The following is a 55,247-nucleotide window of genomic DNA, read 5'->3' as shown; positions in this document are numbered from 1 at the left end:
GGTGAACAGGCCAGGACCGTAGCCGACGGTCACCGTCAAGCGGGCCGGATCCACGGCCAGTTCCCGTTCGGTATCCGCCAACGCCGGGTTACCGGCGGTCAGCCGTGACGCATCCTCGGACCACATCTTCATGATCCCGACGACCACAGCTCGATCGGCTCCAGGCAATAGGTCGAACCCGATGAACGTGCCGTGCGCTTGCGGAGTGGTGGCGATCCCAGCTTGGTGGACGCCGTAGAACGGTTCCACCAGCTTGCCTGCTTGCTGCTCGTGTTCGCTGCGCTCCACCACTGTGGTTGCGCCCCAAGTTATTCCCGCGACGCCGAGCGCGGCGGCGCCTCCTCCGAGAAGGCGCCGCCGGCTGAGTGCTCGGCTGGGCGGGTTCGTGTTCTCAGCCACCGTGATTCGGGTCGTAGTTCTCCTGATTACCGGAGAAGTCGCGAATCTGGGCTGTGAACGTCGTGCTGGAACCGTCGTCGTAGATCAAGGTGAGGTCGGTTTCTGCGCCCGGGAGCAGCGGCGCGGACAGGTCCATGAACATGAGGTGGTCACCGCCCGGGGTGAGGGAGGCGGACCCGTTGGCAGGGACCAGGAAACCGCCGTCCTTGGGACGCATCGTCATCGTTCCGCCGTCGCCGGTCACGACTTCGTGCAGTTCGAGTCGAGACGACGCGGGGCTGGTGGCCGAGACCACGCGTACGTCCTTGTCACTGGAGTTGACGAGTTCGGCGAACGCCGCGCTCATTCCTTCCGGCGCGGCCTTGACCCATTGATCCTGAACTGTGATGGATTGTGCAGCTTCGGTTTCCTTGTCGGAGTTGGAAGAACAGCCGGTCAGGGCGAGAGCTGCGGACAGTGCAACAGCTGCGAATATCTTTGTGCGAACAGTCATGTGTGTCTCCGTAATTCGTGAAGTGTCAGGTGGTGGCACGGCGTTTGAACGCCGCAAGGCACAGGTCGATCAGCAGGAATGCGAGAAGGCTGATGCCGAGTAGCGGAACGAACCAGCCGACCAACGCCGTGATCGCGACGAGAGCAACGAGGCCGACCGGGGAGAGGTTGCGGATTCCGCCGCGGGCAGGAACCCGGCCGACTGCCCAGTCGGGGCCACGAGTGGGGCGTCGGCGCCACCACATGATGTAGCCCCGAATGACCACGCTGACCAGTGCGAGTGCCAGTGCGGCGAGTGCGATCTGGTTGGCAAGACCGAACAGCAGGCCCATGTGGAGTTGGATTCCCCAGGCCGAAAGTTTGGCTGCGAGTGGCCAATCCGAGAACCACAACTCGTCGGTGACCTTTTGCGTCGCTCCGTCGATTGCGATGGTGTTGTTGCTGTACACCCAGGGCTGACGTGTCTGGGCGACGGTGAACGCCGTCTCGGCGTTCGCGGGTATCGATACTTCGACAGGACCGGTGATCCCGTTGTACCTGGCGATACCGAGGACGGTGTCGACGCGTCCGACGTTGGTGTCCGTCAGCGTGCCGGTGGCGGCGGGGGCCATGTCGTGACCCTCGTGCCCGCCTGTCGCCGGAGGGGGAGCGTCGCCGAGAGTTTTCACAACTGAGGGCGTCGTCCAACTCAACGCGGTTCTCAGATTGCTGACGTTCTCTCCGGCGTAGGTCGACCACGTGAGGCCGGTCGCCGAGAGGAAGACCAATGCAACTGCTATCCAGATGCCGACGACACCGTGCCAGTTCAGGGTCCGGCTTCGTCCGGTGGATGCTCGGTCGATCGTGAGCAGTCGAGCGTTCCGGGCGGTGCGGTATCGACGGAACCAGAGGTAGACACCGCCGAGTGCGACCACCCACATCCACGACGCGGCCAATTCGCTGTAGAGGCGGCCGGGTTCGCCCAGATGAAGGTGGCGATGCAGTTGGGAGATCCAGGTTCGCAGTGGCAGCGAACCACTGCTTCCGTAGACCGCCAACTCGCCGACCGGCTGTGCGAGCACCGGATCGACGAAGACGGCGAGCCTCTCCGATTCGCCCAGTGACGGATCGGTGAACAGGACTCGGGTGGTTTCGCCGGCAGCAGGGGACGGACGTACTGCCGAGACCGTCAAGTCGGGGCGGTACTGCTGAGCGGAACGGATCTGGTCGTTCAGTGACGCGATCTGTCCGGTGGTGTCGGTCTGGAGGTAGTCGCTGTAAACGAACTTCTCGATGGTGGGTGCCATCGCGTAGAGGCCACCGCTCAAAGCGGCGATGAGGATGAACGGTCCGATCAGGACGCCGGCGTAGAAGTGCAGACGCAGGATCAGTGGTCTGGCGCCGCCAACCTGCTTCTTCGGGGGAGAACTGTCGTTGGACGCGCGCGTCTGTGCGCGCTCCAATTCGGGTGCGGACATGCGTGTACTCGATCCCGCTGTGCGCCTTTGTTAACCGCGGGCGGTTAATAAAGGCGCACAGCAAAGTGGCGCACGTAATCACGTGCGTGAAAGGAAAGGGGAGGTGAGTTACACGAATGCCGGTGGGCCGCGAGTGCCCAGGCCTGAGGTGAGAAGTTGACGTAGAACAACTTTGGCGCGGTATCGAGTACGTGCAGCGAACGGTGACGGTTCAGCTGCCCACGGGCGCAATAGAACGGCGACGATTGCCGCTACCGTCGATGCGGCCACGACGTATCCGCGTTCTGCGCCGCGGATCAGCACTGCGCACACTCCCACGGCAGCGATGTGTGCCGCGAGCATCGGAAGGGACAGGAGCAGGCCGTGTTGATGATCCGAAGCGATGGTCAACGTCGCGTGACCGATGGCCTGGCCCGCAGCGAGCATGAGGGCGAGCAAGAGCGCGGGGGAGCGACGGGTGTCGATGGACGTGACCACCGCGCCGACGCTCGCGCAGGCGAAGATCAGCAACACGACAGCGCTTTCGGACGGGGCCATGCCGCCACCACCGAGCGCGTGGGCTGCGACGGAAACCGCGCCGGAGGTGCCGCCCACGAAAGCACCGCGCAGCTGCGCGACATCTTTCGGACCCGGCGTCATACGCGAAAGGATACAGGCGCCTACTACCGGGCTTAGTAGGTGATCGGTCGGGATCGTTTCGGTGGCCGACCGACGAACGCGTTAGGTGGGGGATTTGTCCGATTCGCCAAACTTTGCCGAGGACCGGGTGAAACAAACGTGACGGTCATTTTCCGGTGCCAGACTTGGCTCTGGTCGCCGGCAACGGGTCGACGGCAGGGCAAACACATAGGAGAGTTTCATGAGGCGTCGATTCTTTGCGATATTCGCCCTGATGGGTGCGTTCGGTCTCTTCCTGTCTTCGGTGGCCTCGGCGGACCCGGTCACACGCTCCGTGTCGGGCACCCTTGTCAACTCGTGTAGCGATACTGGCGATCCGGTCGGGATATGGATGGTCGTATGGGATGGCTCGACGCAGATATCCTCGGCCACTGTCGGGGTGGGTGGCGGATACACGATCACGAACGTTCCTCCGGGCAATTACACGGTCAGTCCATACTCGCCGGCTGGATGCGGATCCGTACCCGACAGGACGGCGGTAGATCTGACGACGTCCGACGCGACCGGGATCGACTTCGAGTTGGTGAAGGTGTTCAGCATCGTCGGAACTGTCACTGGGTGTCCGGGTGCTGACGGGGTCGGCGCGTCTGACGTGACGTTGAATCTCCTCGATGCCGGCACGCAAATCGCGACGACAACGACGGATGATTCCGGTGACTACTTCTTTCAGTACAAGCCGGCCAAGGACGGCTATTCCGTAGAAGTGGTTCCCGGCAGCGGATGCGGTGCCGATCCAGCAGTAATTCCGGTGAATCTGAGCACGAATGACGTCACCGGTGTCGACTTCGCGCTCACTGCCGACGGCTGCGATACGGGCAGTTCGTTCGGAAGTGTGGATCTGTCGACGATTTTCGGAAGTCTCGGCAGTTCGGAATTCTGCAGCAGCTGAACACTTGTCCATGAAGGGAGGGCGATCGCCGAGGCGATCGCCCTCCCTTTTCTCGTTTGTTACCAAGGGATTTGCCCTGACATTGCGGAAGGCTGTTTCTAGCGGCAGATGAAGATATCTGTGCCGCATATCGTTACGACGTTCGTATTTGCTGAGATCGGCACAAGCTTGGGGACCAAAGTCATCGAAGTGCGGGTGTAACGGTCTGTTGTGCCACGACGGTATTGAGCAGAGAACGGCAAGCCCGCCAGAGTGATAGCGTCCGAGAGGCTATGTCCGAAATGATTCCGAACTCGACCTAGGAAAACGGTGCGCAGCGATAACAACGGTTCGAATAACGGAGTCCTGGGGAACAACTCCGGAACGACTCAGGGCGACGGCCATTTCGACGCGTCCGACGACGGCTATGCAACGTCGATTCGAACCGTCACCTTCACACCACAATTCGACGAGCCTGCAGCAAAACCGTTGCCCAGTCAGCGGATGCGCCAGCAACGTCGTGAAGAGCCGACCGATTTCCGGACCTCGACGCCCAGGCCTATGACCTCCGTCGACGACCTGGACATCATCAAGCGGGCGAAGCGTCCACCCGAACGCGGTTTGGGCAGTGTGTTGTTCAAACTCACCGGGGGCCGGATCAACACTGGGCAGTCGGCTGCCGAACTCGAACACCAGGCTCTCGTGCGCCGCGCCAACCGAACGGTGCGCGGCGTGTACAAGATTGCTTTCATCTCACTCAAGGGTGGAGTGGGGAAAACCACGGCGGCCAAAACTGTCGGTTCGACGTTCGCATCGATCCGTGGGGATCGAATCGTAGCCATCGACGCCAATCCCGACCTGGGGACTCTGGCTGATCGCGAACGACGTGAACATCACCTGACCGTTCGTGATCTGTTGGCCGACGGTGACATTCGTACGTACAGCGATGTTCGTTACTACACCTCGCAAGGCGACAGCCGACTCGAAATCCTTGCGAGTGAGGCAGATCCGGAAACTTCGGAGTCGTTCAACGAGCAGGACTACCTCGATACTCTCCGAATTCTCGAGGTGCACTACAACATCGTCATCACCGACTGTGGCACCGGAATCATGCACTCGGCCATGTACGGAATTCTCGACGAAGCAGATGCTTTGGTTGTCGTCAGCCCGACAGCTCAGGATGGTGCCCGTAGTGCTGCAGCAACGCTCAGTTGGCTGACCAAGCACGGATACGCAGATCTGGTGAGCAGGTCGGTCGTGGCGATCAATTCGACGCGGCCGGGTTCGTCTTCGCTCGACCTCGATCAACTCGAGGACGTTTTCGCTCAGCGTGGAGTGCGAGCGGTCAAGACGTTGCCCTACGACGATCACCTGGGCGAAGGCGGTCCGATCGACTTGAAGTTGTTGAACAAGCGCACGGCACGGGCATATCTGGAACTCGTCGCAGCAATTGCCGATGGTTTCCCGGACTCGGTGGGCAAGCACGCTTCTCGATAGAACGTGCTCGCCACCGAATCTGATCAGCAGGCTCCGGCGTTCAAGGGTGCCGAAGTATCGCGCCGTATCCGTCGGCGAGAACGAGGCGTTCGTCGATCTGTACCAACTCGGTGCCGGTCCCGATTGCGATGTAGGGGAGTACGCGATCGGCGGGCCCGATCAACTCTCCACTGGTGACTTCCTTGTCGTCAGGATCGGTGAGCAGCAGCGTCTCGACCTTGCCCTGTTCGAGGGCGTCGAGGACGCGTGCGGTCCCGTCGATGGAGAGGCCGGAGTCCCGGCCCTGCTCCGCGACGTAGCGTTCGGTTTCCACATCCATTCTGCGCAGTCGCTGCGTGTCGATCAGTTCACGAATCGACTTGGACACCTCGGCGGGTGTCGAACCGACTGAACGCGAACCCTTTTCGACGTCCACCACCCGTAGCGTCGACGGCAAAAGCTGTGCAAAAGCTTTGCGGGATTGTACTTCTCCGATGACAACTACCAGCGCGACCTTGTGTTCACGGGCGAGCGCCGCCGCGCGCTCCACAGCCTGAGTCAGGTTCTTCCGGATATTCTCCTCCACGAGGCTTTGGCTGTCGGTGTATCGCTCCTGACCGCCCACGTGTGCCTTGTGGACCGGGAAGCCGTCTCCGTCTACCGTTTCGCCGTACACGTCACGCCCGCGAGCATCGCGCACGCACAGGTCCGCGCCAGTGTGGTCGACCTTGGCGATGAGGAACGGTTCGGTGTCGTATCCATGTGCGATCAGTGGAATCAGGTAGGGCAGTTCGCCCAAGGTCGCGATAGTGGAGCCGGCAGGTTCGAGCAGAATATCGTCGATCAGCACTGCCTCGGAACTGGCGACGATCGCGCGTCCGGCGCGACCTGAGATGCCGTGATGGTTGTCCTTCACCTCGTCCAGTCGTGCGATCAGCGATTCCGATGCTCCCTGTTTCGTGAGTTGATTGCGCATCGAGCGCCATTCGAGTTCGAAGCGCTCGCGCGCATCTTCCCGGTTACGGACGTCTTCGAAGTACACGGAGGCAAACGGGCCGTCACTCGAACCGACCTTCTTCAGCCGCCCAGCATGCATGTCGGCTCCCTTCTGTAGTGGTCCTATGCCGCGTACCCGACAACCGGTGATTCGACACGACCGCTTTCAGTTCGCACGTTTGTTCGACTGCTGGTACTGTCTGTGAACGTGAGGGTGGTGCAGAGGGAAGCCTGCATCACCTTCACGCCAAGAGCCCGGGACCTGCCGCCGACTGCCTTCGGCGGCAGGTCCCGATTCTGCTTACTCGGCGTCGTCAGTGCCCTTCGACCTGTCGGAACTCTTGCGCCAGTGGGTGAATCGTTCCTTGATGTCCGACGCTACATCGCCGACGCCATTCCCCACGGCGCCCACCGCACCGCCCAATCCGCTACCGATGTCGCGCACCATGCGGATCAAAGGGTCCTCCGACTCGTCGAAGTTCTGCTTGTAGGTCTTGGCCGCATTCTTGAACTCGTCGCTGATCTTCGCTCCGTCGTCATCGCCGCGACGGGGGTAGTTTCCGCGCAGAATCGCGGCGTAGTCTCCGCTGTCCACCCACTTCTTGAGCTCGGCGGCGCGGAGCACCGAGAACGGGTGAGAGAGCAGTTCGATGTTGAGGAGCTTGAGTACACCGTCGCGGAGGTCGCCGCTGGCGTCGTACTCGGCGGCCTGGGCAAGAAACGCGTCGATGTCGATTTCACTGACTCGGGAGCCGCCCGCCAATTTCATCTGGACGCGAATCGCGGTGTGTACGTCCTGCCCGCACAACAGTCCGGCACGATCACCGGACAGTTCTGACTTGCGCTGCCATTCCATGAGGGCGGCGATGATCGCGCGCAATGCCCATCCGCCGACGGGCAGCCATCCGATGGTTCCGGCCAGTCGCATCAAATGCATCAGGATGGTCCGATACACAGCATGACCGGACAGCGCGTGGCCAAGTTCGTGGCCGATGATGAACCGCTGTTCCTCGTAGTTCATCACGTCCAATAGGCCGGTAGTGACCACCATGAACGGCTTGTCCATGCCGATGGTGAAGGCGTTGACCATCGGGGTCTGGAGTACGAACAGCTCGGGTGTCTCGTCGGCCTGCAGGATGTCGACGCAGTCACGGCGCAGGTCGTTCAGGTCGCTGAACTGGCGTTCGTCGACTCGCACCGACGTGGCCAGGTACATGAGGCGGTGCTGACGTTCTTGGAGCAGTCCGGACAGCGTCCGCAGGACAGTGTCGAACCCCCGAAGCGTCCGGAGCGTCACCAATGCAGCCCGATCGGCTGGGTGTTCCCACGCACGCGAGCTGATGTCCGGGAACTCGATTCGGGTGCGATCTGGTGCAGTGGTCATGGTGGCCCCTCACTTCGATGTGTGTCGACTCACCTCCAGGGTAACGACTAGTCGGTTTAGCGTGGATTTCCCGCAGCTCACTCGGTGGGCTGGGGGAGCGTGCAATCGGTGACTTTGGGGTTGACGCCGAAGTAGTTCAGCGGACCCGCGATGACCGTGAGCGCGATGGTCCCGACGCCGGCGCAGTTGGTCGGCGAACTGCTGTAGTAGCCGCGTTGGCCGGCCGCGACGGCCCCGACTATCAGCCAGATCAGAACGATCAGAGTCACAATTCTCATCATGGCGGGCTCGATTCTTCAAATATTATGGTGCCCAGCGAAATACCCGGTCAGAGTGGGTATGAAACGCTCTGCCGACGGGTATCCACGGTGTATGCGGCTCGAGGCGGGCGTATCCGCCCGAGTGAACGCACTGAAGGAGCTTGTGATGATCATCCTCGGCGTGATCCTGCTGATAATCGGTTTCGTGGTGAACATTCCGATCCTGTGGACGATTGGTGTCGTCTTGCTGGTGATCGGAATCATCCTGTACGCGCTGGGCGCGGCCGGGCACGCCATCGGTGGTCGGCGGCATTACTACTGATCCGTTGTCGGCTCGTCGTGCGTATCCGTGCCAGTCGGCGCGGTCGGTACGGTGCGCTGAACGGCACGCGCAATCAGTTCCCGAAGGCAGACCTGGCGCAGCGTTCGCTGTTGCCAGTCGCTGCCGTTGCCTGTGACTGACTTGAGCTGCAGCGCCGACTCCACGCTCGCGTACTCGCCTCCCTCGTCGAGGGAGTCACGGACATGGATCAGGAGCCGGTGCAACAGTTCCGTGGCTGAAATTCTTTGTGAGGTAATCGGATCGATCGACGCTCCCAGGACGCCTTCCTTCGCGGACACCCAGGTTGCGAGGCGGAGGCTCTCGAGGGAAATGTTCGGAGCCTCGATGCCCCGGTCTATCGCGCGTAACGCAGTTGCCACCAGAGCCCGTCCAAGGGTTGCAAGTAGCGCTGCATCCTCTGCTGTCGGTTGAACGTCGCAGACTCGGATCTCGACGGTCGGTAGGTGGCAGGAAGGTCGGATATCCCAGTAGGCCATCCGCTTGTCGAGCATCACGCCGCAATCCACCATCTTCGCAACCGCGGTGTCGAAGTCCCCGGTGGTCTCGAAGTACGGCGGCGGCCCGGCGACTGGCCACCTGGACCATTGGATCGCCCGCCAACTCGCGAAGTCGGTGTCGACTCCTTGGTGGACACGGGAATTGGCGCTCAGTGCCAACAAGGCGGGCAACCAGATGCGCACGTGATTGCAGACCTGCACGGCCTGTACTTGATCAGCGACGCCCACATGGATGTGGCAACCGCAGATGCTTTGTTCGGCAGCGAGGGCGCCGAAGCGTTCGCCCATCCGGCGGTAGCGAGGCGAGTCGCTGATCTCGAAACGCGAAGGCCCCGAAAGCGGTGCGCCGACGGCCAACAGCCTGCAGCCGTTCAACTCGGCAGCTTTTGCCGCGAGCCGACGCATGTCGATCAAGTGGGTTCGGAGTTCGTCGATGCCATGGCACACGGGAGAGTTGGTCTCGACTTGGCAGCGGGACAACTCGAGCTGAAGATCCAACCCCAGTGTCGACGCGGTTTCCGCAACCGCAACATTGTCGGTGGACGGCAACCAGGAGGTCGGGTCGACGAGGATGAATTCTTCTTCGACGCCGACAGTCGGGGTCGTCGATTCGTGGCGGCCAGCGGTGGATTCGGTCGAGCAGGTGGCGCCCATGCTCGCGTCTACCCGGTCGGTCGAAGGCGGAAACCGACCCGAGGAAGCCCCGTTCTCGTCGGGAGAACGGGGCCTGTGGTCGGCCTTGCCAACATCTCGGAAGCGTCAACGAGTCCTTGCACACCGTATGAATCTGGGGACTGGCGTGCCTGGGAAAACGTACTGTGTCGGACTCGGTAAAACGAGACCCCAAGGCATGTCTCACCCCCTATTTCACCCTCGTGTGGACTTGTCCGCACGCCCTTCGCCGAGTCGCGGATCATGACCTGGCGGCCTGCGGTGGTGCAGTCTCGGCTTTATCCGTGGGGCCGCCGTTATCGAGCAGATTCCGAGAATGCGAACCCATCTAAACTAACGTCCAGCATTCGGATGTGGCGTTCTGGCGGAGTGTGTGGGTTCGGTGAGTCAACAGATATTTGATCAGTTAATCGCGTGCACAGCATCCGGAGAAGTTGTGGAACTTTCGAACTGGTATTGCGTTTCACCAGCGCAAATCTTCAGTGGTCATGGGTAAAAGTCAGAAGATGGGAGAAAGTGCCTGGGATTGTGTTGGTACCGGTTCGTTATCGCAGACGAATGTCCACTATGTGCGTGGATGACGACTCTTGAAGGCGGGCAAAACTGCGTGTCAGCTGTGTCGGAGCTTCCTCTGTCTTTGTGTTCTTGGATTGAGAGTTTCACCAGGAATATCTTTCGTGATCGACGCGCCGGGAAATTTTTCTCAAGATTTACCCACTTGCTAATTGGGGAATTCAGCGGGTTGCAGAAGACTGAAATATTGCGGGTGGGAGCTGTTATTTCCGGTGATTTGCCCATATCTTGCTGAGTGGCGTATTTGCGACCGAAGTGTCGCGCGGTCGAGAAATAATGCTTTTCATGCTTTACATTGGAAATTGCAAGATGCACGTTTCATCCTCAGTGTTAAACGAAAGGACGAACGCAATGGGTAGCTTGGAAGATTTCGACATCGCGGCACTTCTTCAGAAGGTCATCGCATTCTTCGACGGATTCTCGTCGGACGAGACCGAGACCCCCACGGGCTAAGACTTAGCGAAGCCGCTGTGCATCCGGATGACACTGGATGTGCAGCGGCTTCTCTGTATCCGGCGCCTTCATCGGCGAAGGCAATGAATCGGCGTGCGTGGTTTCGGCCCGCCACTGGGCACTAACTGGTTGCATCCGTCTGGATCAAGAGCATCGCGTCGTCGACCGGATCGAAGTACAGAGCCGGGTCGGCAACCAGTGCAGCGTCGTCACCATGAGTTTGCATGGTGACAACCCAGGCACGATCGTCTTGTTCCACGTAATAGGCACCCGCGAGGACCCCGATGGAACTGCCGCCCTTGAATCCGCCGTAAGTGAACCATTTCGCGGACTCGTCACTGAGCGCCGGATCCTCGGCGAGAATGTCTCGAACCGGTGCGCCGCTCTCGGTCTTCGCCTTCTCTTGCAACGTGACCAACGCGGCACGCAGGTCGGCGGGCGAGGCGAACCAATCGATGTCGAAAGGCCATGCGGGGGTGGTGAATGCAGACGCCGGGATGTCCACCAGGCCGTCAGGTAGTGCCGCGAGTATCGCTCGACGCTCGTCCGGAGTTCCGTCGCGCCAAGCGATACGTTGTGCGCCTTGGTCACCCCAGCCGAGTTGGAACAGTGCGCGGGTCGGCTTGAGCGGGATGTTGAGCGAAGGATTTGCCATGCCCATCGGGGCGAATTCGGCTTCTACCTGCTCGCGCCCGACAGCGGCGATCAGCATGTCGGTGGCGGTGTTGTCGCTGATCGAGATCATCTTGCCGGCGGTATCTCGGACCGTGACTTCAGTTCCCGATGGCAGGTCCTGCATGGTCCCGCCGGGCATCGATTTGAGGTCGTCGGTGATGGTGAGCTTCTGATCCCAGGAGAGTGTCCCGTTCTGGACGGCCCTCGCGACCGCGCCGAGAACGTACAGCTTGATCGTTGACCCTGTGGGCTGTGGTGAGGTGTCGCCGACATTGAAGACTTCGGCGTTCTTTCCTTCGGTGACCTCGGTGACGGTCAGATTGGTCGGCGCGGGAAGCGCTTTGACAGCTGCCTCGAGTTCTTGCCAAGATGCGGCCGGCACATGAACGTCCTTGGTCGGTGTGATCGCCATTCCGAGGATCAGCCCGTTGCCGTTGCCGTCGACGTCGACGACGACGTTGACGTCGAACGCACCGCCGGTGGTGCTGGTGATGGAAACTGTGCCGTCGGAGTCGCCTCCCCTGTAGTTCACTGTTGTCCAAGGCTGTCCGGCTCGGATGGAGTCGAAGTCCGGAGGTGTCAGGATTACGGGTGCAGTGGGCCCGAAGTGTTCGGCGATTTCTTCCTGGGTCAACGGCGTGCTCGTGTTGAACGCACTGAGAAGCCAGGTGATCTGCTTGCCGACGGAGCTGTCAGGGATCGTGACCGTAGCGGGTGCCGCGGTGGGGGAGGTCTTTGTGCTGTTTTCAGAGGTTTGTGCGGAATCAGTCCCGGAAGTACATGCGGCGAGGGCGAATACCGCTGCGGAGGCAAGTGCTACCAGCGCGAGCGGGCGGCCTTTCCTGCGTGTGTGTTCGAGATTCATGGACTTATTTCATCAGCATCTTCTTCGGCGCGCGTCCGTCTAAGGTGTAGACATACTCAGCCTGAGGTACTGAATCGCTTCATCCTGGAGTACCGTCAACCACTTGTAGTGGTGACACGCGCCTTGCCGCTGGACAAATGGGAGAAAGGCTGCACTCGAAGAACTTTCGTGATGACTGCGAGAGCTAGTTCTTGGTCGCGGCCAAAAAGGACGGTTGCGTTGACAGCGCTGCGATTTCTTCGGGGAGTTCGGGGATCCGACGATCGTACAGTTCTGCCAACTCGACCGAGCTGAAGCGTCGGACAGTCCAATTGTGTTCAGCCAACCACTGGCCCGGATCGGATCGCTTGTCGCTGTAGAACAGTTGCGAAATGTCCAGGTCTCCGAACGGGTCCTTGGCGAAGTACTTGGATCTGATGGCCGCAAGCTTGCTCGGGTCGGTTCCGGCCGGAAAGTCGTTCACCGCCAAGCGACTACCGGTGGCCGAGAGTTCGTCGATCCGCTCGAACAGGGCGTCGTGGGCCGGGCCGGGGAGATAGGCGAGCAGGCCTTCCGCCGACCAGGCTGTGGGTTCGTTCGGGTCGAAACCAGCCTCCTCGAGTGCGGCCGGCCAGTCGTTTCGCAGATCAGTAGGCACAGTGCGTCTATCGGTCTTCGGCTGGGCGTCGTGCGCAGCGAGCACTTCGGCTTTGAACTCCAGCACCTTTGGCTGATCCACTTCGAATACCGTCGATCCTGAGCTCCAATCCAGCCGGTACGCACGCGAATCCAACCCTGCTGCAACGATTACCGCCTGCCTTACTCCGGATTCGGTTGACGACGAGAAGAATTCGTCGAAGAACCTGGTTCGCAACCCCATGAAACCGCCGAAGGGGGTGTCCTCGAGGAGCGTGGGATCTTTCAGAAGAGCTGTGAAATGCGGCTCGGCTGCAGCTTCTACGAACCACGATGCGAACTTGTCTTCGATGATCGCGTCCGGACGGGTGCTCTCCAGTGCTCGGAACGTTGCCACTGCCAGCGCGGTAAGTCCGACGCTACTGACGATGTCCCACGTATCTCCATCGCTCCGCATTGTCTGGGTGTCCTTCCGCTCTTGACGACTGAGCCGAACTCTCTCGACCCTACGCCCGTGTGACCCCTCGTCGCCTGGAACGGAACGGTCGGACTTGGAGCAGCAAATACACGCTGACCGGATCGAAAAGTTCTGCAGTGCAAGGCGTTCGGTTTGAATCAGCATCCTGCCAGGAATTTGCCAGGTCAGTGCCAGTGAGCGGCAAGGATGCAGGACTTCACTGGGGTGTGCCTCAGGGCTGAGAGAGAGCCTCGAGAATCCTTCGGGCAGGGGATTGATCGTGGCATGACCATCCGCCGGAACCACTTCGTGGGACCGTTCGGTTCCAGTTGATCTCTCGGACCGCACAACGAATGTCCCGTCGAGAAAGAGAGATGTGAGCCCATGTTGCAGGAAGGCTCGCTGGATGTATTGGCCGCCGCGGCGCGGAGCGGTAGCCGTGAGTCCATGGCCAGTTTGTATGCGGCGTTTCGTCCGATGGTTGTGCTGCGGTGCCGCGCCGAGCTTGATCAGGCCGTTTCCGATTCCGCCGCGGATGCCGCGTGCGTCGCCGTTCTCACGGCAGTGTGCGACGGATCGGAGACGTATCAGCCTTTTCTACGCGTGCTGTACGCGAGTACAAGCATCGCGATTGCTCGGGCGGCATCCGACGGGTTCAGCGGTGGATCGCTCCCGCCTCCGACAACGCTCCCGATTGTCGAACGCGATGTCCTGGTGTTGCGGCTGATCGTCGGGCTCGATACAAAGGCGACCGCAACGTCGCTTGCCCGTACGACAGACGAGGTGTCGCTCGACCTGCATCGGGCGCTGCGGCGACTGCGAAAGTTGTCTTCTCTGAATGCAATCAGAAAAGTATTGACAGTCACCCGTGAGGTCGGCGAAGGTTGGCACTCTGGCGTCTGTCGAGGGCGATCTGGGGGATCGCCCATCTCGGACTGATGGCTCTCGTGACATGGTGCCTCGTTCTTGCTCAGCCTTCGAATCGAGTATCCCTGGATACCAATGTATTTCGAAGAATACCAAGCTTTTCGACCTCGACCTCGACCTGATCGCCTGGTTGTAGTAGCCATTGGGGTGAGCGTGCGTAGCCGACTCCCGACGGTGTGCCCGTAGCGAGGAGATCGCCGGGGTGCAGTGTGAAGGTCTGAGAGATGTGAGAGAGGGTGTCGCCGACTGTATAGACCATTTCGTCGGTGCGGGCGTCCTGAACGATTTCGCCGTTGACGCGGGTTTGTATTCGCAGGCCGTCGCGCAGGTCGCCGACTTCGCTCGCAGGAACCATCGGTCCTAGTGGGCCGGATCGGTCACCGTTCTTTCCGAGTATCCACTGCGAGGTGAGTTTCTGTGCTCGCCTGCAGGTGAGATCGTTGAACGTCGAGTATCCGACGACAGCTGCAAGGGCCTGGTCGGGAGTGGCGTCGGCAAGCTTTTGCCCAACCCAGGCGACCACCTCTCCTTCCCAGTCGAGACCCTGCTCGTTGGCTGGAACGGGGACATCGGTGTCGCCGACAGTGAGGGAGTTGGGCCACCGGGCGAACAGAGTCGGATAGGCGGGTAGAGGATCTGCGCGGTAGCTCCCCTCTGCGACGTGGGCAAGATAGTTCAGTCCGATGCAGACCACCCTCGCGCCCGGCAGGACCGGTGGAACGAACTCGATGTCGGCTACCGGCAGGTGTGGCCCGGTCGGAGTCGTCGCGAGCTTGCCGGCGGGATCCGACCAGAACTCTTCGAGAGTGCACACGACACTCACGTGGGAGCCGTCCTCGGACAGTCGAGCCACCTGAACTCCACGATCGGGTTGCTGAATCCCAACGATTTTCATCAGTTGCCTTTCAGGTTCGAATTAAACCTATAAACCTTCGGAGGTTTATGGTTTCATAGGACTATGCCTCACGACACCCCAGATGGACAAGGCGGACGCATGCCCCGGATTTCTGTTGCGCCGAGTGACCCGATTTCTGTGCTGTCCAAAGCGGTGGGGAGGGGGACCCGAGCCGAGCAGTTGGCGGCGGCGATCGACAGCCGGATTCGGGAGCAGAACCTGGAGCCCGGTGCGCCAATCGGCACGCTGGAATCGCTTCGCGGCGAGACCGGATTTGCATATTCGACTGTCAGCGAAGCGGTTCGACTGCTTCGTGATCGGGGAGTGCTGGAGATCCGCCAGGGGCGAGGTGGCGGCTTATTTGTCGCAGAGAAAAGCCCGGCGGTTCGCTTGCGCCATACGTTGCTGAGTGTCAGCGAGGGGGCCTCGGTCGTCGCGGATGCCATCGAGTTGCGTGATCACCTCGAAATCTTGATCGACACTGCTGCGGCTCGGCATCGAAGCCGGGCCGACATCGCCGACTTGGGGGCACACCTGAAGCGGATGGAATCCGCCCCCGACTGGGACACCTTCCTCCGAGCGAACTGGGCCTTGCACGAGCGAATCGCGACGATCGTTCCCAATGACCTTGCGCGATCGGTCTATATCGGCACTCTGGGCCCGCTGCACGGCACGGCCACCGAGTTCGACAACGAGCGTGACGCAGCGGGCTACCGCACCGAGAGGTTTCACATCCACGTCGAACTTGTCGACGCAATCTCCGCCGGCGATGTGGCTGCAGTACGTGCGGCCGTCGTACGGCACAACACTCCAGTCTGAAAGGACGATTCATGTCCGGTGAGTTCCGCTCACATCTGTTTCCTCACGACCATCGCCGACTATCGAGTGTTCGAGGTTTGGATCCCTACGCCTATCGCGATGTGTCAAGGCGGCCTGGGACCTTTACCGGTGATCTCGTTGAGGGATGGAAGCCGCTATATCTCAACGAATTTCGAGGAGTCACCGAAAACGGCACGATCACGGACGGGCTTTACCCTTTGACAGCCGTCACGCACGGTGAAGAGGCTCCGGTGGATGAAATGGTGGATGCTGCGAGAGATCTACTTGCGGAGTTGAGTGACGCCGATCGCTCCAGGATCAGTTATCCGATCGATGCTGTCGAGTGGCAGACGTGGGCGAACCCCGAGTTCATGCAGTTCGACACCGGAGTACGACTCGAGTTCCAATCGCAACGTGTTCGACAGTTGGCTTTGCGATTGGTCGAGGCCTCGCTGAGCCCCGAAGGTTTCCGAATCGTCCGAAACATGATGTTGATCAATGGTTTTCTCGGCGAGGTTGTCGGATTGGAGACGATACTCAACGAATTCAGTTACAACGTCGCTCTGTACGGTGAACCGAGTGTCGTCTCGCCGTGGGGATGGCAATTGTACGGTCACCACTGCGCGGTCAACTGTCTGATCATCGGCGGGCGGATGGTTGTGAGTCCGGTCTTTCTCGGCGCGGAACCCAACGAGATAGACGATGGTCCCCACGCCGGCATCGAATCATTCACTGGTCGAATCGAACTCGGTATAGAACTGATGGCCGCACTCACTGACGACCAGCGGCGTGAGGCCACTGTATACGGGCTGATGAACGATCCGGCCATGCCTCCCGGGCGAGTACACCCCGGGGATGAGCGGCACCTCGCCGGAGCGTTTCAGGACAACCGAGTGATTCCCTTCGAAGGCATTCCCGTCGATCAGATGGACACGCGTGCCAGACAACTAGTGCTCGCGATCGCCGAACAGTTCGTGGCATTGTTGCCCGCGGGACCTCGGACTGCTCGTCTGCGCGAGATCGAAGAGCACCTGGACCGGACATGGTTCTGCTGGATCGGCGGGCACCGCCCTGGAGACGTCTTCTACTACCGCATCCAATCCCCGGTCTTGATAGCTGAACTGGATCACCACTGCGGTGTCTTCCTCGACTACGACACTCCTCAGCCCTTCCATATTCACACGGTGATGCGCACTCCGCATGGCAACGATTACGGACGTTCCTACGTTCGACAGTGGCAAGAGCAGACGGAATCGTGACCTGCAGTCAGCTCCAGGGAGTCGTCTCGGCCAGACACTGGATTTCGAACCTACTTCACACGTACGTCGACTTTGCGGACCGCAAAGACGTCGACGGTGCTGTGGGGCTCCTGGCTTCTGCCCGGGTTAGCTTCCCCGGGACGGGTTTCGATCATCCGGACGATGCGGAGAAGTTCTTCGCAGAATTGTGGAAATCACCTGTCGCACATCGCCATGACGTCAGCAACCTCGTGGTGCTCGCCGGGTCTGGCCCCCGAGTGTGGAAAGCTCACGCGCACTACACTCGGTGGGTGTTCGAACCCGATCCCTCGGTGCACACCCTCGGTGAATACACGATGGTTGTCGACGAACGAGACTGGAGCATCATCGAACTTGCGGTAACCAGGACCTGGACGAGGAGTTAGTCGTGGCGAACATAGGCAGGGCCACGGTGATTCTGGATTCGATCGCCGAGAGTCGCTGGCCGATGACGCTGACAGACCTCGCAACCCGCACCGGACTTCCACGTTCGACGGTGCACCGAGTTATTCAAGCTCTCGAACGTGAGTTGTACGTGGTCCGAGTTCCGGACAGATCCGGATACATCTTGGGCCCCGGCTTACTCAAGTTCGGGATGAATGCTCACCTACGGCTACTCTCGGCCAATCGATCTCAGCTGGCGACGTTGGCTCGTACCGTCAACGAGAACGTGGAGTTGGCGATCTTCAGTGGTCGCGAGGTTGTCGTCGTCGATCAGATTGCCTCACCGGAAAGGCTCAGAGGCGTCACCAAGGTCGGCAAGAGCTTTTCGCTGCATGCGAGTTGTATAGGGAAGGCCATGCTTGCTCAGTTGCCGGAGGAGCAGGCAGTTGCGTTGTTGTCACCGGTTCTACCGCGATTTACGGATAAGACGATCACCGAACGGGCGGCGCTGCTGGCGGAACTGGCGGAGGTGCGTCGCTCCCACGTCTCCGTCGACATCGAGGAGCACGACGTAGGGATCTGCGCCGTGGCTACTGCAATGATCGGACCGACTGGCGCGCTTCAAGCGATCGCCATCGTCATTCCGTCCGGGCGGTTCAAAGCGAAGAAGGAACTCGCGGTCGAAGGTCTCAAAGTGGTGAACAGTCAGGTGGATCTGGGTTTGTCGCGAGCGCAATTCTGAATGCGACTGCCTGAGAGCTTCTTCTGTGTGCTCCCATGACTTTTGCAGATCGCGCGAATCAGTTCCCGGCTCCTACTGGGAGGTCGGGAACTGATTCGTGATCAGTGGTATCCCTACCGTCTGATGCGCCTATCTGCAAAACAGAGTGCACAGACCGCGACCAAGCACACTGCCGCGGCACCCGCGAACGTACTGAACAATCCGACGGCTCCACCCGACGCAATGGAGGTACCGCCGATTACCGGGCCTAAGAACGCCCCGACGAATGATGTCCCGTTCGACCAACCAAGGGCAGTTGCTCGTGCAGGCAACGGGTAGACATCGGCTGTGGTCGTGTGCACCAGATTCATCGTGGAATGGCCGCCGATGCCCATCAGTGCCACACAAATCATGGTCCCCGTCAACGATGTCGGCAGATAGACCATTCCGAGAAGTCCGACGAGCGTGCACGCGCTGGTGGCTACCGCTACAACTGAGGCCCCGCGGCGGTCGGCCGCCCACGCACTGGCAAAGGAACCGATTACTGCGGCACCGGTCAGAGTAAAGGTGATCACAAGAGCAGTGTTCAGCGTGTACCCCAAGTCAATAATCGACTGCGCTGCCCACACGTTGAGTCCCTGCCACGCAACCATGTTGGAGATTGCGCATACCGCGACAACCAGTGCGATTGTGGACCCGCGGCCGGTGAACAGTGCGGCAATCTTTTGCCGACCAGACCATAAACGCCCCGCCACCTCCTGGGGAGTGTCGGTCGGGATGTCGATTATCACGACGGCGGCGAGGATCACCAGAGCCGTACATGCACCGATGAAGAACATCGGGCGCCATCCGAGCGCAGGAAGCACTGGAATCGCGAGCAGTGACGCGACGACGCCGCCGAGTGGGATACCTGCCATTGTGATCGTGACGACCAACGACGCCCGTGACGATGCCGCACTGTTGCGAGCGACTGTCATCGCGGTGGTGAGCGCGCCGCCCACGCCGAATCCAGTGACAAATCGACCCACTGCGAGCATGACGATGCTGATCGACGCTCCGGTGATCACGGCTCCGAAAGCGAACAGTGCGATGGCAACAATGAGAACCCACTTTCGACCGGAGCGCTCGGCAGCGAGAGGGGCCAGTACTGATCCGGCGATGGCTCCGATATAGACGAGCCCGCCGACCAGCCCTGCTTGTTGATCGGTTATGCGCAGGTACGAGTCTTCCAACAGCAACGGAATAACAGATCCGTAGACGATCAGGTTGAATCCCTCGATCACGGTGATAACCATGCACAACCCGATGACTGCGGGGTGGGATCGAGTCTCCCCACGTTCATCGGTTCGCGCGGGTGCATTGAGATGCATGTGTTGTCTCTCCAGACAGTGAGCCCGATTCGGGCGGTCGATGTGATGCGTGCCATCGTCCGATGTCGACTTCTCGGGCGTAACCGTTTAGTCCCGGAAACCGGGACAAATGGGGTGACGCGCAGCACATCTGGCTCATACCTTCAGCTCGTTGGAAAAACTCGATCCGAGGAGCTGAATCAATGGACCTGTCAGAAGTCACCGCTCTACTAGATCCGAAGCCTCTGCAATTGGAGATGGGATACGAGCGACTGCCATCTGGAGGGCTGCACGTCGCAGTCCGTACGGATATGCACGGTTGCACCGGCGAGATGCTCGAATGGTGGGTCCGCTGGCGTTGCGACACACAGAAATACATCTGGTGGCATCCCATTGACCACACGTACAGCAGTTGGCAGGGTAATCTCTCGGACGACACTCATATCGGCAGCGAGCACGTCGTCACCGAATACTTCTCGGGGCAGCCGGCCGATGATCTGGTCATCCAATTTCGGGATCCGTCCGAGTTCTTCGACGAAGACGCCTATTCCAGAGCAAGAGAATCCGGCGCTGTGTCCGGAGTGGTTGTCGGACGATTGGGGGTCACCCACAATCCACCTCGTCTCCCGGACGGGCGCGTGCTCGGCGGCAGGCTGCTGCACATCGCTCGCGATACCGAGTGGGGGATGGCCCTGCGAAGTCACTTCTTCATCGGACACGATCTCGAGACACTCGGGCAAACCGCGGAACAGATTGCGGCACAAGCAACTGTGGAGTTCGCTCAAGGACTCCTGCAGCACGCGTACGACGAGTTCACATTTTTGTCTCGTTTCCTGCCGTCGCTCTACGTAGCCGAAAACCGGGACGTATCTCCGCCGCGAGCACCGTGGTGACGGCAGTTGTCTCGGTGCCCGCCAGGGTCGTGCAGCCGTTTCAGGCGGCACCGAGAATTTTGGCTCGTCCCGATTTCCGGGACCTGATCCGTGACAAAAGGAATTAACGAACCGATCCTTGTTCTCAACATCAAAGCTATTTCACCAGAACGGAATTCGCTGTGCAGAGTGTCAACGCCGAAGCAACGAGGATAGCTGCTGACGTGATGATCGTCGGTTTCGGGCCGGTGGGGAAGCTTCTCGCCGTCAAACTCGCTCGGAAGGGCCACGATGTCGTCGTCGTGGATCGAAATGAAGTCGGATACCCTCTGCCGCGAGCAGTAACCCATTGCGCCGATTTCGCGCGAATCCTGCAGTCGGTCGGGCTGGCGCCGGACACCATTCCCGAGATAACCGAACCTTATGACGACATGTATGTGTGGCGAAACGGTGACGGGCGGACACTGGTGGAGGTCGACTGGAGTGGTAAAGGTGAATCCGGTTGGTACAACACCTATTTCTTCAGTCAGCCCGCATTGGAAGAGGCCTTGGACGCCATTGTCGCCGGGTTGTCCAATATTCGGGTGATGAGGGGGTGGGAAGCGGTGGCATTGACGCAGAATTCGGCACTGGCAACAGTAGTCGTCCAATCCGTGGACAGCGGTAGGTGTGTCGCCGTCGATGCGCAGTGGATTGTCGGTGCAGACGGGGCGAACAGTCGCGTTCGTCAATGGGCCGAAATCGACTGGCACGACGAGGGGTACTTCTACGATTGGTTGGTTGTGGACGTCAAACCTTCGGGCGGAACCAGTTTTCCGAACGTTGCCGCGCAGAATTGCGACTACCGACGCCCTTCCACGATGGTTCCCGGTGGTCCGGGCCGCCGTCGCTGGGAGTTCATGCGACTGCCGGAAGAGAGTCGAGAATCCCTTCAGCGCGAAGACACGGCATGGGAACTGCTCGAGCCGTATGGGCTGACCCCTGACAATGCAATCCTTGAACGGCATTCCGTGTACACGTTTCAGGCTTGCTGGGCGACGCGATGGCGACAAGGACGCGTGTTGCTCGCCGGCGATTCCGCGCATCTTATGCCGCCGTTCGCCGGACAAGGCCTGGGTGCTGGTGTCCGTGACGTGATGAATTTGTCGTGGAAGCTCGATGCGGTGTTGCGTTCGGCAGCGGACGACCACCTGCTCGATACATATGGAACAGAACGACTAAGGCACGCACAAGCTTTTGTGCAGTTCTCGACCGAACTAGGTCAAGTCATCTGCATGTCCGACCCGCAGCAAGCTGCTGAACGTGATGCCCGCATGGTGGCGAACTGGACTGCGGGAATGAAGCCTCCTGCTCCGCCACGACCAGGGCTCGGCCCAGGGATACATGTCGGGACTGCCGGTGGCAGTCTGGCTTTACAAGGTCAGGTTCGAGTCGGAGATGGCGAAGTTGCCAAGTTCGACGATGCGTTCGATGGGCCAGGGGCTTTGATTTCACGCACATCGGCCGCGCTGCGAGAAGTTCCGGAGGCGACGCGAACAGCTTTGGCGACGTTGGGGATCGACCTCGTAGCGCTCGGAGGTGCCGAATCGGCGGGCGTGACCGTTGTCGACGACGTCGACCTCACCTACACGCGCTGGCTCGACGATCAGGACGCAGATGTCGTTCTGGTCAGACCGGATTTTCACGTCTACGGCGTTGCTGGAACGCACCAGGCAACCGAGCTGGCAGCAGGTTTTCTACACAGGTTGCGTGTGCCGGAACCTGCTCGGACGCTTGCCTGACAGCGCGACCGCCACATCGACTATCGACAGGAAGTTACATGTTCAACTCAGTGACCGACGACATCGATTCGGTCGAATCATCTTCGGAACAATCCGGATCCGATGTTCGAAGAGGGCCCTTGGCAGGCATAGTCGTTGCAGACCTCACGCGCGCACTCGCGGGACCTCACGCTTCAATGATGTTCGGCGACCTGGGGGCGACGGTCATCAAGATCGAGACACCCGGTACCGGCGACGATACGCGCGGCTGGGGGCCACCTTTCATGGAACCTGCAGGTGCACAGCGAGAATCGACATACTTCTTGTCCACGAATCGAAACAAGAAGTCAGTCGTACTCGATCTGAAATCTGAAGAGGGTCTTGCACTACTGGAATCCCTTGTCTCACGCGCCGACGTTCTGATGGAGAATTTTCGGACCGGCGTCCTCGATCGTTTGGGGCTTACCGCCGAACGACTTTCGGAGCTGAATCCGCGGCTCGTCGTGCTGTCCATCAGCGGATTCGGTCACGACGGACCGGAAGGCGGACGTGCGGGGTACGACCAAATCGCACAAGGGGAGGCGGGTCTGATGTCGCTGACAGGTTCGGGTCCCAACGACTTCCAAAAGGTCGGAACTCCGATAGCCGACCTACTGGCAGGGATGTACGGCGCATTCGGTGTACTCGCGGCACTGCAGGAGCGAGCGCGAACCGGCGTTGGGCAGACGGTACGAACCTCTTTGCTGGCCGGCATAGTAGGTATCCACGCCTTCCAAGGAACTCGATTTACCGTCGCTGGTGAAACTGGTAAGGCACAAGGGAATCACCATCCGTCGATCTGCCCCTACGGGCTCTTTCCGACAGCTGACGGCGTAGTTCAGATTGCGGTTGGTAGTGAAGGACTTTGGAAGCGGTTCTGCTCGGGCTTCGGGTTGGCCCCAGATGCCCCCGGGATGGAAGACAACTCCGAACGAGTTCGAAACAGTAAGGCGGTCCGCCAGCTTATCGAAAGCATTTTTTCGAAGTATGGCACGGACGAGCTGCTGCTCGAGCTGGACCGCACGGGTATTCCGGCGGGACGTGTTCGTGGAATCGACGAGGTGTACCGCTGGGAACAGACTCGTTCGCAGGGGTTGATGGTCGAAGTCGAACACGAAAGCCTAGGTCGGATAACGCTTCCTGGACCCCCACTCCGGTTCTTCTCTGTGGACGGCATGGAGGTCACGAAGAACTGTCACTCGGCTCCACCGCTTCTCGGTGCAGACAACGCTGTTATCACCGGTTGGCTCAGCGAAGCACGCCGATGAGACAGACATCGATGGTTTCTGCTATGAGGCCGAGCCGGCGCGACTCCGGCATGGTCGATGTGACGTTCGACGGCCCAATCGCGACGGTGACGATCGGCACAGGCCGTCGTCGAAACGCTTTGAACGGTGATGCTTGGAAAGATCTCGCGCATCAGATCATTGGCGTCTCGACCCACGCATCGCTCGGTGTTGTCGTCCTTCGCGGCGTCGGCGATACCTTCTGCGCCGGGTCCGATGTCACCGAGTGGGTTGGTGCCTGTGCCGAGGACGTGGAGGAGTCGTTCGCGCAAATGGAGGCAGCCTTCCGCGCTATCGAAATTTGTCCCGTTCCTGTCATCGCACAGATTTCCGGCGTAGCAGCTGGAGCAGGGTGTCAGTTGGCACTCGCGTGCGATATTCGAGTCGTGGCGACTTCCGCCAGAATCGGAATGCCTATTGCGCGTCTCGGGATTCGACCCAGTCCGGCATTCGCGGCGCGCCTTGTCCGTGTTGTGGGACCGGCTGTGGCCGCTGAACTGCACTACACCGGACGGCTGGTGAAGGGACCGGACGCGGTAACAACAGGTTTGGCGAATCGGTGTGTGTACGGCGAGCTCCTCGCGTCGACTGTTCGGGATTTGGTAGAGGAGATTGTTCGCCAGCCGACATCAGCCGTGCGTGCGGCGAAGGAGGCATTGATTGCTGTTACCGGCCCTCCTCCTCACCACACCCTCGGTCCGGCCGTGAATTTGCGCGACCTCCAACTTGGCATCGCGCAAATTCTGCATACGTGAGTCTGCAAGGCTGTTACTGGCCGGCGATGTATTCGATCGACGGGCCGGCAGTCCAACCGCCGTCGACGGCGATCTCGGAACCCGTTGTGTACGAGGCATCGTCGGAAAGCAGGTAGGTGACCGCGCCGACCAACTCCTCCGGGCGACCGACACGGCGATACGGATTGTTGGGGAATGCGCCCTCTTCGAGGCTGATACCCGTCGGTGCAGTCATGGGCGTCAGGACCATGCCGGGGTGAACCGAGTTGACCCGGATCTTGTCGCGGCCGAGTTCGACGGCGGCGATCTTGCTCAGCCCACGCACGCCCCACTTGGCTGCGCCGTAACCGCTGGTCAGGGCCATGCCCATCAGGCCGGCGGCCGAGGAGATGTTCACGATGGATCCGCCGCCGGCTGCCTTCATGAACGGCACCACCGTGTGGATACCGGTGTGCACGGACACCAGGTTGATCTGGATGATGCGCTGGAACGTCTCGAGTGGTTCCTCGGCGACTGTCTGGCCGGACGCCGAGATTCCGGCGTTGTTGACCAAACCGTTGATCGCGCCGAACTCGGATACCGCGTACTCGGCGGCGGACTTCCAAGACGCTGGATCGGTGACGTCGAGGTGAACGTAACGCGCTGCGTCGCCGAGAGATTCGGCCACTGCTCGACCGTCGTCGTCGAGTAGGTCGCCGATGACGACGCGGCCGTTGCCCGCGACGATGCCGCGGGCAAACGCCTCGCCCAGGCCGCGTGCGCCGCCGGTGACGAGAACGATTTTTCCGGAGAGATCCTGAGTCATGATTGTTCCTTACCTGTAGGTGTTACGAGATATGGCTTCGAGAACGCCCCGAGCGCGCGGGTGATGGCCTCGGGTGCGGGCGTCCGGAGGTCTGCCATCTCACGCAGTGCGGCGACTACCGCAAGTGTTGCCTGGCCCGAAGCCGCTGTGGTGTCGAGCGAGGTTTCCGGACGGTCGATCAGGCGTGCGACTTCTGGGCGGATCAGTTCCATCGTCTCGAAAGTTGCTGATTCCCAAACTCTCCGGAGTGCCGCATCACCGAAGATGATGGGCATCAGTGACCGGGTCATCGGCTCGAAGGACTCGCCGACCGATGCGATAAAGGCATTCTTCACAGCCGCTGCGAGCCCGAATTCGCGGGCTTGCGCGCTGAGTGCGGTGGCCAGACTGCGGTTTCCCTCGTCGAGCATCGGCCAGATGCTCTCCTCTTTGGTGGCGAAGCAACGGTAGAACGTTCGCTCGGAGATTTCTGCCCGCTCGGCGAGCTCCGCGATGGTCGTCGAAGTGTCGCCGCGTTCGACGAAAGCGGCAGCACAACTCTGCGAGACGCGGAGAAGTAGTGCAGTGCGGCGGGCTGTTGCCATATCCGCACTGTACCAAAAGTGGCAGAAACTGCCACAAATGGTGTCGGCCGGTCAGCCGACGTTACCTTCGATTCCGGAAACCTCCTGCTCAACTGCGTTCTTGAGGTTCAGGAGCGTCTTGCGGATGTTGCCGCGCTGAAAGTCGGCGAAGGTCTTTCCTCCGGTGGCAATTTTGTCGAACATGTCGGCGGCGAAGTCCGGCCAGCCGCGCCTGTCGTCGGTCCACGTTTCGGTAACTCGGGTTCCGTCGGGCACCGGCGAGAATCGGTACTGCCAGGTTGCGATAGAGGCGGGGATCCGGGGAGTACCGAGGCCGATCTTGTGAACACGGAATTCGAAGAGCTTCCCGGCCTCGGCAGCGGTGACTGTGCATCGCGTGGTCCACTGCGCGCGCCCACGCTTGTTGTGCCCGTCGAACTCCATGCCCAGGAAAGCGCTTTCGCGGTCTCCCCGCAAGGTTGCGCCTATGTTTTCGGGACTCCAGGCACCCATACGAGTGGGATCGCTGATGACCTCGTAGAGGGAAAGCGCGTGGGAGCTGACGACGATGCTGTCGGAGACGGTAAGTTCGCGAGCCATTTCGGTTTCAGGTTCTTTCTGTCGAGCGTGTGTGAGGTGTGAGTATGACGATCGGTGGTTTCGCGAACAAGATGCGGACGTGGCGGATGAACCGTCGAACTGATCGGCGTTGAACTACAGGTGCGGTTTCAGTTGGATCTTGACCGCGCCTTCCTGCTTCTTCTGGAAGATCTCGTAGGCGTGTGGCGCCTCCTCGAGCGGCAGCTGATGGGTGGAAAAGGTGTCGACGCCGAGTGGGTCGTCGTCAGTGAGCAGGGGCATGATGTCCTCTACCCACTTCTTGACGTTCGCCTGGCCCATCCTGAGCTGAATCTGCTTGTCGAACATGGTCATCAGCGGCAGCGGATCGACCATTCCGCCGTAGACACCGATCAAAGAAATGGTTCCGCCGCGCCGAACGATGTCGATGGCCGAATAGACAGCGCCAAGGCGATCGATTCCTGCGTTACGCATCGCAGGCGCGGCAAGAGCATCGGGAAGGAGTCCGACGAACTGCTGCGCGAGCTTTCCGATCGGAGACCCGTGCGCTTCCATACCGACAGCGTCGATCACCGAATCGGTTCCGCGGCCGTTTGTCGCGTCTCTGATGGCATCGCCGATCTTGCTGCCGTAGTCGTCCAGGTTGAGGGTCTCGATACCGCGTTCGGCAAGGCGCGCAAGGCGTTCGGGTACACGGTCCACACCGATTACTCGAAACCCCTTGTGGTGGGCGATACGAGCCGCCATGTCACCGATCGGTCCGAGGCCGAGGATTGTCACGGACCCACCCGGCGGAATGTCGGCGTATTCGACCGACTGCCAAGCGGTGGGGAGCACGTCGGAGAGGTAGACGAATCGCGAATCCGCGGGACCTTCGGGAACTTTGATGTGTGTGAAATGTGCTTGCGGTACTCGGAGGTACTCAGCCTGCCCGCCGGGCACCGAGCCGTAGAGCTCGGAGAAGCCGAACAATGCTGCGCCCGTTCCCTGATCGCGGACCTGCGTCGTCTCGCACTGTGTGTAGAGGCTCGAATCGCACATGAAACAGTTGCCACACGAGATCTGGAACGGAATCACGACGCGGTCACCTATCTCGAGATTCGTGACTTCCGAACCGACTTCTTCGACGATTCCCATCGGTTCATGGCCGAGAATGTCGCCGGCATTCATGAACGCACCCAGAGTCTCGTACAGGTGCAGATCGGATCCGCAGATATTCGTCGTGGTGACCTTGATGATTGCGTCGGTGGGTTCGACGATCTTCGGGTCCGGAACCGTATCGACGCTTACTTTCCGTTTGCCTTGCCAAGTCACTGCGCGCACTGGGATCGACCTCTCATCGTGGAAATGCTGTTCGCAGTCACCTGCCCGAAAGCACTGAAATGCAAACAAAATCGGTGAGGGTTGCGAGAAGTCCTGAGCGCGTTAGATTGAGATGGAGCTGGGTCCCGGTCTCTTTGCGCCGGCTCCAGGACCGAGACGACGAGATGATGAGGACGATCGCATGACCGACAAAGACGACAACGACCAGTCGCCCAAGGGCGGGCACCCAGGACCCGTGGACAAGGGCGGCGACGGGGGAATGGCAACGCGAGAACAGGCGCCTGAACTGGTCGAGGAGACCTCCGACGAGAAGTCTGACGACGAGTAGTTTCCTTTTACTCCGCGTTGGGTAACAACGGGGATAGGCCGCATCGGACCGTCCCGGAATCAATGCGGGCGAGGTTCCTCGAGGTTGAGCAGCCAGCCACGGGAACCGCCTTAAGCAGATCCCTCAACCCTGTTGTCATTCAACCCTGTAACAGCACGTGATCGAATCGGGTCCGCAGTAGTGTCGGGACCCGGAAGTCGTCAAGCGTTCGAACTATCAACTGTTCGGCAACATCCCGGAGTTTCACGTTGGTCTCTTGAGAACGCCACACGAGGATGTCGAAGGCGAGATCGGCCGAAATGCCGTAGATCACCATGAGCATGCCTTTGGCTTGCTCGATTACTCCGCGAGAAGCGGTGATTTCGTTGACCAGCACGTCGACAGACGCTTTCACCGTACTGTCGAGGGTTTCGGTGACGTCGATGTAGAAGCCTGAGCTGCCGACCACGGCACCCGACTCGTCCACGACGCTGTCGCCGACGACGATTACCGAGTGAGTGTCCCCTGCAGTGTCGATGATGCGGTGGCGGCTGCTGAACGGTCCGCCTGAAGTGCGGATGGCGTGCAGTGTTTGAGCAACGTGTCTTCGGTCGTCGGGATGCTTGTGCGAGAGCATCAATTCTGTCGTCGGAGCTACTTGGTCGGGTTCGTATCCGTGAATCCGTGCAACTTCGTCCGACCACTCCCACCGATCGCCGTTGCGGTGATAGAGAAAGCCGCCCACCCGGTGTGGAGCCCCCGATCCTGACGTTCGCCCCAACCCGTCCTCGTTCACCACACACGCCCCCTCGTTCTCGACCTCGTCCCAACCGGCGTACTCGCCAGTTAGTTATATCGGACAAATCCGGCGGAGGTGGTGTCGGTCCCATATTTCGGAGCATCGTCTGGATCGCTACCGCATGGGTCGGGGAAACCGGCCCTCAGAGTACTTGGCGACGGTCCCACGTCACTCGCGGTTGAAACAGTGTTGCCGCTGTGTCCATTCGGTGATCGCCGCCGCGATGGCCGCAGGCTGATCCTCGGGGGCGAGATGTCCTGCGGGACCGCACTGTTCCACCTCGAGATTTGCGATATTCGATCGGCTCCACGTGACTTCGTCAGGTCCGATCATGAGAAGTTCTGCGGGGCCGCTGAAGGTGAGAAGAAGTTTGGGTACGTCGGTGCTTTCTGCGAGCCAATCGCTGTACGCCGCCACACGTGCATTCACGTCACCGGGAGTTCCTTCGATGGGGAAGGATCGTGGCCACTCGAGAAGGGGTCGGCGACTCTCTCGTGACGGATAAGGGGAGCGATAGGCCTCGGCATCGGTTTCGGTCATTTCACCGAGAACCGTTCTGTGAAGCGCTATTTCGAGAAAGAAGTTCTCGTCGAGTACCTTCGTCTCTCCTGTGTCGGAGTCCCTCAGAGCTTCCACCCGTGCCCGTGCCTCTCCTGGGAAGTGTTCGTCCCAGGTCATCGGACGAAGGATCGTTTCGAAGAAGGCCACACCTCGGACGCGATCGGGGTGGCGGGCAGCCCAGTCCAGTGCAAGCGCCCCGCCCCAGTCGTGTCCGACGAGTACGACGTCGTCGAGTTCCATCTGGTCGAACCAGGCGTCGAGGTAGCGGGCGGTGTCGAGGAAGCCATAGTTGATTGGCGGTTTGCCTGACCGCCCCATTCCGATGAGGTCAGGGGCAAGTGCGTGGCCCAGATTTCCTATCTGCGGCAGGATGTTTCGCCACAAGTGCGAGGATGTGGGGTTTCCGTGGATGAGTACGAAGGGTGGTCCTTCACCGCGCGAGCGGTAGGCCATGGTCGAGTCGAGCACGGGAATTGTGGGCATTGCGACTCCTCAAATAGTTTCCATATACTCTAATTGAGATAGTAGCCATGTATTCTATTTGTATGCAAGATCGAGAAACACGGACGACAGGGTCGCTGGTGTGGCACCTTGGCTTGCGCTGGCGGGCGGGGGTTGACCGAGCGATCGCGCACCTGGGGTTGACTCACGCCCAGTATTCAGTGCTCGCGTCTCTGCATGGTCTGGTGAGTGCGGGGGAGAGGCCGAGTCAGCGAGAACTCTCAGTGCACACAGGATTGCAGCGAATCTACATATCCAAGCTCGTGCGAGCGTTGGAGAAGAGCGGGTTTGTTGTCAGTGAACGCGATAGTCGCGATGCGCGAGCCGTTCGCCTCGATCTCAGTGACGAGGGCAAACGAGTCATAGAGCTCGCTAAAGACATTGTCCGCCAATTGGATGCAAAGAATACGGAAGTGCTGACGAAAACCGGAGGGCGGGAACTCGCCGAGCTCCACCGCGCCCTTGGCGCGTTACTCGACGCCACCGAAGCAGGAGATGGATAACGCGCCGGTCCGCTTCGTGGCGTAACCGAAGGCGATCGTGTGCGGACCCGGTCCACAGGACGTTCGTTGGGGGAGCGACGGAAGCGTCGATCCCCCAACGAGCCTATTGTCTAGCTGTCGATCGTTACGGCGTCACGTTGATCGGCGAGGCCGACGCGAACTGCAGTGTGCCGGACATGGTTGCCGTGCCAGTGGCTGCGGCGGGGCAGACGGGCCCGGTGCCGGTACGCGTGTAGTTCACAGTGCCGGTGTTGCTGGCCACGACGCGCTGGTTGGGAATATCGAATGGCAGCGGTCCGACAGTGCTGGCCCCGACGGTGACTGTGCACGTGGATCCGGGCATCGTCACGACTGCGCCTCCTGCAGGAATGACCAGGGATCCCTGAGCCGATCCGGTGTCTGCCGAGACGTTCAATAGCCACGAGCCGGAGGTGGTGACCACAGCGGGTAGGCCGTTAGCCTTGCACCCGGTCAGGCTGGGGGTGCCGATATTGACGTTGACTCCGCCGGTGCCGGTGTTGGAATTACCCGGCGCGGATGGGATGGTCCCGGAGCCCGTCGTACTGGAGCAGGTAAGTGTGATCGTTCCTGTCTTGATACTGAGATTGCTGCTCGAAGCAGTCACGGTTTGACCCGCTGGAGTGACGACGGTCGAAGCCAGAGCGGTGCCGGCTGCGACTGCAATCGCGGCTGCGGCGGCAGCTGTGACGATGGTGGTGCGGCGAACTGCATGGGACATCGATATCTCCTTGTTGTCGGTGATACTTCGTGAGTCGCCGGTGCTTGCTCTACTGCGTCCGCAGGCTGTCGGCGCCGATGTTGAACACATCGCTTGTGGTGGTCAACGAGTTGTGACCACTCGAAGACGGAACGTTGGCGCGAAGATTGACTGCCCAATTCAATGCGCCGAACAGTCCACATCCAGATGCGCCCGGTACCGCGAACGTCTGGTCGGCGTGCGTCACGTTTCTGACGGCGGCGGTATCCGGAAATCCTGGAACTTCTTCCAGGACACCATTCTCGGACACTCCGAGTTTGAACATGATCGGGTTGCTCGCAGAACCCAGATAGCAGTTGCCGCCCAGCAAGGGGTTGGAGATCTTCAATCTTGCCGGAAGTGTGACACCGAGTTGGAATGCGTCGACTGTTGGCAACGCGACCGGTTCGACTGTTGCCTTGATGGTGGTCAAGCCGCCGGGGAACGGTATACCGAGCCCGAAGATTCCTCCTGGTACCTCGATGGGGCTGGAATAGACGCCTTTGGTGCCGTCAGTGGGAGGAATGAAGATCTGGTCGAACCCGAATTCTGCGTCGGGGTTCTCGCGATAGGCGACACCGCCGGCGATATTCAACGAGCCGGAAGGAATCGGTACTTTGAGCCCGTTGATGTTCATTTCGCCGCCTTTGACGACGACGTCGACACAGGTGCTTGTCTCCGGATTGGCTATCGGGCATTTTCCCCAGCCCCCGAACGGCGCATTGGGCAGCGGGGCCGCCGTCGCGGTTGACACCGCCCCGAGAGTGAGGACTCCCGCTGCGACGACAGCGAGCGCGGCTCTGAATCGTATTGTGCGCATGGACAAGTGAACTCCGTTTCGAGGTGGCAATCTGTCGTCGATGACGGTTCTGTGGCAGTGGGTTGGATTGCTAGTTGGCACTACGTTCGGCAACGACGGCAGCGGGTTCGGGTGAGCCGGCCGGCTGGGGCCTGAGGCTGTCGGCACCGATGTTGTAGACGTCACTCGTCGTGGCGAGGGAGTTGGACGTGGTGGACGAGGGAAGCCCGGCGCGCCAGTTGACGATTGGATTCAGAACGCCGAACGGGCCACACCCGGAAGCTGTCGGGACCGCGAAGGGCTGTCCGGTGTGCCCGGTGTTTCGAACGACGGCAGTATCCGGGAAACCTGGAACCTCTTCGAGGACACCGTATTCGGTCACATCCAAGTTGAGTTGGACGGGGTTGTTGTCCGAGCCCAGGTAGCATTTGCCGCCGAGGAGAGGGTTCGCGATCTTCAATTTGACGGGTAGCTTCACACCAAGCTGAAATGCATCCACGGTGGGGAGTGCAGACGTCGACTCTACGGTGGCCGAAGCCTTGTTCAGTCCGAAGAGATTGTTGAATGGCAGGTCGATTCCGAGTGCGCCCCCGGGGATGTCGATGGGTTTGGCGTAGATCCCCCGACTGTTGTCGTTCGGCGGGATGAATACTTGGTCGAATCCGAATTCAGCCTCTGGATTCTCCCGGTATGCAACTCCGCCTGCGATGCGCATCGCCCCGGCGGGAATGCTGACGGAAAGCTTGCCGATCTTCATGTTTCCGCCGGTGACCGTGACGTCCATACAGGTGCTGGTCTCGGGATTGTCGATCGGACATGAATCCCAACCGCCGAAGGGGATCTCCGCTGCCGGGGCGGCTCCTGCAATGCTTGCTGACAAGCTTCCCACCGCAGCGGCGGTGGCGAACACAGTTGCGGTGGCGAGTGCGCCGAAAAGCCCACGCGACGTCGAACGTCGGGACATGTATTTCTCCTTTGGGTACAACCGACCAGTCGGGATTGTGATGATGAGTGACGGTAGTCACGTGTGACTTGGATGTACAGACAATTTGAAACAATTCCGACAAAAGTATTACTGCGATCGCCTCCGCTACTACTTGTGGCTGTGAGGATTGAAATTTGTTGCAGTGCTCTGTGTCTCGTCATTCACCCACGAATCGCTGTGAGGTGCTTCGACCCGAAAAGGCGTTCGTCGACGGGAATATCGGACTCCTGTCGAAATCGAGGGGGCAATGTTTTGTCGGAGTCGCCAATGAGGGAAGTCAGGGCGAGTAACTTTGTCGAACAGCGGCTGATCGGTACTCCGGGCAGCTGCCCGAGAGAACGGATCGCAATGACGCTGATGCTGCCGCTCGACTCGATGTTCCTTCTGATGGAGTCACGGGAGCATCCCATGCACGTCGGTGGCCTGTCGCTTTTCGTTCCGCCGGAAGGGGACGACGGCGAATTCGCCAGGTCGCTCTACCGTTCGCTGACCGACGTCGACTCGATTCGGCCCCTCTTCCGTCGCAAGCCGGTGCAGTTCTTGTCGAACTTCGCGCCGGTGCGTTGGACGGAGGACGAGGACGTCGATCTCGAATATCACGTCCGGTTGCTCGCGCTGCCCAAGCCGGGGCGAGTCCGCGAGTTGCTCGAGCTGACCTCCATGCTCCACGGCACGCTGCTCGATCGGCATCGGCCGCTGTGGGAGGCGTACGTGATCGAAGGTCTCGCCGACGGCCGAGTTGCCGTGTACATGAAGACGCACCACGCGCTCATGGATGGTGTGTCTGCTGTTCAGGCGTGGTACCGCAGCCTCTCGTCGGACCCGCTCGATCGAGAATCGATGCCTCCGTGGGCGCAGCGACCTTCTTCGGGGCGGGTTCGTGCCGGTCGCGGGCTGGACCTGCAGAGGCGGGTGGGCTCCGTGATCGAGACTGTGCAAGATGTGGTCGGGGTCGGCCCTGCGATAGTGAACGCCGCTGCCTCGGCAGTGAAGGACCACGTCGCACCGTTGCCGTTTGCTGCCCCGAAATCTATCTTCAACGTCCCGATCACCGGAGCGAGGCGTGTCGCCGCGCAGTCGTGGCCGATCGAGCGCCTGCGCAAGGTCAGCTGCGTTGCAGACGTGACGCTCAACGATGCGGTGTTGGCAATGTGCGCGGGTGCGCTACGGCGATACCTGATCGAACTGGACGAGTTGCCGGACAAACCGTTGATCGCGATGGTGCCGGTATCCCTTCGCAAAGGTGAAGAGGGTGAGGCTTCCGGCAATGCCGTAGGTGCGGTGTTGTGTGATCTGGCAACCGAATTGGCAGATCCGGCGGCCCGACTTCAGAGAGTTCACGACTCGATGAGTAGCGCCAAGTCTCTGATGTCGGGCCTGACGCCCCTGCAGATCACGGCGCTCAGTGCATTGAACGTCGCGGGTCTCGGGCTGCCGCTGATCCCTGGTTCATCCCGACTGATCACTGGGCGTCCAGTCTTCAATCTGGTGATTTCCAACGTCCCCGGCCCGACAACGACGCGCTATTGGAATGGCGCGAAGCTCGAGAGCTGTTACCCGGCATCGATTCCGTTGGACGGGCAGGCGATGAACATCACCGTCATCGGCTACGCGGCCACCATGCAGTTCGGGCTCGTCGGCTGCCGCCGCAATGTTCCGCACTTGCAGCGGCTCCTCGGCCATCTCGAGGAATCCTTGAGTGAGCTCGAAGCCGCCGCAGGTTGAATGCGTGAGGAAACCTCAGCTGACGGGGACCGCTCCGCGAGCGTTCGATACCAAGTGAGTGCCGATCTGAAGGAACGCGGGTACGAAGTTCGGGGTGTCGATTGCAGGCGAAAGGATGTGGGCTCCGAAATGCGCGACCACAAACTCCAGGTCGCGTGAGATCAAGAGCCTCTGGCCATGGATTCCGCTTGCCATGAACGATCCGAACGGATCATTGAGGATCCACCAGTAGTCGTGGTAGCTCATCGTCGCGGGGGAATCGACAGGGGCACGCGGGCTTCTGACCTCCGAAGGATAGCCTGCGGGCACTCCCGCGGTCATCGATCGCGCGATGTGCGGTGGGATCACCTGACGATCCTCGACGGCACCGTCACAACGAATCATCTCACCCACTCTGGCCACGTCTCGAAGGGTCGCACTGAATCCGCCCGCCGCCATTTCCGTTCCAGCGGAGTCGACTATGTAGAACGCATCTTCTTCGGCTCCGATTCTTGACCAGACCAGCTCACTGAGTAGTTCGGCGAGTGAAGTTCCGGTCACGCGGCGCAGTATTTCTCCGACAGTCTCGACATTGCCGTTCTCGTAGCGGAATTCGACGCCGGTCGGGCCCGCAGTACGTGCCGTGGCGAGGTGCTCGAGAATGGTCTCCGGGCCGCGGTAATTCATGGGGCGCAGCTTCGGGGCGACTACGGCCCAGAAACGGCTGGCTTCGATGGTGCGATGGAACGGCCGACCGCCGTACGTTACATCAGTGCCCATGTGAAGAAGGTCCTGAATCCGATTGTCTCCGAACGCAGTTCCTGCCAACTCGGGAATGAATTTCGACGCCCGATCGTCGCGGTCGAACAATCCTTGTGCTTCGACCAGTGCAGCCATCAAACCGACGTAGGATTTCGCCATCGATGCATTGAGGTGCGGTTCGTGCGGTTTGCAACCGTGCAAGTAACTCTCGTACACGATGCGCCCCCGATGTAGCACTGCGATACCGTCACTGTGCGCACCCGCGAGGAACTCGGACACCGTCTGCTTCGGCTGATCCGGAAGGTTCAACGTGACACCGGACAGATCCGTGTAGTCGGTCGGGAGGGTCCATTTGGGTCCGTCGCCGCGCCACACACGGCGAGTCGCTACCATCTCTCGTATGGTTGTGGCTTGTTGGCGCACGTCGGCCGGGTCGGTGAATCCGCGCGCCCAGGGGATGTCACCCGTTGCGATGTTTCGTGCCATCTGAGGTCTACTTCCGTCTTGATTGCCGAGTTGGAGTGTTGATTGCCGCGTTCGTAGTTGATGAACTGAATTGCCTAGTGCCGAAGCGCATTCTGTTCATGTAGGGGGTTGGCGGATGGCCCGGAGAGTAGGGCCGCACTGTCGCGGGCGTAGGGGCGATACAGTGCGCCTGAAGCGACCCCGTTGACGGTGGTCAGCACTACGGTGACGATGAAGAGCGCGCCTTGCAATCCGATTCTGTCGCCGAGAGTTCCGACCAAGACAGCGTATCCGGCGTAGGCCAGCGCTTCGACTGTCGAGACGGAGACGGCAAAGGCCAGGGCTCGCAGTTCCGGACGAACTACGGCCATGATAATCGGCCGATTGACCACTGGGACCTGACCTTGAAGGACGCCGACGATCCCGAACAAGACCGCGTAGGCGCCGATGCTGTTCCAGGAAATCTGCGTAGCGATCAGTGCTGCGGCCGCGAATCCGAGTTGGCTGGCCTGAAGCATGATGATGCGGCCGTTTCGGGGTCGTTTGACGTGTACGGCGTCGTTGACTCGTCCGCCGACGAACGTGCCGAGCAGGTACCCGATTGCGAAGGGCGGTGCGATGATCGAAGCAGTTGCGGTCGTGAATCCGTGCTCCTCGACGAGAAATACGATGCTGAAGCTCATGATGACGTTCTGGCCCGAGAATGCGCGTTGTACGAGTAGGTATCGGAATGTCTTGATAGCGAGTAGCTCTCGTATCCCTTCGCGCCAGAATCTTGCTTTGGAGCCGAGATCGTCGGTGGTCGTCTGTGCGGGCGCATCGCCGGATTCAGGATCGTCGAGGAAAAGCATGATAAGCACACCGATGGCGATGCAGATTGCACCGGTGATGATGTATCCGTAGCGCCATCCATCTTCGAAGCGAGACAAAAGCCCGAATATCGGGGCGGTCGCGCCGGTGATGACGGCGACGCCGCCGTATACCAATCCCGTTGCGCGGCCCCTCCGGGCGTCCTCGTACAGATCTCCGAGGATGGACAATGCAATCGAGCCGGCGCCGGCGAAACCTGCGGCGCCGATCGCATAGAGGACGAGAAACTGAGTGAAACTGCCGGAAAATCCGGCCAGGATTACCCAGACACCCCAGAACCCTGAACAGATGGCAAGTACCGACTTACGAGAATATCGTCGGGCAAGGAACGCCCAGGGGATTGCCGTGAAGACCCCGACGGCCTTGGCCACTGCAACGATCGTGCCGAGCGCCGCGGATGACAATCCCATGGCCTCGCGCATGAGAGGGAAGAGCACGGACGTCACGCTGCTTTCGGCGTTGTCCATTGCCGTGGAGCCGGTCAGGAGTGCGAGGTTCTTACCTCGCCGACTGCGTGGAAACTGAGTAGGTGCCGCAAGTTCTGTGGTCATTGTTCCCTCTCGAAAAATGCCGATGATTGCTTGGGCGCGGTGGGCAGCGCTCGGCGGTCGACTGTGCACTGAGTCACAGTGAGCATTAATGGAGACAATATACATAAATAGACATACTGTCTATCTCTTTGTTCAAAGTTGGATGACAGTGCAGGTGCCGAGTCCCGCAACCGTGACGCCTACGGCCAAAGTCGCCATGACAATGAACGGTATTTCTCGAGAATCCTTGTCGTCCAGAGTGAGTCGACGATGACGGATTGTCGTGCCCACGATGACTCCGGCAGTCGTAATGATGAGCGTGGCGAACACTGCGATTCGTAGAACGGACGGATGCAAAGCGATTTCGCGACCGATGATCACTGACACAGTCACAGAGGAGAGGGCAGTTCGTCGCCAGGCGAGCACGGTTCGCTCGGGTTGCAGTCCGGGCGGCTCGTTTTTCGTCACAACACGGTCATCCCTACGCCGAGACCCGCAACGACACACACCCCGCCGACGAGAAGCGCGATCATCGGTGACGTGGGTAAGGGAAGATCACGCCTCATCGCGGTTTGGACGGCCTTCCAGTGTCTGAGCGCGCCGAGCGCTACAGCCGACGCCACGACGGTGCACACGACTCCGAGCATTTTGTACATATTGTTGTCGTTTTCGGATACGTAGAACTGACCGACTGCGACGCCGCCTGCCAACAACCCCAACGCAGTTCGTATCCAAGCCAGAAATGTTCGTTCGTTCGCAAGACTGAATCTGTAGTCCGGTTCGTGATCGATCACGGTGATTGCCTCCGAAATGTCGAGTGCCCGCCAGGCCGTCACGTCGAGCGTATGACGACCTGGCGGGCGCGAAATTGGATACGACTGTCCTTGAATGATCTTCAGGTGGTGAGTAATTGACGCGCGATTCCGTTCTTCTGAATCTCGGAGGAGCCGGTCAGGATTCGGAACATCCTCAACCGCTGGAACAGTGATTCGACCTCCGAACCACGGATGACCCCGGCTTTTCCGTGAATCTGAACTGCGTGGTCGGCGATGGTGAAGGCCTTCTCGGCAACGAACAGCTTGCACATAAATGCTTCGGTACGCGGACTCCCACCGGCATCGAGTGTGGCGAGTGCGTCGTAGGTCATCGAGCGCGCAGCGTAGTAGTCGGTCGCCATGTCGGCGAGTTTGTGTTGGATGGACTGCAACATCGCAAGAGGAGCGCCCTGCACCTGGCGAGTCTTGCTGTACTCCAACGACAATTCCAGTGCTCGGCGGGCTCCGCCGAGGACGGTGGGGCAGTGCAACAACCGGTTGACTGTGACTCGACCGAGTCCGATTCTCAAGCCTTCGCCCACATTTCCGAGAAGCTGTTCCGGCCCCACGTAGCAGCCGTCGAGGATGATGTCCGCTTCGATGTGCTGACCGGACATCGGGACGTCACCGTCCGCCACTGTGCAGCCAGGAGAATCCAAGTCGACCAGGAAGGCCGAGTACGAATCCGGTCCGTCGCCGTCGGATGCCATCTTTGCGATCAGTACCGAAAAGTCGGCGAAGGGGCCCGCGGACGAGAACACCTTGTGGCCGTTCAGGCGCCATCCGGCACCGTCCGGGGTAGCTGTGGTGAGCATGCCGCGAACATCGGAACCTGCGTCGTTCTCGGTGAGAGAAAAGCAGCACGCCTTCTCTCCTCGCAGCACCGGAATCAAGTACTTTTCCAACTGGTGCTCGGTGGCGTATTGAAAGATCGATCCCGCGCGGAGTGGGCCACCCATGTCTCCGAGCACGGACGTCGCGAGGACCCGCGGCGATGCACCGACCTCTTCTTTGAGTGCGGCGAGTTCGGTATAGGTGAGGTTCTGGCCGCCGAGTTCGGTGGGGAGGTGTATTCCGTAGAAGCCGAGTTCGCGGCTGCGTCTCCACACTGGCTCGAGCGTCTCACGGATGTAGTGGGATTCTTGAGTGAGACCCAATTCGGCTTCGTACTCGGCTAGTTCGCCGTCGAGATAGTCGCGTAGACGCTCGACGAGCGATTGAAGTCTTGGATTGTCTTCGTAGGTAGGGGTGAGAGCGAATGACATGTCTATTTCCTGTCAGTTGACGTGACGGTCAGCGGTGGTCCAGTAGGTCGCGCGAATCGCGCGGCGATCGATCTTGCCGTTTCGGTTGACAGGCAACGAATCTGCGAAGTCGACCGAACGTGGCTTCTTCATGCTTGCCAGACGCGTCGAGCAGTGCGCGATCAATTCCATTGCGGTGGTGTCAGTTCCATCTCTGGTCACGACAACAGCCTTGACTGCTTCGCCCCACTTCGGATCGGGAACTCCCACTACGCAGACTTCGGAAACGGCAGGATGTTCGTACAAAGCGGCCTCCACCTCGCTGCAGTAGATGTTGAATCCGCCCGAGATGATCATGTCCTTCTTGCGGTCGACGATGAACAGGTAGCCGTCTTCGCGGAAATAGCCGACATCGCCCGTGTGGACCCAGCCGTTCCTGAACGTCTCAGCCGACAGCTCGGGTTCGTGGAAGTATTCGCGGACACAGTCCGGACCACTGGCTACGATCTCGCCGATCGTGCCGGCCGGGACCTGTACGCCGTTGTCGTCGACCACGCGAACATCGGTGTCGTATGCCGGCCGGCCGCACGAGAGAAGAAGCTCAGGGTCGGATTCGATACCGCGCACCACGTCTTCAGCGGTCAAGACAGTGACGACGCTGGTCGTTTCGCCGAGCCCGTATCCCTGAATGACGATGGGACCGAACACCTTTACCGCGTCGCGCAACCGTTGTGGAGAAACCGGCGCTGCGCCTACGCCGATGCAGCGCAGAGAGCTCAGGTTGACGTCGGTAACCGACGGATGGTCCATCAGCAAGTTGAGCATCGTCGGGACCACCATGGTGGTGGTGATCCGCTCACGTTCGATGGTCTGCAGGAACGTCCTCGTGTCCCATGCCGGCAGGATCACCACTGCGGCGCCCCTGGCGAACATTCCGAGCATAACCATGCCGGAAGCGTGTGTGATCGGGCCGGGGGCGAGGTAGCGATCACCAACAGTCGGCGCGCCTTCGGGGCTCATCAGTCGCTTGCGCATGTTCGCCAAGCGGTTGCCGTGACTCTGGACCGCAGCCTTGAGCTTGCCGGTGGACCCGGATGTGTAGTTGAGGACAGCCGGGGCGTCAATGTCGACGTCCACCTCGACGTTGTCTTCGCTGCCCCTTGTCGTCAGTTCGTGATAACTGTCCGCGCCGGGAGTCGAAGTGCTGTAGTCGATCACCCTGCAGTTCAGCCCTGCGTCGGCGACGACCTTCAGTGCCATCTCGGCATGGGCGGGGTCGACGAAGAGGACACGCACATCGGCGTCGGCGAGGATATGCCCGAGTTCGTCGGCGCCCAGTCGTGCGTTGATCGGCACCCTGACGAATCCTCCCTTGTACAAGGCCATTTCGGTCACTACGAGTTCCCCGCAGTTTCCGGCAAAGGTTCCGATCATGTGTCCGGGCCGTGTCCCGGTCACTGCGAGAGCGGACGCGAGACGGTTTGCGGCCGTATCGAGCTCGCTGTAGGTCCACCGGCCTTCGCCGCAGACAAGGGCTTCGAGATCGGGGTAGTAGCTGGCGCTTCGGGCGAGATAAGTACCGAGGTTCATGGACATCTCCAGAGAAAATCGACATCACGAATGTTAATGGACAGTCTGTCTATATTCGATCGTCCTGTCAATGTTGAACTATGCTTCGTACAACAGTGCGAAGGAAGGGAACCCAATGCCTCCAGAAGACAGACGTGTCCGGCGTACCCGACGATTGCTGCGGGATGCCTTGGTCTCGCTCGTTCTGGAACGGGGATATGCCGGGATCACCGTCGAAGACATCACGGACCGTGCAGATTTGGGTCGGGCGACGTTCTACAGTCACTACACCGACAAAGACGATTTGCTCGGTCAAGTCGTGTCCGATCTGGCCGATGACCTGCAAGAGCGGCTCGGTCCACTCATTCCCGCCTCTTCGATCGGATTCACCGGCAAGCCTGTGCTCGAGATGTTCAGGCATGCCGCTGAGGAACGTGACGTCTACCGTGTGATCCTGCGTGGTGAGGGGGATGGCAAGGCGCTGCGAAAGTTCGTCGAAGACCGCAGCGTCGCCGCTGTGCGGATATTTTCCGCACGGGCAGAAGCGCTCGGGGTTACTCCGCGAATCGACATCGAAGTACTCTCGCGGGCATGGGTGGGTGAACAGATCGCGGTCATGCAGTGGTGGCTCGAGTCCGACCCGCCACCGCTGACGCCGGAAGAAGTCACCGAGATGCTGCTCGAACTTTCGTTGCGGGGACGCTACTGGTCTTCGGGTTTCGACGGCGAATTGAAATCCGAATAGCCGCTGTCACGTCTCGCCGTTGCCGCGGCGGCTTCGTCGAGAACCGACTCGGTGTGCTCGCCCACGTATGGAGTCGGAAGTCGAAAACTGTTCAGTCCCAAGCTGAATTGCGCCGGGAATCTCATCTGGGGCCAGCTTTCTCCGTTTTCGGTCGCGACCTCGCTGAACAGGTTTCGAGCGACGACATGGGGATCGCTCATCAGCTGTCCGGCGTCGGTGAACACCGGCGCCCATGGGGCATTGATCGCAGTCAACGATCTTTCCCACCACTCGTATGTGTGCGTACCGAAGGTGGTGACCAGGAGTTCCCGCAACTCAGCCTTGTGCTGTGTTCGGGTCCATCGATCGTCGTAGCGCAGTGTGTTCAGTGCTGGAAACTCAGCGCTGAATGCTGTGCGGAACTCGATCCAGAACCTGTCTTCGAAAGTGGCAAGTGAAAGCAAGCAACCGTCGGAAGTCTCGAAAATGTCGTTGTCTCCCTGGACGGTCGGTGAATCGGTAGGGTTCTCGATATCGCGGATCATGAGCGCGAAAGGCGCGCACCACGCGGTTGCAGCCTCGGCGAGGGAAATGTCTATGTGTTGTCCGCGTCCGTGCTTGTCCACGCTGGCGAGAGCAACCGAGATGGACAGTGCTGCGTACATCGAACCCACCAGATCACCGGCCCGGATACCAGGGCGAGTGACGACTCCGTCGGTGCACCCGGGAACTGCGAAAAAGCCGGAAAGGCCGAGGAAGTTCAATTCGTGCCCCGGCTTGTCGGCATAGGGTCCGGACTGCCCGTAACCGGTGATCGAACATAATACGATGCGTGGGTTGGCTTTTCGAAGTACGTCGTAGCCGAGTCCCATGCCTGCCAGTACCTGTGGCCGGAACCCCTCGACCACTGCATCTGCAGTCTCGACCAGTCGAAGGAACGTCTCGCGATCGGATTCGAGACGGAGATCGAGCGCGATCGATCGCTTGTTCCTGTTCAACGAGGCCATCCGTTCACCAGCTGCCCGCGTGGGATCAGGTCGCTTCGGGTTCTCGACCTTGACCACGTCGGCGCCCAGATCTGCGAGCAGCGTCGTCGCAAACGGGCCGGGCAGAAGGCGAGAGAGGTCGAGAACGCGCTTGCCGTGTAAGAAACTCCATTCCGACGTGTTGTCACTGTCCATGTTCACACTCCGAAGGCTGTCGAGGCAGTGGCCGATAGCGCCAAACCCTCATCGGCATGGCGTTGTCCGTAGCTGCTGGATCCCAGGATGATCAACCTGATCGATAATTGGCAGACTATCGATTAATGAACAGGATGTCTACGAATTGATTGCGGCGAGGTTTTGTTCTGCTTTGTCGACGCGACGCTCAGCAACACGGAGTTCCTTCTCGGATTCTCGAACCGCAGCGTCACTGGTCTTCTCGGCGTTCCGTGCGAACTGCCGTTGCTGCTCAGCGTGCTCGAGTTCGGTGCGCAGTTCTTCGACGCGCCGTTCGACGTCGGAAAGCGTCGTTCTGGCTTCCTGGAGTTCGGCGGTCTCGGACTTCACCCGGCGGCGGATCTCGTCGGCCTGCGCCGTGGCTTCCTTCAATTCTGCTTTTGCTCTGGCTTGTTCGGCCTTCGGTTCCGGAGTTTTCGACTTCGGAGTCGTCGGCTCTTCAATCGCGGCGTGCTGCGGTGATTTCTCATTCACCACGGCGAGCCCGGCGGGTCCGAAACCGCTGTAACTCGCCGCGGTCACGACCCGTCCGAGTCGAACCTGCGCGGCAGTCTCCTCATCGGCCAGAGCGGCATTGAGGGTCTGCGCGACATCACGTAAAGCATCCTCGCCGACGCTTTTTCCCCGTGAAGCCGCGATATCACCGGATTTGTGGGCGAGACTCCGCACCACCTGCTGCCTCTGTGTCGTCAGCCGTCGCAAGTCCGGGCCCGAGAGATGGCGTTGAGCGTCGCGTAGCGATTCGCCAAGCGCGAGAAGTGCATCCAGATCCTCTGGTGCATCGCGCGAGATGAGATTGACCAACCACCCCACGGTGGTCGGCTTCCGAAGTTTGCCGATTTCCGCGGCCAATGTGCGGTCGTTGTCCTCCCGGGCGGCCTTCACATGATGTGTACGTGCCTCGACGAACTCGCCGGGGTCGAGCCCGTACAGTTCGTTGGCGACATCATCGAGGGTCACGTATCCATATTGGCACTCGGAACGGTTACATGTGGCAAGGCGGAAGGTATCGCACGGTAGGTACTCCGCCGGGACCGTCCAGGCGAACCTCGGCGTCGACCTGGTAGACCTCGGCTATCAGGTCAGCGGTGAGGACCTCGGTCGGGCTTCCGTGGGCAACGATGGATCCCCGGTTCAGCATCACTATCGAATCGCAGAACATGGCGGCCAGATTCAGATCGTGCAATGCCATGATCGTGGTGGTGGGGAGGCGTCGCACGAGCGCGAGCAATTCGAGTTGATGGTTGATGTCCAGGTGATTGGTCGGCTCGTCGAGTAGCAACTCATGAGGTTCCTGAGCGAGGGCGCGCGCGATCTGGACGCGTTGGCGCTCCCCGCCGGACAGGGTGTGCCACGACCGGTCCAGCATGCCGGCGAGGTCGGTGTGTTCGATCGCTGCCCGAACGGCGTCGCGATCGGAATCCGACTGCCCACCCCACAGTCCGCGGTGAGGTGTGCGTCCGAGTTCGACTACCTCCGCGACCGTCAGATCGATCTCGGTGTTGCTGTGCTGATCAACGGTCGCGATCCGACGCGCGATGTCGCGGCGTTTCCAGTCGGACAACGGGGTTCGGTCCAGGGTCACAACACCGGATGTCGGACGATTGTGCCCGGCAAGCAGTTTCAGCAGCGTCGATTTCCCCGAGCCGTTGGGGCCGAGAAGCCCCACCGTACTTCCGGTTGTAGACGAGACGTCGAGGTCGTCGACTATGAGCGCCCCGCCGACCCGCCAACTGACGCCGGTAGCTTCGAGTGTCATGGCCTGGCCTTCCGTCTCCAGAGGATGACGGCAAACGCAGGCACACCGACCAGCGCGGTCACCACACCGGCCGGGAGTTCCTGCGGCGCAATGGCTGTGCGTGCCACAGCGTCGACCCAGACAAGGAAGATGGAGCCGATCAGTGCGGACGCGGGCAGGAGTCGGCGGTGGTTCGAACCGACGAGAGCCCGCGCCGCGTGCGGGAGGACCAGGCCCACGAAGCCGATGGCACCTGCGACGCTCACGATCACCGCGGTCATCAAGGCTGTTGCCAACAACAGGGTCACACGCACCCGCCACACGTTCACCCCCAGCGACGACGCCGCGTCCTCGCCGAAGGCAAAGGCGTCGAGTGCGCGGGAGTGAGTCAGACAGACCACGAGGCCGACTGCGACCACCGCAGCGCAGAGTGCGACGTCGAGCCAGTCGGCGCCGCCGAGTGAGCCCAGGAGCCAGAACATCACGCCGCGGGTCTGCTCGGGATCGGCCGAGGTGATGACGATGAACGAGGTGAGCGCGGAGAACAGTTGGGTCGCGGCGACACCGGCCAGGATCACCCGATCCGGCGTGCCGCCGGCCGCATGGGCGAGCAGCAACACAAGGGCGAAGGAGATCACCGCGCCGATGAAGGCGCCGCTCGACAGGCCGATCACTCCCGACCCGACTCCGAGGATCACGATCAGTACGGCACCGGTCGAGGCGCCGGACGAGATACCGAGGACAAACGGATCGGCCAGCGGATTGCGAAGCAGCGACTGCATGATCGCACCGCACAACCCGAGACCGGCACCGCAGAGCGCGGCGAGCAGGGTACGCGGCAGACGGAGGTCCCAGACGATGCCGTCACGGATAGGGGTGACGTCCGCCGCGGTACCGCCGAGATGGCCGACGACGATCGAAGCCACCTCACCGACCGACAGACCGGCCGGCCCCAACGTGATTGCCACGGCAGCCGATCCGGCCAGCGTGACAACACCGATCATCCACAGCAGGGTGACGGTCGTCGGGTTGTCACGCAGCCGAACTCTTGTCGTCATCTCACGCCGTAGACCACGTAGTCGTCGAACAGCTGCCAGACCGTCCCTGACTCCCGAAAACCTGCTTGCGCGAGCGCCGCCAACTGGAAGTCGACGGCCGTGGGCGCAGTGGCGTCACGTCCGGCGAATCTGCGCTCTCGCTCGTCGGTCATTGGTCCGATGCCGGGAGTTGCCCGCAACTCCTCCCACCAGCTCTCCCACTCGGGAGCACCGGCAGCAAAGGCGGAGCGTTGCGTCTGCTCGTCGTGAGCCTTCGCCCATCGCCCGATGACAGGGAAGCGGCTGTCGAAACGAAAGTGATCACCGTTGAGCAGGACTCCGTCCGGACTCAGCAGTTCGCGGCACTGCCGGTACACCTCGACGAGCTGCTGCGGTTGCAACCAGTGCAGCGCGGTTGTCGACACTATCGCCTGAACCGGCGCAGCCACCGAATTCGGCCAATCGGCTCCCGCCAGATCTGCGTCGATCAGCTGCAGTCGGTCACCGAAACGCGTCGACGACTGGCGGGCGAGCTCCAGCAGCATCGGGTCGTAGTCGATCCCCACAACGCTCGCATGCTCGAACTTCTCGAGAATTCGGGCGCTCAGTGAACCCGGCCCGCAGGCCAGGTCGACAACCGTGAACGGGGTGTGCGCGTGCTGCAATTCGAGAACGTCGAGAATCACGTCGAAGCGCTTCTCACGGTCGGCGATGTATGCCGCCTGCTGGTCGTCCCACTGGCGCACCAGTTCACAGATCTCCGCGGACATCTAGACCACACCCAACTGGCGCAGCCCGTCGGAGAGCTGTTCGATGCCACCGACATTGCGGATCGAGGGATCCATCGTCGTTCCTTCGAGGATGATGTAACGCTTGTTCTTCACTGCGGTGAGCTTGCTGGCGACCGGGTCCGATTCGAGGAACGCGATCTTGTCTGCGGCACTGTCGCCGTCTCCACCGCGGTCGAGATCTGCGAGCACCAGCACGGTCGGGTCTCGATCGAGGACACTCTCCCAACCGATTTCGGGCCAGTACTGCTTGTTGTCGTCGAAGGCGTTCTTCGCACCCACCGCGTCGGTCATGATTCCCGGTGCACCGCAGCACCCGGCGAAGTACGGAGTCTTCGTGGCTGCGTACCACCACGCCAGCGTCACGTTCTCAGCTCCCAGTGCCGCCGTGGCGGTGGCCGCGCGATCCTTCAAATTCTCGGTGAGCTCGACACCTTTGTTCTTGACATCGAACAGTGTTGCCACGTCGTTGATTTCGTCGTACAAGTCGTCGAGCGTGAGGGCCTTGCTCTGCTCGGCATCCTGACCGGTGCACTCGCTGGGTGACTGATATGTCGCGACACCGAGGTCGGTGAACTTGATCCGGTCGGCGATGCCCTCCGAGGTGAACGTGTAGTTGAACGTCGTGTAGACCATGTCCGGTTCGCGTTCGAGGACACTTTCGAACGACGGGAACTCGGTGTCGAACGCCTGGACCTGACCACGCGCCTCGCGCAGTTCTGGGAGGACATCGTCATCGCTCATGGCGTACCCGGCCATCCGGTCCTGCACTCCCAGCGCGAACAGCATCTCTGCTGCAGGTTGATTTACCGCGATTGCCCGTTCGATCGGTCGCTCCACCGTGACGTCTCGGCCACAGTTCTGGACTGTCACGCGCGATTGTTCGGAAGAGTTGGATAGTCGGGCAGCACTGTCGTCGGAGGAGCAGGCAACCAACGACGCGCTCAACAGGGCAGCGACGGCGGCGGCGGGTAGGCGAAGTCTGGACAGACGCATGGAATCTCGTTCTCGCAGGGGCTCGTTCGCGGAGCCCGTTACCGTGTGAACAGGCGCCTGTTGACCCCTGCTGCCAGCCGGTATTCGGACTCGAGATCGCCCCACCCGAGCGCCTTCCCAGATTCTCATCCAGTGGCGTAAGCCCGGGCGGTCACCCTCACCGCTGCGCGTCAGTTCCGGATTCACACCGGATTCCCTGACCCCCTGTGTGGAGGTCCGCTGGCACAGAGGAACTTATCACCGCAGTGCACCGCCGGTCAGGTCGGCTGGTGTGAGGCAATCAGATCTCGATGGCCAGGTCGTCGATGTCGGTGAGGGTTCCGCCGTCGGCGAGGATGCGCTCGTAGTTCTCGCGTCGACGGAGGTCGATTTCGGTGTTGCTGACGCCCTCCTTCCAATATCCGAATATCGCGACGTCGTTTTTGTCGAGTCCGACGGTCGATCGAAAGTGCTTCCGGATTGCGCGCATCTCGTTGCGTTCACCGGCGCCCCACACGACGTAGCTCGCGGGATTGGCGAGCTCGCGTGCTCGTACCGCCAGTGGGCCGTCGGGCTCGGCCGGATCTGCGCTCACGCGGTGAAGCTCCAGGCCGGGGAGGGCGGGCAGTTCGGCGAAGGCGACCTCGTCATCTGTTGTGACCCAGCCGATTCCGACGACGTCGGTAGGTAACTGCTCGATGATCGAGTGCAATGCGGGTATTGCGGTGCCGTCCAGAAAAAGTGCGATACGTCGACCAGGAACATCAGGGATCAAGAAGTGTGGCCGCGGACCGGTGAGGCCGAAGGTGTCACCGACGGCCAACGCTGCTGCCCACCTCATCATCGGACTGGTCTGTCCGTGCAGGACCACATCGACGACGATCGATCCGCTCGCTGAATCGTAGGAACGCACCGTGTACACGCGCGAAGCGTCGTCGAAGGCCGGCCCGAGATTCATGCGTACGGTCACATTCGGGCGTGACCAGGTCGGATCGTCGGTCGACTCCGTCAAACGAGCCGTGATCCGCAGCAGGTGATCGCTCGGTCGCTCCATCGCTTCGACGATCGCGAGAACGTCGTTGAGTCCGCGATTGTGGTCAGCGGTCCGTAGGACGGTCGTCGGGGGAGTTGTTGTGCGCGAGGCGTCTGCATGTGTCATCGACTGTGCTCCTGGATCGGGTTTTCGGGATGCCGCCAGGTTAGTGCTGCCTAAGTCGGGCGAGTTGTCCAGAAGTGACATCTGATTACCTGAATGATTCGGGTCTCGAAACGACGCGGTTGAGCGAGTGGTGCCGGCGCTGCTACCGTGCCTGTGATGTCCATACGCCGCTGTTCTCTCGCTTCCGGCCGTGCACTGCGCACGGCCCGATTCGGCGTAGCGACTTTCCGACGTGGGCGTAAGGCGATCGACCGCCGCCCGTCCGGTCTTGTCTGGATCGAAAGAGCCTTGGCCGCACCGGCCGGATCCGTCTGACATTCGCCACTTCGGCGAGCATTGCCTCGCCGAGATTTCGCAGTGCCACACCTGTTGCAGTGCTGCGCATTTCCCGTACCTGAAGTTTCTCGCGGGTGAGTTGTGAGTGTCGGCGCCACCGAGCCTGGAATGCCAGCCAACTCGTTTTCGTGAAAGGTACACAGCAATGAATCGTTTCGAAGGTCGTCGTATTCTCGTCACCGGCGCAGGATCTGGAATCGGGCAGGCCACCGCGCTGCGGTTGCTCGCCGAAGGTGGCCGCGTGGTCGCTGCCGACATCTCCGAGCAGGGTTTGGCGAACACCCGGAAATCGGCAGAACATGCTTCGACGGAGGATCGCCTCGACACCCTCGTCGTCGATATCGGTGACGAGGGTTCCGTCATCAGGGTTGTGGGTCAGGCGATTTCGTCTCTCGGGGGATTGGACGTACTGGTCAACGCCGCCGGGATACTGCGTGGTGGGCACACCCACGAGACCTCGCTGGACCTGTGGAATCAGGTGCTCTCCGTGAATTTGACGGGCACTTTCCTCGTTACCCGCCAGGCACTGCCGGCTCTCCTTGCCACCGGCAACGCAGTCGTGGTGAATTTCAGTTCCACCTCCGCGGCCTTCGCGCACCCGTACATGGCCGCGTATGCCGCAAGTAAGGGAGGAATCCAGTCCTTCACTCACGCACTGGCTCTCGAATACGGCAAGCAGGGTCTGCGTGCCGTCGCGGTGGCTCCGGGCAGTGTGAAGAGCGGGATCACCGACACTACGGCGTCGTACTTGCCGGAAGACACCGACTGGTCGCTCTTCGGCAAGTTGTCACCGATTCTGAGCACTGATCTGGAGTCCGGTGGTGCCCCCATGGCCGGGCCGGAAAGTGTTGCGGGAGTTATCGCGATGTTGGCATCCGACGATGGTGCCTTCATCACGGGCACGGAGATCCGTGTCGACGGCGGCACACACGCCTGATTCTGAGTCCGTCTGACGGCCCGCACAGGCAGGCCGTCAGACGCGAGCCGTCATTCTTGCGAGCGAGTGATGGCGGGGACGACGTAGGACTGATCGAGCACGGCGGGCGAAGGTTCGTACATTCTCAGTACCGGTCGGAAATCCCCGCGCGGTGCGGGCAGCCAGTTTGCCTTCGCCGTGGGATCTTTCGGCTCCTCGTGGCTGATCGTGATCGTCAACGCACCGTCGGCGTCGTGGACGATTCCTGGAGTGCGGTCGCCGATCGAGTATCGGTCGACGGGGTTCGCCACGAGGAAGAAGTCCGGCACCGAGTACATCGTCAGCGACCAGAAGGCGCTCACCGGCGGAGTGGGGTCGAGTCTTATTGTGTAGGTCTGGTTTCCGTTCAACTGCTCGCCCTGATCGTCGACGTAGGTCATGATGTACGCCGCTTCGTAAGGGTGGTTGCCCCACAGCCCGCCCTTGGCAGCCGCGGCGCGTTCGACGATGCGCAACTTGGGATCGGCGATCTTGAATTGTGGATCGTCGATTGTGCCGACCTCGAAGTAGTCGAGGTTGTAGTCGAAGGCGTGGAATGTGAGCTTCCATCCGTTGACTTCGGGGCTGGAGCCTTTGGTGAGGGCCTCGAGCAGGTTCTTCTCACCGATCGTCAATCCGTCAGCCAACGCGGCTGCCTCGTCGGCAGAGAGTGAAGCGGCAGAGTGTGAGCTATAGGGAGAGGCCCCGGGCTCGTCGATTCCGATCGGGGAGAAGGAATCCTGGAGTTCTCGATCGCGTGGGGCCGGCGGAAACGCCTGTGACCAGATGCGGAGTTTCTCGAGGAACAGGAGGTCCTGGCTTACCCCGGGTTCGGGCACTGGGAGACCCGCCGAGTTTCCGGTGGAGTCGACGACGGTCAGTGTGGTGGCGTCCTGCAAGGCGTGCACCGCAGGGAGGTCGTCGTCGCCACCGCATGCCCAGCGGCCCACGATCGACGCAATGTTCGTGGGAAATCTGATCACCGTGGTCTGGTCCGCCGGGGTTCCCGTCCAGGTGGGTGGGACGAGAAGGAAGTCTCCGCTCTTCGTGCCGGTGGCCCGATGCCCGACGTAAGCGAAATTGTTTGTCCAGGCGTCCACGAACTGGAGGACGTAGTAACGGCCATCGGTATCGGGGACGTGCAGCGCAACGGGGCCGACAGAGAGGTCGATCTGCGCCATGGAGTATACGGTGTCGTTGTTGATCGTGACGAAAGTGTCTGCCGGCCCGGCCAGTGTGCGGGCGTGGCTGAAGGTGTTGAAAGGTGCGGCGGGGTTCGCTCCGACACCGTTGTGAACATACCGATGGACCTGGTCGAGATTGAAAACGAGGGGGAATCCGTAGATATACCCCTGAGCTGCAAGCTCGGTGCGACTGGTGTCTGTCATCTCTGCCCTCTCGTCGTGCACGTCGGTTCGAAGTCCACCCTGCGGGAACCCTGCCGTCGGGGCATCACCCGCCGAGGGTGACGACGGTAGAGGGAGAAGACATGTCGGATCAGGAGAGTGCGGCATTGGTCGCTGTCGCAGACGAGTGGAACGTCGCGATGTGCTCGAACGACGCCGAACGGATCGGCGATTTCATGGCAGACGACTGGGTGATCGTCTCGGAATCCGGAGTGTCGACCAAAGCGGAGTTCCTGGGTTTCGTGGCCTCGGGCGACCTGACTCATTCGGCGATGGACCGCGTCGGGAGCGCTCGCGTGCGTTTCTTCGGTGACGTCGCACTGTTCACCACGCGGATCGTCAATACCGCGCACTACGGCGGCAGACAATACGACGCCGACGAGTGGACCACCGACGTGTTCGCGCGGCGAGACGGTCGTTGGTGCTGCGTGTTGAGCCACATCACGCCGGCGGTCGAGGCGAAGATCGAGGACGTGGAACTATGACGTAGAGATAAGAGAAAGGCTGATGTTTTAACGGTGACACTATTGGGTAGTAATACGAGTTTCGCATTTATGAGTGTATTTATCGGATTTATCGATTGTGAAGTTTCTGTAGTAGCGTCAGTTGAGTAGATCATTTTGATACGCATACCGGATGAGGTTCTCACATGATTGTTCTCGGCATTATTCTGGCGTTGATCGGCTTTTTCACGGGGTTGAGCATTCTGACCACCGTCGGCATCATCTTGGTCGTCGTAGGTGCAGTTTTGTCCATCCTCGGTGCTACCGGGCGCGCAGTGGGCGGACGAAAAGTCTGGTATTGATCAATACTGCGCGAGTAGCTGAGAAGGCGGTACCCGATCTCTTCGGAGATCGGGTACCGCTTTTTGTGCTCCAACTGGTTTTCGGTCTCTCTACCCCAAATTATCGATCTGAGCGGCATCGGGTAAACATGAAGGATGCTTTCTCGAGACCATGACGAAGAGAAATCTGCCGAGCGATTCAGATTCCCTCGCAGATGGAATCAGGTTGACGAATCGCGCCGCGGTTTGGTGTTGGCGTGGGTGGCCTTCACGTTGACGTTCGGCGGAGCACGTCTGGTGACGTGGTTGATCCAGATCGACACCAGAGACGTCGGCGACATCAGCGCCGGTGGCACTCATCTGCATCACTATCTATGGGGAATTCTGCTGTTGGCCGGGGTGGCGATCTTCGGACTCGTAGACCGAAGCCCTCGCGCAAGAACATGGATGGGCATCGCGTTGGGCATCGCACTCGGGCTCATCGTCGACGAGGCTGCGTTACTGATCACTCTCGACGACGTCTACTGGCAGAGCGACGGTTGGCCCAGCATCGCCATCGCTGTGTCGATCATCGGAGTGGTAGGAACCGGTCTCGCGCTGACCCGAAGCGGAGCGGAGAAGCCTCGAGGTTGATCCGGCCACGGCACGGGTACTCACTCCCGTGCCGGGAAGTCGCGCGGATCGTGAGGTGGCTTGAATGGATCCCAGTTCCGCGGACACCTCACCGGACTCCGACAGTGAAGTCAAAGCGGCAGATCCGATGGCGGAAGCCGAACGTGAAGCCGCAGCATTGGCGACTCCCGTCCGGCCGCTGGGCGAACCGGGGCCGAGATTCGATCGTCGTTCACCGTTCTTCATCGGTCTGAGCGCGGCGGCCGGTGTTGCCGTGACGTACGCGGTGATCGAAGTGCTCCTGGCGGCGCGAGGCATGCTGATCCTGATCGTGGTCGCGCTGTTTCTCGCGGTGGGCATCGAACCGATGATCGTCTGGCTGGAGCGGAGACATTTCCGGCGCTGGATCGCAGTCACCGTGGTACTCCTCGGAATTGCAGTGATGTTGGCGCTGTTTCTGGTTGCTGCGATCACCCCGCTGGTCGAGCAGGGACGTCAGTTCGCATCACACGCTCCCGAACTTCTGACACACATTCGTGACCGGTATCCGATCGTCAGCGACCTCGACGAGAAGTATCACCTCGAGGAGCACCTCACCACCCAACTGGACGGTTCGGGGTCTGCGCTCGCGACGGGTTTGCTCGGAGCGGGGCGGGCGGTGTTCAGCGCAGTCGCCGACGCTGGAATCGTTGCTGTACTGACGACGTACTTCTTGATCGACTACCCACGAATCCGCACGAATCTGTATCGGCTGGTGCCACATTCGCGGCGGCCACGAGCAATCGCCATCGGTGATCAGATACTGGCAGGTGTGGGTGGGTACGTCCTCGGCAATGTTCTGATCTCCGTGATCACCGCAGTGTGCACCTTCGCGTGGTTGTTGATCTTCGACGTGCCGTATCCGTTGATCCTGGCGCTGCTGGTCGCTCTGCTCGATCTGATCCCGATAGTCGGTTCCACGATCGCAGGGGTTGTCGTCGCCCTGGTCTCCCTGACAGTCTCTGTCCCAACGGCATTGGCGACAGTTGCGTTCTTCATTGCGTTACGTCTGCTCGAGGACTACCTGCTCGTTCCGAAGATCATCGGGAAGACGGTGGCGGTCCCGGCACTGGTGACCGTTGTCGCGGTTCTGTTGGGTGGAGCGTTGCTCGGTATTGTCGGTGCGTTGCTGGCGATTCCGGTCGCTGCGGCCTTGCTGCTGCTTGCAAGGGAGACGCTCTTTCCGCGCCTCGACGCTTCTTGACCGGCTTCTATCGGACGCTTCGCGCGCGACGCCGAGAACCAGGATTCGGCTTGGGGCACATCCGAGTCGGGATGGTTTCTCCCTCGGCGGTGATACGGAATACCGAGACTTTCTCGCTACAACCGTGATTCAGATCGACCGCGTATGCGATTGCGGCGCGATCCGAGACGAAATCTTCCATCACCGTTGTACCGTCCGGTAGTTCGATTCTGTAGTTTTCCATGACTTACACAACCTTCTTTCGCTAAGACGATCCTACCCGGCTCGAGAAGTGGCAAACCCGTGGAACACAACGTGCGACAGTCGTCTTCGTGCCTTGCCGGTGCAATGTTTCGACACCTCGCCTGCTGGGTAGTGAGAGTCGGTCAGCCGCTCAGGCGGTACGTATCGAACCACGGAGGATCCGCGCAATGAGCGCAGTATCGAAAGCGATGTACAAGCCACTCTCACTGGCGACCAGCGTCCTGGGCGGCATCTTGGCCGGCGCTGTCTTCCAGCAGGTGTGGAAGCGCATCGGTGACGACAAGAATGCGCCCGAGCCCAAGGACTTGAGCAGGTCGAGCAAGGAAGTCCTGATCGCCGCAGCCCTGCAGGGAGCCATCTTCGCTGTTGTGCGAGCCGCAGTGGATCGCGCGGGGGCAAAGGGCTACCGGGCCCTTGCTCATGAAGATCCTCGGTAGGAACGCCCGGTTCGGTTCGAGTTCAGTCGACGACGGCCGCGATTGCCTCGATCTCGACCAGTTGATCGTCGTAACCGAGAACGGTCACACCCATCAGAGTGCTCGGGGCGTCGTGATCACCGAACGCGTCGCGGACTACCTCCCACGCCGCAACGAGGTCGGCTTGATTGCTCGACGCCACCAGGACGCGGGTGTTGATCACGTCGGTGATGGACGCGCCCGCGTCCGAGAGAGCTGTTCTCAGGTTGTCGACGGCCTTGGCTGCCTGTCCTGCGTAGTCACCGATGGCGGCAGTAGAGCCGTCCTCGTTCAACGGGCAGGATCCGGCCAGGAAGATCAGTCGGGCCTCGGCGGGAGCCGTTGCTGCATAGGCATATTCAGCCACCGAAGAGAGTGACGTGGAACGGATCAGAGTTACCGACTTCGACATTATTTCCCCAAGGAATAGTAAAGTTTTGCAGCGAGTCTTTCACAGCACGCCAGGGGTTGCCAATTCATCGTCGGACCCATCCATTCAGTCGGCAGCTACGAATGACTGTCAATGAGCCGAGAAGAAGAGCACACAGCACCTGTCGACGAGTGGCTGACGACCAAACAGGTTGCAGCACTGTTCCACGTCGACAGGACCACGGTGTCCAGATGGGCGAGGGAGGGCAAAGTCGGCACTCTGAGAACGCTTGGCGGGCATCGGAGGTACCGGCGATCGGAGATCGAGACGTTGCTGCGTAACCGCTCGACGACGCTCGATCACCAATAACCTCCGGCACGAAACAGACAGGTCGCCGAGCATGATGAGGGCTCGGCGACCTGTCTGGTCAGCAGGAAGTAATTACGCCTTGGGGACGCGGACGATGAGTGCGTCGCCTTGTCCGCCGCCGCCGCAGAGTGCGGCTGCGCCGATGCCGCCGCCGCGGCGTTGCAGTTCG

The 55,247-nt window shown here is 60.6% G+C and carries 61 protein-coding genes and 1 riboswitch (1 of these 62 running past the window's edge); of the genes, 24 read left to right on the top strand and 37 right to left on the bottom strand.

Going from position 1 to position 55,247, the window contains the following annotated elements; translation table 11 throughout:
* From ABH939_RS29905 to ABH939_RS29890, 4 genes are all read right to left on the bottom strand, one after another.
* Positions 1–399, bottom strand: partial view of a Dyp-type peroxidase gene (locus tag ABH939_RS29905; protein ID WP_404650601.1) — the 5' end (the start) only. The gene continues 819 nt to the left of window position 1, outside the view; only the first 399 of its 1,218 coding nucleotides appear in the window; the start codon lies at positions 397–399; its stop codon lies beyond the left edge, outside the window.
* Positions 392–892, bottom strand: coding sequence for a copper chaperone PCu(A)C (locus ABH939_RS29900; protein WP_003945769.1), 501 nt, complete (start codon positions 890–892; stop codon positions 392–394). The genes ABH939_RS29905 and ABH939_RS29900 overlap by 8 nt, the downstream gene beginning before the upstream one ends.
* A gap of 25 nt (positions 893–917) precedes the next feature.
* Positions 918–2,348: a PepSY-associated TM helix domain-containing protein gene (locus ABH939_RS29895; protein ID WP_404650600.1), complete on the bottom strand. Its 1,431-nt coding sequence runs from the start codon at positions 2,346–2,348 to the stop codon at positions 918–920.
* Positions 2,349–2,456: 108 nt separating this feature from the next.
* Positions 2,457–2,987 carry a hypothetical protein gene (locus tag ABH939_RS29890; RefSeq protein WP_270008422.1) on the bottom strand — a complete coding sequence of 177 codons (531 nt, stop codon included), beginning with the start codon at positions 2,985–2,987 and terminating at the stop codon, positions 2,457–2,459.
* A 220-nt stretch (positions 2,988–3,207) separates the two neighbouring features.
* Between ABH939_RS29890 and ABH939_RS29885 the strand changes: the two genes are divergently transcribed.
* Both ABH939_RS29885 and ABH939_RS29880 read left to right on the top strand, forming a co-directional pair.
* On the top strand, positions 3,208–3,915 hold the full coding sequence (locus ABH939_RS29885; protein ID WP_064112938.1) for a hypothetical protein: 708 nt from the start codon (positions 3,208–3,210) through the stop codon (positions 3,913–3,915).
* Between the two features lie 309 nt (positions 3,916–4,224).
* Complete coding sequence (locus ABH939_RS29880) at positions 4,225–5,391, top strand: MinD/ParA family protein (protein ID WP_003945525.1); 1,167 nt, start codon at positions 4,225–4,227, stop codon at positions 5,389–5,391.
* Positions 5,392–5,431: 40 nt separating this feature from the next.
* Here the strand turns inward: ABH939_RS29880 and ABH939_RS29875 are convergent, their stop codons facing one another.
* The 3 genes from ABH939_RS29875 to ABH939_RS29865 form a co-directional block, all read right to left on the bottom strand.
* Positions 5,432–6,466, bottom strand: coding sequence for a hypothetical protein (locus ABH939_RS29875; RefSeq protein ID WP_404650599.1), 1,035 nt, complete (start codon positions 6,464–6,466; stop codon positions 5,432–5,434).
* Between the two features lie 201 nt (positions 6,467–6,667).
* Positions 6,668–7,750 (bottom strand): M48 family metallopeptidase, encoded by a 1,083-nt coding sequence (locus ABH939_RS29870; protein ID WP_042452503.1) that lies wholly within the window; start codon positions 7,748–7,750, stop codon positions 6,668–6,670.
* 77 nt (positions 7,751–7,827) lie between these two features.
* On the bottom strand, positions 7,828–8,031 hold the full coding sequence (locus ABH939_RS29865; RefSeq protein ID WP_003945456.1) for a hypothetical protein: 204 nt from the start codon (positions 8,029–8,031) through the stop codon (positions 7,828–7,830).
* 145 nt (positions 8,032–8,176) lie between these two features.
* On the opposite strand from ABH939_RS29865, the gene ABH939_RS29860 reads away from it, so the two are divergent.
* Positions 8,177–8,332, top strand: a complete 156-nt coding sequence (locus tag ABH939_RS29860) for a DUF6131 family protein (RefSeq protein ID WP_003945912.1) — start codon at positions 8,177–8,179, stop codon at positions 8,330–8,332.
* Here the strand turns inward: ABH939_RS29860 and ABH939_RS29855 are convergent.
* The 3 genes from ABH939_RS29855 to ABH939_RS29845 all read right to left on the bottom strand — a co-directional run bounded on the left by ABH939_RS29855 (position 8,326) and on the right by ABH939_RS29845 (position 13,160).
* Positions 8,326–9,504: a glutamate--cysteine ligase gene (locus tag ABH939_RS29855; RefSeq protein WP_064688501.1), complete on the bottom strand. Its 1,179-nt coding sequence runs from the start codon at positions 9,502–9,504 to the stop codon at positions 8,326–8,328. The two genes, ABH939_RS29860 and ABH939_RS29855, sit on opposite strands and share 7 nt — an antisense overlap.
* A gap of 1,165 nt (positions 9,505–10,669) precedes the next feature.
* Positions 10,670–12,088, bottom strand: coding sequence for a serine hydrolase (locus tag ABH939_RS29850; RefSeq protein ID WP_404650598.1), 1,419 nt, complete (start codon positions 12,086–12,088; stop codon positions 10,670–10,672).
* 184 nt (positions 12,089–12,272) lie between these two features.
* Positions 12,273–13,160 carry a class I SAM-dependent methyltransferase gene (locus tag ABH939_RS29845; protein WP_047269285.1) on the bottom strand — a complete coding sequence of 296 codons (888 nt, stop codon included), beginning with the start codon at positions 13,158–13,160 and terminating at the stop codon, positions 12,273–12,275.
* Between the two features lie 384 nt (positions 13,161–13,544).
* On the opposite strand from ABH939_RS29845, the gene ABH939_RS29840 reads away from it, so the two are divergent.
* Positions 13,545–14,099, top strand: coding sequence for an RNA polymerase subunit sigma (locus ABH939_RS29840; protein ID WP_404650597.1), 555 nt, complete (start codon positions 13,545–13,547; stop codon positions 14,097–14,099).
* 31 nt (positions 14,100–14,130) lie between these two features.
* Here the strand turns inward: ABH939_RS29840 and ABH939_RS29835 are convergent, their stop codons facing one another.
* Positions 14,131–14,940, bottom strand: coding sequence for a fumarylacetoacetate hydrolase family protein (locus tag ABH939_RS29835; protein ID WP_404650596.1), 810 nt, complete (start codon positions 14,938–14,940; stop codon positions 14,131–14,133).
* A gap of 141 nt (positions 14,941–15,081) precedes the next feature.
* Between ABH939_RS29835 and ABH939_RS29830 the strand changes: the two genes are divergently transcribed.
* The 4 genes from ABH939_RS29830 (at position 15,082) to ABH939_RS29815 (ending at position 18,204) form a co-directional block, all read left to right on the top strand.
* Positions 15,082–15,801 carry a FadR/GntR family transcriptional regulator gene (locus tag ABH939_RS29830; RefSeq protein WP_047269287.1) on the top strand — a complete coding sequence of 240 codons (720 nt, stop codon included), beginning with the start codon at positions 15,082–15,084 and terminating at the stop codon, positions 15,799–15,801.
* A gap of 251 nt (positions 15,802–16,052) precedes the next feature.
* On the top strand, positions 16,053–17,060 hold the full coding sequence (locus tag ABH939_RS29825) for a DUF3500 domain-containing protein (protein WP_268959881.1): 1,008 nt from the start codon (positions 16,053–16,055) through the stop codon (positions 17,058–17,060).
* Positions 17,057–17,464: a nuclear transport factor 2 family protein gene (locus tag ABH939_RS29820; RefSeq protein ID WP_042452483.1), complete on the top strand. Its 408-nt coding sequence runs from the start codon at positions 17,057–17,059 to the stop codon at positions 17,462–17,464. The genes ABH939_RS29825 and ABH939_RS29820 overlap by 4 nt, the downstream gene beginning before the upstream one ends.
* Positions 17,465–17,466: 2 nt before the next feature.
* A complete protein-coding gene (locus ABH939_RS29815; RefSeq protein WP_042452480.1) occupies positions 17,467–18,204 on the top strand; it encodes an IclR family transcriptional regulator in 738 nt (245 codons plus the stop codon).
* A 113-nt stretch (positions 18,205–18,317) separates the two neighbouring features.
* Here the strand turns inward: ABH939_RS29815 and ABH939_RS29810 are convergent, their stop codons facing one another.
* Complete coding sequence (locus ABH939_RS29810; protein WP_052417058.1) at positions 18,318–19,478, bottom strand: MFS transporter; 1,161 nt, start codon at positions 19,476–19,478, stop codon at positions 18,318–18,320.
* 257 nt (positions 19,479–19,735) lie between these two features.
* Between ABH939_RS29810 and ABH939_RS29805 the strand changes: the two genes are divergently transcribed.
* From ABH939_RS29805 to ABH939_RS29790, 4 genes are all read left to right on the top strand, one after another.
* A complete protein-coding gene (locus ABH939_RS29805) occupies positions 19,736–20,425 on the top strand; it encodes a DAPG hydrolase family protein (RefSeq protein WP_007734646.1) in 690 nt (229 codons plus the stop codon).
* Positions 20,426–20,586: 161 nt separating this feature from the next.
* On the top strand, positions 20,587–22,185 hold the full coding sequence (locus ABH939_RS29800) for a bifunctional 3-(3-hydroxy-phenyl)propionate/3-hydroxycinnamic acid hydroxylase (protein WP_042920183.1): 1,599 nt from the start codon (positions 20,587–20,589) through the stop codon (positions 22,183–22,185).
* A 38-nt stretch (positions 22,186–22,223) separates the two neighbouring features.
* Positions 22,224–23,471, top strand: a complete 1,248-nt coding sequence (locus ABH939_RS29795; protein WP_007734649.1) for a CaiB/BaiF CoA-transferase family protein — start codon at positions 22,224–22,226, stop codon at positions 23,469–23,471.
* Between the two features lie 23 nt (positions 23,472–23,494).
* Positions 23,495–24,244: an enoyl-CoA hydratase/isomerase family protein gene (locus ABH939_RS29790; RefSeq protein ID WP_099696961.1), complete on the top strand. Its 750-nt coding sequence runs from the start codon at positions 23,495–23,497 to the stop codon at positions 24,242–24,244.
* Between the two features lie 13 nt (positions 24,245–24,257).
* Here ABH939_RS29790 and ABH939_RS29785 read toward each other — a convergent pair whose 3' ends face one another.
* The 4 genes from ABH939_RS29785 to ABH939_RS29770 form a co-directional block, all read right to left on the bottom strand.
* Positions 24,258–25,028, bottom strand: coding sequence for a glucose 1-dehydrogenase (locus ABH939_RS29785; protein WP_003945779.1), 771 nt, complete (start codon positions 25,026–25,028; stop codon positions 24,258–24,260).
* The gene (locus tag ABH939_RS29780) at positions 25,025–25,612 is read right to left on the bottom strand and encodes a TetR/AcrR family transcriptional regulator (protein ID WP_064688499.1); all 588 of its coding nucleotides are present in this window, start codon (positions 25,610–25,612) and stop codon (positions 25,025–25,027) included. Before ABH939_RS29780 ends, ABH939_RS29785 begins: the two co-directional genes overlap by 4 nt.
* 51 nt (positions 25,613–25,663) lie before the next feature.
* Positions 25,664–26,191 (bottom strand): SRPBCC family protein, encoded by a 528-nt coding sequence (locus ABH939_RS29775; protein ID WP_058037542.1) that lies wholly within the window; start codon positions 26,189–26,191, stop codon positions 25,664–25,666.
* Between the two features lie 114 nt (positions 26,192–26,305).
* Entirely contained in the window at positions 26,306–27,493 is a 1,188-nt protein-coding gene (locus tag ABH939_RS29770) for a zinc-dependent alcohol dehydrogenase (protein ID WP_404650595.1), read from the bottom strand.
* Positions 27,494–27,674: 181 nt separating this feature from the next.
* Between ABH939_RS29770 and ABH939_RS29765 the strand changes: the two genes are divergently transcribed.
* The gene (locus ABH939_RS29765) at positions 27,675–27,821 is read left to right on the top strand and encodes a hypothetical protein (protein ID WP_003945804.1); all 147 of its coding nucleotides are present in this window, start codon (positions 27,675–27,677) and stop codon (positions 27,819–27,821) included.
* Positions 27,822–27,960: 139 nt separating this feature from the next.
* On the opposite strand, the gene ABH939_RS29760 is transcribed toward ABH939_RS29765, so the two are convergent.
* Both ABH939_RS29760 and ABH939_RS29755 read right to left on the bottom strand, forming a co-directional pair.
* A complete protein-coding gene (locus tag ABH939_RS29760) occupies positions 27,961–28,599 on the bottom strand; it encodes a PAS and ANTAR domain-containing protein (protein ID WP_404650594.1) in 639 nt (212 codons plus the stop codon).
* A gap of 168 nt (positions 28,600–28,767) precedes the next feature.
* A complete protein-coding gene (locus ABH939_RS29755; protein WP_064074093.1) occupies positions 28,768–29,643 on the bottom strand; it encodes a haloalkane dehalogenase in 876 nt (291 codons plus the stop codon).
* Positions 29,644–29,690: 47 nt separating this feature from the next.
* Here ABH939_RS29755 and ABH939_RS29750 point away from each other — a divergent pair, with 47 nt between their 5' ends.
* Positions 29,691–30,164 carry a MarR family winged helix-turn-helix transcriptional regulator gene (locus ABH939_RS29750; RefSeq protein WP_404650593.1) on the top strand — a complete coding sequence of 158 codons (474 nt, stop codon included), beginning with the start codon at positions 29,691–29,693 and terminating at the stop codon, positions 30,162–30,164.
* A 124-nt stretch (positions 30,165–30,288) separates the two neighbouring features.
* Here ABH939_RS29750 and ABH939_RS29745 read toward each other — a convergent pair whose 3' ends face one another.
* The 3 genes from ABH939_RS29745 to ABH939_RS29735 form a co-directional block, all read right to left on the bottom strand.
* Complete coding sequence (locus tag ABH939_RS29745; RefSeq protein WP_064074092.1) at positions 30,289–30,903, bottom strand: hypothetical protein; 615 nt, start codon at positions 30,901–30,903, stop codon at positions 30,289–30,291.
* 49 nt (positions 30,904–30,952) lie between these two features.
* Entirely contained in the window at positions 30,953–31,741 is a 789-nt protein-coding gene (locus ABH939_RS29740) for a hypothetical protein (RefSeq protein ID WP_021333197.1), read from the bottom strand.
* A gap of 70 nt (positions 31,742–31,811) precedes the next feature.
* Complete coding sequence (locus ABH939_RS29735; RefSeq protein WP_007734676.1) at positions 31,812–32,684, bottom strand: hypothetical protein; 873 nt, start codon at positions 32,682–32,684, stop codon at positions 31,812–31,814.
* A gap of 369 nt (positions 32,685–33,053) precedes the next feature.
* On the opposite strand from ABH939_RS29735, the gene ABH939_RS29730 reads away from it, so the two are divergent.
* Entirely contained in the window at positions 33,054–34,430 is a 1,377-nt protein-coding gene (locus tag ABH939_RS29730) for a wax ester/triacylglycerol synthase family O-acyltransferase (protein ID WP_404650602.1), read from the top strand.
* Between the two features lie 15 nt (positions 34,431–34,445).
* Here the strand turns inward: ABH939_RS29730 and ABH939_RS29725 are convergent, their stop codons facing one another.
* From ABH939_RS29725 to ABH939_RS29700, 6 genes are all read right to left on the bottom strand, one after another.
* Complete coding sequence (locus ABH939_RS29725) at positions 34,446–35,657, bottom strand: serine hydrolase domain-containing protein (RefSeq protein ID WP_404650592.1); 1,212 nt, start codon at positions 35,655–35,657, stop codon at positions 34,446–34,448.
* Positions 35,658–35,731: 74 nt separating this feature from the next.
* Complete coding sequence (locus ABH939_RS29720) at positions 35,732–37,057, bottom strand: MFS transporter (protein WP_083058333.1); 1,326 nt, start codon at positions 37,055–37,057, stop codon at positions 35,732–35,734.
* 132 nt (positions 37,058–37,189) lie between these two features.
* Positions 37,190–37,504, bottom strand: coding sequence for a DUF202 domain-containing protein (locus ABH939_RS29715; RefSeq protein ID WP_404650591.1), 315 nt, complete (start codon positions 37,502–37,504; stop codon positions 37,190–37,192).
* A complete protein-coding gene (locus tag ABH939_RS29710) occupies positions 37,501–37,872 on the bottom strand; it encodes a YidH family protein (RefSeq protein WP_081557457.1) in 372 nt (123 codons plus the stop codon). Before ABH939_RS29710 ends, ABH939_RS29715 begins: the two co-directional genes overlap by 4 nt.
* A 59-nt stretch (positions 37,873–37,931) precedes the next feature.
* Positions 37,932–39,116: an acyl-CoA dehydrogenase family protein gene (locus ABH939_RS29705; RefSeq protein ID WP_063314921.1), complete on the bottom strand. Its 1,185-nt coding sequence runs from the start codon at positions 39,114–39,116 to the stop codon at positions 37,932–37,934.
* 12 nt (positions 39,117–39,128) lie between these two features.
* Positions 39,129–40,685 carry a long-chain fatty acid--CoA ligase gene (locus ABH939_RS29700; protein WP_404650590.1) on the bottom strand — a complete coding sequence of 519 codons (1,557 nt, stop codon included), beginning with the start codon at positions 40,683–40,685 and terminating at the stop codon, positions 39,129–39,131.
* A 115-nt stretch (positions 40,686–40,800) separates the two neighbouring features.
* Between ABH939_RS29700 and ABH939_RS29695 the strand changes: the two genes are divergently transcribed.
* On the top strand, positions 40,801–41,409 hold the full coding sequence (locus ABH939_RS29695) for a TetR/AcrR family transcriptional regulator (RefSeq protein WP_007734687.1): 609 nt from the start codon (positions 40,801–40,803) through the stop codon (positions 41,407–41,409).
* On the opposite strand, the gene ABH939_RS29690 is transcribed toward ABH939_RS29695, so the two are convergent.
* The 7 genes from ABH939_RS29690 to ABH939_RS29660 form a co-directional block, all read right to left on the bottom strand.
* A complete protein-coding gene (locus ABH939_RS29690; protein ID WP_063314920.1) occupies positions 41,367–42,569 on the bottom strand; it encodes a CaiB/BaiF CoA-transferase family protein in 1,203 nt (400 codons plus the stop codon). The genes ABH939_RS29695 and ABH939_RS29690 overlap by 43 nt on opposite strands.
* A gap of 138 nt (positions 42,570–42,707) precedes the next feature.
* On the bottom strand, positions 42,708–43,568 hold the full coding sequence (locus ABH939_RS29685; RefSeq protein ID WP_165639142.1) for a hypothetical protein: 861 nt from the start codon (positions 43,566–43,568) through the stop codon (positions 42,708–42,710).
* Between the two features lie 25 nt (positions 43,569–43,593).
* Complete coding sequence (locus ABH939_RS29680; protein ID WP_209448384.1) at positions 43,594–44,367, bottom strand: ABC transporter ATP-binding protein; 774 nt, start codon at positions 44,365–44,367, stop codon at positions 43,594–43,596.
* On the bottom strand, positions 44,364–45,404 hold the full coding sequence (locus ABH939_RS29675; protein WP_042452436.1) for an iron ABC transporter permease: 1,041 nt from the start codon (positions 45,402–45,404) through the stop codon (positions 44,364–44,366). The genes ABH939_RS29680 and ABH939_RS29675 overlap by 4 nt, the downstream gene beginning before the upstream one ends.
* Positions 45,401–46,153 carry a trans-aconitate 2-methyltransferase gene (locus ABH939_RS29670; protein ID WP_064074085.1) on the bottom strand — a complete coding sequence of 251 codons (753 nt, stop codon included), beginning with the start codon at positions 46,151–46,153 and terminating at the stop codon, positions 45,401–45,403. Before ABH939_RS29670 ends, ABH939_RS29675 begins: the two co-directional genes overlap by 4 nt.
* Entirely contained in the window at positions 46,154–47,167 is a 1,014-nt protein-coding gene (locus tag ABH939_RS29665; RefSeq protein ID WP_209448385.1) for an ABC transporter substrate-binding protein, read from the bottom strand.
* Between the two features lie 57 nt (positions 47,168–47,224).
* Positions 47,225–47,406, bottom strand: a riboswitch (cobalamin riboswitch).
* Positions 47,407–47,447: 41 nt separating this feature from the next.
* Positions 47,448–48,305 carry a siderophore-interacting protein gene (locus ABH939_RS29660; protein ID WP_003945614.1) on the bottom strand — a complete coding sequence of 286 codons (858 nt, stop codon included), beginning with the start codon at positions 48,303–48,305 and terminating at the stop codon, positions 47,448–47,450.
* Between the two features lie 156 nt (positions 48,306–48,461).
* Here ABH939_RS29660 and ABH939_RS29655 point away from each other — a divergent pair, with 156 nt between their 5' ends.
* On the top strand, positions 48,462–48,620 hold the full coding sequence (locus ABH939_RS29655; RefSeq protein ID WP_155419158.1) for a hypothetical protein: 159 nt from the start codon (positions 48,462–48,464) through the stop codon (positions 48,618–48,620).
* A 166-nt stretch (positions 48,621–48,786) separates the two neighbouring features.
* A complete protein-coding gene (locus ABH939_RS29650) occupies positions 48,787–49,578 on the top strand; it encodes an SDR family NAD(P)-dependent oxidoreductase (RefSeq protein WP_404650589.1) in 792 nt (263 codons plus the stop codon).
* Between the two features lie 50 nt (positions 49,579–49,628).
* On the opposite strand, the gene ABH939_RS29645 is transcribed toward ABH939_RS29650, so the two are convergent.
* Positions 49,629–50,984: a DUF1254 domain-containing protein gene (locus ABH939_RS29645; RefSeq protein WP_209448387.1), complete on the bottom strand. Its 1,356-nt coding sequence runs from the start codon at positions 50,982–50,984 to the stop codon at positions 49,629–49,631.
* A 101-nt stretch (positions 50,985–51,085) separates the two neighbouring features.
* Between ABH939_RS29645 and ABH939_RS29640 the strand changes: the two genes are divergently transcribed.
* From ABH939_RS29640 to ABH939_RS29625, 4 genes are all read left to right on the top strand, one after another.
* Entirely contained in the window at positions 51,086–51,487 is a 402-nt protein-coding gene (locus ABH939_RS29640) for a nuclear transport factor 2 family protein (protein WP_007734703.1), read from the top strand.
* Positions 51,488–51,651: 164 nt separating this feature from the next.
* The gene (locus ABH939_RS29635) at positions 51,652–51,807 is read left to right on the top strand and encodes a DUF6131 family protein (protein ID WP_003945564.1); all 156 of its coding nucleotides are present in this window, start codon (positions 51,652–51,654) and stop codon (positions 51,805–51,807) included.
* 135 nt (positions 51,808–51,942) lie between these two features.
* Positions 51,943–52,419, top strand: a complete 477-nt coding sequence (locus tag ABH939_RS29630; protein ID WP_003945539.1) for a hypothetical protein — start codon at positions 51,943–51,945, stop codon at positions 52,417–52,419.
* Positions 52,420–52,483: 64 nt separating this feature from the next.
* Entirely contained in the window at positions 52,484–53,641 is a 1,158-nt protein-coding gene (locus ABH939_RS29625; protein WP_042453495.1) for an AI-2E family transporter, read from the top strand.
* 7 nt (positions 53,642–53,648) lie between these two features.
* On the opposite strand, the gene ABH939_RS29620 is transcribed toward ABH939_RS29625, so the two are convergent.
* Complete coding sequence (locus ABH939_RS29620) at positions 53,649–53,864, bottom strand: hypothetical protein (RefSeq protein WP_003945874.1); 216 nt, start codon at positions 53,862–53,864, stop codon at positions 53,649–53,651.
* A 187-nt stretch (positions 53,865–54,051) separates the two neighbouring features.
* Between ABH939_RS29620 and ABH939_RS29615 the strand changes: the two genes are divergently transcribed.
* On the top strand, positions 54,052–54,321 hold the full coding sequence (locus tag ABH939_RS29615; RefSeq protein WP_003945929.1) for a DUF4235 domain-containing protein: 270 nt from the start codon (positions 54,052–54,054) through the stop codon (positions 54,319–54,321).
* Positions 54,322–54,343: 22 nt separating this feature from the next.
* Here ABH939_RS29615 and ABH939_RS29610 read toward each other — a convergent pair whose 3' ends face one another.
* Positions 54,344–54,751, bottom strand: a complete 408-nt coding sequence (locus ABH939_RS29610) for a RidA family protein (RefSeq protein WP_019747226.1) — start codon at positions 54,749–54,751, stop codon at positions 54,344–54,346.
* A gap of 111 nt (positions 54,752–54,862) precedes the next feature.
* On the opposite strand from ABH939_RS29610, the gene ABH939_RS29605 reads away from it, so the two are divergent.
* On the top strand, positions 54,863–55,078 hold the full coding sequence (locus ABH939_RS29605) for a BldC family transcriptional regulator (protein ID WP_003945782.1): 216 nt from the start codon (positions 54,863–54,865) through the stop codon (positions 55,076–55,078).
* Positions 55,079–55,247: the final 169 nt, after the last annotated feature.

Source organism: Rhodococcus sp. 27YEA6, assembly GCF_044908235.1.
In the GTDB taxonomy this organism is placed as follows: domain Bacteria; phylum Actinomycetota; class Actinomycetes; order Mycobacteriales; family Mycobacteriaceae; genus Rhodococcus_F; species Rhodococcus_F qingshengii.
This window is presented reverse-complemented; position numbering and strand designations above follow the sequence as displayed.

Coding starts and splice junctions, on each gene's coding strand:
- ABH939_RS29900 (WP_003945769.1), bottom strand. CDS start 892: ATGACTGTTCGCACAAAGATATTCGCAGCTGTTGCACTGTCCGCAGCT.
- ABH939_RS29895 (WP_404650600.1), bottom strand. CDS start 2,348: ATGTCCGCACCCGAATTGGAGCGCGCACAGACGCGCGCGTCCAACGAC.
- ABH939_RS29890 (WP_270008422.1), bottom strand. CDS start 2,987: ATGACGCCGGGTCCGAAAGATGTCGCGCAGCTGCGCGGTGCTTTCGTG.
- ABH939_RS29885 (WP_064112938.1), top strand. CDS start 3,208: ATGAGGCGTCGATTCTTTGCGATATTCGCCCTGATGGGTGCGTTCGGT.
- ABH939_RS29875 (WP_404650599.1), bottom strand. CDS start 6,466: ATGCATGCTGGGCGGCTGAAGAAGGTCGGTTCGAGTGACGGCCCGTTT.
- ABH939_RS29870 (WP_042452503.1), bottom strand. CDS start 7,750: ATGACCACTGCACCAGATCGCACCCGAATCGAGTTCCCGGACATCAGC.
- ABH939_RS29865 (WP_003945456.1), bottom strand. CDS start 8,031: ATGATGAGAATTGTGACTCTGATCGTTCTGATCTGGCTGATAGTCGGG.
- ABH939_RS29860 (WP_003945912.1), top strand. CDS start 8,177: ATGATCATCCTCGGCGTGATCCTGCTGATAATCGGTTTCGTGGTGAAC.
- ABH939_RS29855 (WP_064688501.1), bottom strand. CDS start 9,504: ATGGGCGCCACCTGCTCGACCGAATCCACCGCTGGCCGCCACGAATCG.
- ABH939_RS29850 (WP_404650598.1), bottom strand. CDS start 12,088: ATGAATCTCGAACACACACGCAGGAAAGGCCGCCCGCTCGCGCTGGTA.
- ABH939_RS29845 (WP_047269285.1), bottom strand. CDS start 13,160: ATGCGGAGCGATGGAGATACGTGGGACATCGTCAGTAGCGTCGGACTT.
- ABH939_RS29840 (WP_404650597.1), top strand. CDS start 13,545: ATGTTGCAGGAAGGCTCGCTGGATGTATTGGCCGCCGCGGCGCGGAGC.
- ABH939_RS29830 (WP_047269287.1), top strand. CDS start 15,082: ATGCCCCGGATTTCTGTTGCGCCGAGTGACCCGATTTCTGTGCTGTCC.
- ABH939_RS29810 (WP_052417058.1), bottom strand. CDS start 19,478: ATGGTTATCACCGTGATCGAGGGATTCAACCTGATCGTCTACGGATCT.
- ABH939_RS29805 (WP_007734646.1), top strand. CDS start 19,736: ATGGACCTGTCAGAAGTCACCGCTCTACTAGATCCGAAGCCTCTGCAA.
- ABH939_RS29795 (WP_007734649.1), top strand. CDS start 22,224: ATGTTCAACTCAGTGACCGACGACATCGATTCGGTCGAATCATCTTCG.
- ABH939_RS29790 (WP_099696961.1), top strand. CDS start 23,495: ATGAGGCCGAGCCGGCGCGACTCCGGCATGGTCGATGTGACGTTCGAC.
- ABH939_RS29785 (WP_003945779.1), bottom strand. CDS start 25,028: ATGACTCAGGATCTCTCCGGAAAAATCGTTCTCGTCACCGGCGGCGCA.
- ABH939_RS29780 (WP_064688499.1), bottom strand. CDS start 25,612: ATGGCAACAGCCCGCCGCACTGCACTACTTCTCCGCGTCTCGCAGAGT.
- ABH939_RS29775 (WP_058037542.1), bottom strand. CDS start 26,191: ATGGCTCGCGAACTTACCGTCTCCGACAGCATCGTCGTCAGCTCCCAC.
- ABH939_RS29765 (WP_003945804.1), top strand. CDS start 27,675: ATGACCGACAAAGACGACAACGACCAGTCGCCCAAGGGCGGGCACCCA.
- ABH939_RS29755 (WP_064074093.1), bottom strand. CDS start 29,643: ATGCCCACAATTCCCGTGCTCGACTCGACCATGGCCTACCGCTCGCGC.
- ABH939_RS29750 (WP_404650593.1), top strand. CDS start 29,691: ATGTATTCTATTTGTATGCAAGATCGAGAAACACGGACGACAGGGTCG.
- ABH939_RS29745 (WP_064074092.1), bottom strand. CDS start 30,903: ATGTCCCATGCAGTTCGCCGCACCACCATCGTCACAGCTGCCGCCGCA.
- ABH939_RS29740 (WP_021333197.1), bottom strand. CDS start 31,741: ATGCGCACAATACGATTCAGAGCCGCGCTCGCTGTCGTCGCAGCGGGA.
- ABH939_RS29735 (WP_007734676.1), bottom strand. CDS start 32,684: ATGTCCCGACGTTCGACGTCGCGTGGGCTTTTCGGCGCACTCGCCACC.
- ABH939_RS29730 (WP_404650602.1), top strand. CDS start 33,054: ATGACGCTGATGCTGCCGCTCGACTCGATGTTCCTTCTGATGGAGTCA.
- ABH939_RS29725 (WP_404650592.1), bottom strand. CDS start 35,657: ATGGCACGAAACATCGCAACGGGTGACATCCCCTGGGCGCGCGGATTC.
- ABH939_RS29720 (WP_083058333.1), bottom strand. CDS start 37,057: ATGACCACAGAACTTGCGGCACCTACTCAGTTTCCACGCAGTCGGCGA.
- ABH939_RS29705 (WP_063314921.1), bottom strand. CDS start 39,116: ATGTCATTCGCTCTCACCCCTACCTACGAAGACAATCCAAGACTTCAA.
- ABH939_RS29700 (WP_404650590.1), bottom strand. CDS start 40,685: ATGAACCTCGGTACTTATCTCGCCCGAAGCGCCAGCTACTACCCCGAT.
- ABH939_RS29695 (WP_007734687.1), top strand. CDS start 40,801: ATGCCTCCAGAAGACAGACGTGTCCGGCGTACCCGACGATTGCTGCGG.
- ABH939_RS29690 (WP_063314920.1), bottom strand. CDS start 42,569: ATGGACAGTGACAACACGTCGGAATGGAGTTTCTTACACGGCAAGCGC.
- ABH939_RS29680 (WP_209448384.1), bottom strand. CDS start 44,367: ATGACACTCGAAGCTACCGGCGTCAGTTGGCGGGTCGGCGGGGCGCTC.
- ABH939_RS29675 (WP_042452436.1), bottom strand. CDS start 45,404: ATGACGACAAGAGTTCGGCTGCGTGACAACCCGACGACCGTCACCCTG.
- ABH939_RS29670 (WP_064074085.1), bottom strand. CDS start 46,153: ATGTCCGCGGAGATCTGTGAACTGGTGCGCCAGTGGGACGACCAGCAG.
- ABH939_RS29665 (WP_209448385.1), bottom strand. CDS start 47,167: ATGCGTCTGTCCAGACTTCGCCTACCCGCCGCCGCCGTCGCTGCCCTG.
- ABH939_RS29660 (WP_003945614.1), bottom strand. CDS start 48,305: ATGACACATGCAGACGCCTCGCGCACAACAACTCCCCCGACGACCGTC.
- ABH939_RS29655 (WP_155419158.1), top strand. CDS start 48,462: ATGTCCATACGCCGCTGTTCTCTCGCTTCCGGCCGTGCACTGCGCACG.
- ABH939_RS29650 (WP_404650589.1), top strand. CDS start 48,787: ATGAATCGTTTCGAAGGTCGTCGTATTCTCGTCACCGGCGCAGGATCT.
- ABH939_RS29645 (WP_209448387.1), bottom strand. CDS start 50,984: ATGACAGACACCAGTCGCACCGAGCTTGCAGCTCAGGGGTATATCTAC.
- ABH939_RS29640 (WP_007734703.1), top strand. CDS start 51,086: ATGTCGGATCAGGAGAGTGCGGCATTGGTCGCTGTCGCAGACGAGTGG.
- ABH939_RS29635 (WP_003945564.1), top strand. CDS start 51,652: ATGATTGTTCTCGGCATTATTCTGGCGTTGATCGGCTTTTTCACGGGG.
- ABH939_RS29630 (WP_003945539.1), top strand. CDS start 51,943: ATGCTTTCTCGAGACCATGACGAAGAGAAATCTGCCGAGCGATTCAGA.
- ABH939_RS29625 (WP_042453495.1), top strand. CDS start 52,484: ATGGATCCCAGTTCCGCGGACACCTCACCGGACTCCGACAGTGAAGTC.
- ABH939_RS29620 (WP_003945874.1), bottom strand. CDS start 53,864: ATGGAAAACTACAGAATCGAACTACCGGACGGTACAACGGTGATGGAA.
- ABH939_RS29615 (WP_003945929.1), top strand. CDS start 54,052: ATGAGCGCAGTATCGAAAGCGATGTACAAGCCACTCTCACTGGCGACC.
- ABH939_RS29610 (WP_019747226.1), bottom strand. CDS start 54,751: ATGTCGAAGTCGGTAACTCTGATCCGTTCCACGTCACTCTCTTCGGTG.
- ABH939_RS29605 (WP_003945782.1), top strand. CDS start 54,863: ATGAGCCGAGAAGAAGAGCACACAGCACCTGTCGACGAGTGGCTGACG.